The sequence below is a fragment of the Neobacillus cucumis genome (assembly GCF_023715505.1).
In genome coordinates this window covers 461,371-517,911 of the sequence record NZ_JAMBOH010000002.1, presented here as the reverse complement: position 1 = coordinate 517,911, position 56,541 = coordinate 461,371, and the positions used below count along the sequence as shown (strand labels likewise).

General features: G+C 39.4%; 53 protein-coding genes, 5 pseudogenes and 2 riboswitches (1 of these 60 only partly in view). Of the genes and pseudogenes, 41 read left to right on the top strand and 17 right to left on the bottom strand.

Going from position 1 to position 56,541, the window contains the following annotated elements:
• The first annotated feature begins 384 nt into the window (after positions 1-384).
• The 7 genes from M3226_RS05130 (at position 385) to M3226_RS05100 (ending at position 9,293) form a co-directional block, all read left to right on the top strand.
• Positions 385-1,812 carry an amino acid permease gene (locus tag M3226_RS05130; RefSeq protein WP_251563201.1) on the top strand — a complete coding sequence of 476 codons (1,428 nt, stop codon included), beginning with the start codon at positions 385-387 and terminating at the stop codon, positions 1,810-1,812.
• A gap of 149 nt (positions 1,813-1,961) precedes the next feature.
• Positions 1,962-2,798: an amino acid ABC transporter substrate-binding protein gene (locus M3226_RS05125; RefSeq protein ID WP_251563199.1), complete on the top strand. Its 837-nt coding sequence runs from the start codon at positions 1,962-1,964 to the stop codon at positions 2,796-2,798.
• Complete coding sequence (locus M3226_RS05120) at positions 2,785-3,483, top strand: amino acid ABC transporter permease (RefSeq protein WP_144566855.1); 699 nt, start codon at positions 2,785-2,787, stop codon at positions 3,481-3,483. The genes M3226_RS05125 and M3226_RS05120 overlap by 14 nt, the downstream gene beginning before the upstream one ends.
• A 24-nt stretch (positions 3,484-3,507) precedes the next feature.
• On the top strand, positions 3,508-4,242 hold the full coding sequence (locus M3226_RS05115; RefSeq protein WP_251563197.1) for an amino acid ABC transporter ATP-binding protein: 735 nt from the start codon (positions 3,508-3,510) through the stop codon (positions 4,240-4,242).
• A 194-nt stretch (positions 4,243-4,436) separates the two neighbouring features.
• Complete coding sequence (locus M3226_RS05110; protein WP_251563195.1) at positions 4,437-4,982, top strand: NfeD family protein; 546 nt, start codon at positions 4,437-4,439, stop codon at positions 4,980-4,982.
• A gap of 15 nt (positions 4,983-4,997) precedes the next feature.
• The gene (locus M3226_RS05105) at positions 4,998-6,500 is read left to right on the top strand and encodes a flotillin family protein (protein ID WP_251563194.1); all 1,503 of its coding nucleotides are present in this window, start codon (positions 4,998-5,000) and stop codon (positions 6,498-6,500) included.
• 354 nt (positions 6,501-6,854) lie between these two features.
• Entirely contained in the window at positions 6,855-9,293 is a 2,439-nt protein-coding gene (locus tag M3226_RS05100) for an immune inhibitor A domain-containing protein (protein WP_374110549.1), read from the top strand.
• A 248-nt stretch (positions 9,294-9,541) separates the two neighbouring features.
• Here M3226_RS05100 and M3226_RS05095 read toward each other — a convergent pair.
• Positions 9,542-10,701, bottom strand: a pseudogene (locus M3226_RS05095) (IS3 family transposase).
• Positions 10,702-10,768: 67 nt separating this feature from the next.
• Positions 10,769-10,882 (bottom strand): annotated as a pseudogene (locus tag M3226_RS05085) (two-component sensor histidine kinase); the annotation flags it as partial.
• 657 nt (positions 10,883-11,539) lie between these two features.
• On the opposite strand from M3226_RS05085, the gene M3226_RS32185 reads away from it, so the two are divergent.
• The 3 genes from M3226_RS32185 to M3226_RS05075 all read left to right on the top strand — a co-directional run bounded on the left by M3226_RS32185 (position 11,540) and on the right by M3226_RS05075 (position 13,804).
• A complete protein-coding gene (locus M3226_RS32185) occupies positions 11,540-11,674 on the top strand; it encodes a hypothetical protein (RefSeq protein ID WP_285857722.1) in 135 nt (44 codons plus the stop codon).
• A 65-nt stretch (positions 11,675-11,739) separates the two neighbouring features.
• Entirely contained in the window at positions 11,740-12,453 is a 714-nt protein-coding gene (locus tag M3226_RS05080) for a response regulator transcription factor (RefSeq protein WP_251563186.1), read from the top strand.
• Positions 12,431-13,804: a HAMP domain-containing sensor histidine kinase gene (locus M3226_RS05075; protein WP_251563185.1), complete on the top strand. Its 1,374-nt coding sequence runs from the start codon at positions 12,431-12,433 to the stop codon at positions 13,802-13,804. Before M3226_RS05080 ends, M3226_RS05075 begins: the two co-directional genes overlap by 23 nt.
• A gap of 29 nt (positions 13,805-13,833) precedes the next feature.
• Here M3226_RS05075 and M3226_RS05070 read toward each other — a convergent pair whose 3' ends face one another.
• The 5 genes from M3226_RS05070 to M3226_RS05050 form a co-directional block, all read right to left on the bottom strand.
• The gene (locus tag M3226_RS05070; protein ID WP_251563183.1) at positions 13,834-14,595 is read right to left on the bottom strand and encodes a (S)-benzoin forming benzil reductase; all 762 of its coding nucleotides are present in this window, start codon (positions 14,593-14,595) and stop codon (positions 13,834-13,836) included.
• Positions 14,596-14,726: 131 nt separating this feature from the next.
• Positions 14,727-15,500, bottom strand: a complete 774-nt coding sequence (locus M3226_RS05065; protein WP_251563181.1) for an ABC transporter ATP-binding protein — start codon at positions 15,498-15,500, stop codon at positions 14,727-14,729.
• Positions 15,497-16,195, bottom strand: coding sequence for an ABC transporter permease (locus M3226_RS05060; RefSeq protein ID WP_251563179.1), 699 nt, complete (start codon positions 16,193-16,195; stop codon positions 15,497-15,499). Before M3226_RS05060 ends, M3226_RS05065 begins: the two co-directional genes overlap by 4 nt.
• A 162-nt stretch (positions 16,196-16,357) precedes the next feature.
• Positions 16,358-17,224 (bottom strand): substrate-binding domain-containing protein, encoded by an 867-nt coding sequence (locus tag M3226_RS05055; RefSeq protein ID WP_251563177.1) that lies wholly within the window; start codon positions 17,222-17,224, stop codon positions 16,358-16,360.
• Complete coding sequence (locus M3226_RS05050; RefSeq protein WP_251563176.1) at positions 17,221-18,159, bottom strand: substrate-binding domain-containing protein; 939 nt, start codon at positions 18,157-18,159, stop codon at positions 17,221-17,223. The genes M3226_RS05055 and M3226_RS05050 overlap by 4 nt, the downstream gene beginning before the upstream one ends.
• Positions 18,160-18,460: 301 nt before the next feature.
• On the opposite strand from M3226_RS05050, the gene M3226_RS05045 reads away from it, so the two are divergent.
• Positions 18,461-19,123 (top strand): FMN-dependent NADH-azoreductase, encoded by a 663-nt coding sequence (locus M3226_RS05045; RefSeq protein ID WP_251563173.1) that lies wholly within the window; start codon positions 18,461-18,463, stop codon positions 19,121-19,123.
• A gap of 34 nt (positions 19,124-19,157) precedes the next feature.
• Here M3226_RS05045 and M3226_RS05040 read toward each other — a convergent pair whose 3' ends face one another.
• Positions 19,158-19,940 (bottom strand): undecaprenyl-diphosphate phosphatase, encoded by a 783-nt coding sequence (locus M3226_RS05040; protein WP_251563171.1) that lies wholly within the window; start codon positions 19,938-19,940, stop codon positions 19,158-19,160.
• Positions 19,941-20,145: 205 nt separating this feature from the next.
• Here M3226_RS05040 and M3226_RS05035 point away from each other — a divergent pair, with 205 nt between their 5' ends.
• The 4 genes from M3226_RS05035 (at position 20,146) to M3226_RS05020 (ending at position 22,773) form a co-directional block, all read left to right on the top strand.
• Positions 20,146-20,913: a DUF4931 domain-containing protein gene (locus M3226_RS05035; RefSeq protein ID WP_251563169.1), complete on the top strand. Its 768-nt coding sequence runs from the start codon at positions 20,146-20,148 to the stop codon at positions 20,911-20,913.
• Between the two features lie 90 nt (positions 20,914-21,003).
• On the top strand, positions 21,004-22,173 hold the full coding sequence (locus M3226_RS05030) for an FtsW/RodA/SpoVE family cell cycle protein (RefSeq protein WP_251563167.1): 1,170 nt from the start codon (positions 21,004-21,006) through the stop codon (positions 22,171-22,173).
• A gap of 42 nt (positions 22,174-22,215) precedes the next feature.
• Complete coding sequence (locus tag M3226_RS05025) at positions 22,216-22,422, top strand: hypothetical protein (protein ID WP_251563165.1); 207 nt, start codon at positions 22,216-22,218, stop codon at positions 22,420-22,422.
• Positions 22,423-22,524: 102 nt separating this feature from the next.
• The gene (locus M3226_RS05020) at positions 22,525-22,773 is read left to right on the top strand and encodes a DUF2573 family protein (RefSeq protein ID WP_251563164.1); all 249 of its coding nucleotides are present in this window, start codon (positions 22,525-22,527) and stop codon (positions 22,771-22,773) included.
• Between the two features lie 34 nt (positions 22,774-22,807).
• Here the strand turns inward: M3226_RS05020 and M3226_RS05015 are convergent, their stop codons facing one another.
• Both M3226_RS05015 and M3226_RS05010 read right to left on the bottom strand, forming a co-directional pair.
• Positions 22,808-23,188: a DUF378 domain-containing protein gene (locus tag M3226_RS05015; RefSeq protein WP_251563162.1), complete on the bottom strand. Its 381-nt coding sequence runs from the start codon at positions 23,186-23,188 to the stop codon at positions 22,808-22,810.
• 267 nt (positions 23,189-23,455) lie between these two features.
• Positions 23,456-23,587 carry a YuzL family protein gene (locus tag M3226_RS05010; RefSeq protein ID WP_098529540.1) on the bottom strand — a complete coding sequence of 44 codons (132 nt, stop codon included), beginning with the start codon at positions 23,585-23,587 and terminating at the stop codon, positions 23,456-23,458.
• 206 nt (positions 23,588-23,793) lie between these two features.
• Between M3226_RS05010 and M3226_RS05005 the strand changes: the two genes are divergently transcribed.
• The 8 genes from M3226_RS05005 (at position 23,794) to M3226_RS04970 (ending at position 31,300) form a co-directional block, all read left to right on the top strand.
• Positions 23,794-26,181: a 3-hydroxyacyl-CoA dehydrogenase/enoyl-CoA hydratase family protein gene (locus M3226_RS05005; RefSeq protein ID WP_251563160.1), complete on the top strand. Its 2,388-nt coding sequence runs from the start codon at positions 23,794-23,796 to the stop codon at positions 26,179-26,181.
• A 31-nt stretch (positions 26,182-26,212) separates the two neighbouring features.
• Entirely contained in the window at positions 26,213-27,388 is a 1,176-nt protein-coding gene (locus tag M3226_RS05000) for an acetyl-CoA C-acetyltransferase (RefSeq protein ID WP_251563158.1), read from the top strand.
• A gap of 22 nt (positions 27,389-27,410) precedes the next feature.
• Entirely contained in the window at positions 27,411-29,192 is a 1,782-nt protein-coding gene (locus M3226_RS04995) for an acyl-CoA dehydrogenase family protein (protein WP_251563156.1), read from the top strand.
• Positions 29,193-29,358: 166 nt separating this feature from the next.
• On the top strand, positions 29,359-29,715 hold the full coding sequence (locus M3226_RS04990) for an arsenate reductase family protein (protein ID WP_251563154.1): 357 nt from the start codon (positions 29,359-29,361) through the stop codon (positions 29,713-29,715).
• A gap of 48 nt (positions 29,716-29,763) precedes the next feature.
• Entirely contained in the window at positions 29,764-30,147 is a 384-nt protein-coding gene (gene gcvH / locus M3226_RS04985) for a glycine cleavage system protein GcvH (RefSeq protein WP_251563152.1), read from the top strand.
• Between the two features lie 110 nt (positions 30,148-30,257).
• On the top strand, positions 30,258-30,497 hold the full coding sequence (locus M3226_RS04980; RefSeq protein WP_251563150.1) for a YusG family protein: 240 nt from the start codon (positions 30,258-30,260) through the stop codon (positions 30,495-30,497).
• Positions 30,498-30,628: 131 nt separating this feature from the next.
• The gene (locus M3226_RS04975) at positions 30,629-30,985 is read left to right on the top strand and encodes a toprim domain-containing protein (RefSeq protein ID WP_098532403.1); all 357 of its coding nucleotides are present in this window, start codon (positions 30,629-30,631) and stop codon (positions 30,983-30,985) included.
• A 6-nt stretch (positions 30,986-30,991) separates the two neighbouring features.
• Entirely contained in the window at positions 30,992-31,300 is a 309-nt protein-coding gene (locus tag M3226_RS04970) for a thioredoxin family protein (protein ID WP_251563148.1), read from the top strand.
• A 1,000-nt stretch (positions 31,301-32,300) separates the two neighbouring features.
• Here the strand turns inward: M3226_RS04970 and M3226_RS04965 are convergent.
• The gene (locus tag M3226_RS04965) at positions 32,301-33,209 is read right to left on the bottom strand and encodes a nuclease-related domain-containing protein (protein ID WP_251563146.1); all 909 of its coding nucleotides are present in this window, start codon (positions 33,207-33,209) and stop codon (positions 32,301-32,303) included.
• Positions 33,210-33,427: 218 nt separating this feature from the next.
• Here M3226_RS04965 and M3226_RS04960 point away from each other — a divergent pair, with 218 nt between their 5' ends.
• The 10 genes from M3226_RS04960 to sufB all read left to right on the top strand — a co-directional run bounded on the left by M3226_RS04960 (position 33,428) and on the right by sufB (position 44,135).
• Entirely contained in the window at positions 33,428-33,775 is a 348-nt protein-coding gene (locus M3226_RS04960) for a hypothetical protein (protein ID WP_251563144.1), read from the top strand.
• A gap of 65 nt (positions 33,776-33,840) precedes the next feature.
• A riboswitch (SAM riboswitch) is annotated at positions 33,841-33,942 on the top strand.
• A gap of 67 nt (positions 33,943-34,009) precedes the next feature.
• A complete protein-coding gene (locus tag M3226_RS04955; RefSeq protein ID WP_251563142.1) occupies positions 34,010-35,326 on the top strand; it encodes an O-acetylhomoserine aminocarboxypropyltransferase/cysteine synthase family protein in 1,317 nt (438 codons plus the stop codon).
• Between the two features lie 128 nt (positions 35,327-35,454).
• A riboswitch (SAM riboswitch) is annotated at positions 35,455-35,561 on the top strand.
• A gap of 129 nt (positions 35,562-35,690) precedes the next feature.
• Positions 35,691-36,716: a methionine ABC transporter ATP-binding protein gene (locus M3226_RS04950; RefSeq protein WP_251563140.1), complete on the top strand. Its 1,026-nt coding sequence runs from the start codon at positions 35,691-35,693 to the stop codon at positions 36,714-36,716.
• The gene (locus tag M3226_RS04945; RefSeq protein WP_251563138.1) at positions 36,709-37,377 is read left to right on the top strand and encodes a methionine ABC transporter permease; all 669 of its coding nucleotides are present in this window, start codon (positions 36,709-36,711) and stop codon (positions 37,375-37,377) included. The genes M3226_RS04950 and M3226_RS04945 overlap by 8 nt, the downstream gene beginning before the upstream one ends.
• A 14-nt stretch (positions 37,378-37,391) precedes the next feature.
• Positions 37,392-38,231 (top strand): MetQ/NlpA family ABC transporter substrate-binding protein, encoded by an 840-nt coding sequence (locus tag M3226_RS04940; RefSeq protein WP_251563136.1) that lies wholly within the window; start codon positions 37,392-37,394, stop codon positions 38,229-38,231.
• Between the two features lie 558 nt (positions 38,232-38,789).
• Positions 38,790-39,575 carry a Fe-S cluster assembly ATPase SufC gene (gene sufC, locus M3226_RS04935; RefSeq protein WP_251563134.1) on the top strand — a complete coding sequence of 262 codons (786 nt, stop codon included), beginning with the start codon at positions 38,790-38,792 and terminating at the stop codon, positions 39,573-39,575.
• A 21-nt stretch (positions 39,576-39,596) separates the two neighbouring features.
• Entirely contained in the window at positions 39,597-40,907 is a 1,311-nt protein-coding gene (gene sufD / locus M3226_RS04930) for a Fe-S cluster assembly protein SufD (RefSeq protein WP_251563133.1), read from the top strand.
• A complete protein-coding gene (locus tag M3226_RS04925) occupies positions 40,907-42,136 on the top strand; it encodes a cysteine desulfurase (protein ID WP_251563131.1) in 1,230 nt (409 codons plus the stop codon). The genes sufD and M3226_RS04925 overlap by 1 nt, the downstream gene beginning before the upstream one ends.
• Entirely contained in the window at positions 42,126-42,572 is a 447-nt protein-coding gene (sufU, locus tag M3226_RS04920) for a Fe-S cluster assembly sulfur transfer protein SufU (RefSeq protein WP_144566820.1), read from the top strand. The genes M3226_RS04925 and sufU overlap by 11 nt, the downstream gene beginning before the upstream one ends.
• Before the next feature lie 165 nt (positions 42,573-42,737).
• Entirely contained in the window at positions 42,738-44,135 is a 1,398-nt protein-coding gene (gene sufB, locus M3226_RS04915; protein WP_251563129.1) for a Fe-S cluster assembly protein SufB, read from the top strand.
• Positions 44,136-44,320: 185 nt separating this feature from the next.
• Here the strand turns inward: sufB and M3226_RS04910 are convergent, their stop codons facing one another.
• From M3226_RS04910 to M3226_RS32690, 3 genes are all read right to left on the bottom strand, one after another.
• Positions 44,321-44,719, bottom strand: coding sequence for a tyrosine-type recombinase/integrase (locus M3226_RS04910; RefSeq protein ID WP_251563127.1), 399 nt, complete (start codon positions 44,717-44,719; stop codon positions 44,321-44,323).
• Between the two features lie 14 nt (positions 44,720-44,733).
• On the bottom strand, positions 44,734-45,378 hold the full coding sequence (locus tag M3226_RS04905) for an N-terminal phage integrase SAM-like domain-containing protein (protein WP_251563126.1): 645 nt from the start codon (positions 45,376-45,378) through the stop codon (positions 44,734-44,736).
• Between the two features lie 671 nt (positions 45,379-46,049).
• Positions 46,050-46,208, bottom strand: a complete 159-nt coding sequence (locus M3226_RS32690; RefSeq protein ID WP_374110540.1) for a hypothetical protein — start codon at positions 46,206-46,208, stop codon at positions 46,050-46,052.
• 22 nt (positions 46,209-46,230) lie between these two features.
• Here M3226_RS32690 and M3226_RS04895 point away from each other — a divergent pair, with 22 nt between their 5' ends.
• The 8 genes and pseudogenes from M3226_RS04895 to M3226_RS04860 all read left to right on the top strand — a co-directional run bounded on the left by M3226_RS04895 (position 46,231) and on the right by M3226_RS04860 (position 53,901).
• Positions 46,231-46,566 carry a DUF927 domain-containing protein gene (locus M3226_RS04895; RefSeq protein WP_251563124.1) on the top strand — a complete coding sequence of 112 codons (336 nt, stop codon included), beginning with the start codon at positions 46,231-46,233 and terminating at the stop codon, positions 46,564-46,566.
• A gap of 203 nt (positions 46,567-46,769) precedes the next feature.
• On the top strand, positions 46,770-47,480 hold the full coding sequence (locus tag M3226_RS04890) for an aspartate/glutamate racemase family protein (RefSeq protein WP_251563122.1): 711 nt from the start codon (positions 46,770-46,772) through the stop codon (positions 47,478-47,480).
• 115 nt (positions 47,481-47,595) lie between these two features.
• Positions 47,596-48,471 carry a LysR family transcriptional regulator gene (locus M3226_RS04885; RefSeq protein WP_251563120.1) on the top strand — a complete coding sequence of 292 codons (876 nt, stop codon included), beginning with the start codon at positions 47,596-47,598 and terminating at the stop codon, positions 48,469-48,471.
• A 262-nt stretch (positions 48,472-48,733) separates the two neighbouring features.
• A complete protein-coding gene (locus M3226_RS04880) occupies positions 48,734-50,005 on the top strand; it encodes a cation:dicarboxylate symporter family transporter (RefSeq protein WP_251563118.1) in 1,272 nt (423 codons plus the stop codon).
• 38 nt (positions 50,006-50,043) lie between these two features.
• Complete coding sequence (aspA, locus tag M3226_RS04875) at positions 50,044-51,477, top strand: aspartate ammonia-lyase (protein ID WP_251563245.1); 1,434 nt, start codon at positions 50,044-50,046, stop codon at positions 51,475-51,477.
• 43 nt (positions 51,478-51,520) lie between these two features.
• The gene (locus M3226_RS04870) at positions 51,521-52,324 is read left to right on the top strand and encodes a fumarylacetoacetate hydrolase family protein (RefSeq protein ID WP_251563116.1); all 804 of its coding nucleotides are present in this window, start codon (positions 51,521-51,523) and stop codon (positions 52,322-52,324) included.
• 333 nt (positions 52,325-52,657) lie between these two features.
• Positions 52,658-53,315, top strand: a pseudogene (locus M3226_RS04865) (SDR family NAD(P)-dependent oxidoreductase); the annotation flags it as partial.
• Positions 53,316-53,437: 122 nt separating this feature from the next.
• Positions 53,438-53,901: pseudogene (locus M3226_RS04860) on the top strand (NADPH-dependent FMN reductase).
• A 201-nt stretch (positions 53,902-54,102) separates the two neighbouring features.
• Here the strand turns inward: M3226_RS04860 and M3226_RS04855 are convergent.
• The 3 genes and pseudogenes from M3226_RS04855 to M3226_RS04845 all read right to left on the bottom strand — a co-directional run.
• Positions 54,103-54,814: pseudogene (locus tag M3226_RS04855) on the bottom strand (SDR family oxidoreductase).
• Positions 54,815-54,955: 141 nt separating this feature from the next.
• The gene (locus tag M3226_RS04850; protein ID WP_251563114.1) at positions 54,956-56,128 is read right to left on the bottom strand and encodes an MFS transporter; all 1,173 of its coding nucleotides are present in this window, start codon (positions 56,126-56,128) and stop codon (positions 54,956-54,958) included.
• A gap of 155 nt (positions 56,129-56,283) precedes the next feature.
• Positions 56,284-56,541: the 3' portion of a hypothetical protein gene (locus M3226_RS04845; RefSeq protein WP_251563112.1), read on the bottom strand. Its footprint extends 75 nt past the window's final position; only the last 258 of its 333 coding nucleotides appear in the window; the start codon falls outside the window, past its right edge; the stop codon is at positions 56,284-56,286.

Sequence of the window (56,541 nt, the reverse complement as noted above, 5' to 3'; positions counted from 1 at the left end):
TTGCCCTCCAGGCTATCATGCCCGCCCCTCAATGTAAATTCGAAATAGCGTAGTCCACTTACGATAATTATGAGCGTTGCGAAAAATTTCATTGTTGATAATTTTACACAATTTAATGGACTTGACTAAAAAGGAGGCACGAGGGTAGTCAATAGAGCTTATTGACGACCGTAAAAGAAAAAAACGAGGCACGAGGGTAATCAATAGAGTTTATGGCAATATACCAATAACTTTTAGGTTCCTTGCTTTTTCATAGTAATACTTTAGTGAGATAAAATTTCCCATTGACTAACACCTCAATAGGTTTTATATTGGATGAGGTTTATTCATATTCATTCGTTTAAAACATTATTTTAATATAAAAGTTCGTCAAGGAGGATAACCGTGGAGAAATCAAATAAATTAGGATTCTGGGTGTTAACTGCCCTTGTCATTGGGAATATGGTTGGCTCAGGTATTTTTATGCTGCCTCGCTCGCTGTCAGAAGCAGCTAGTCCAGCCGGTGTAATTTCCGCTTGGCTCGTTACAGGCTTTGGCGTTCTGATGCTGGCCCTAGTTTTCGGCAGCTTGGCGATTCGTAAACCAAATTTGACAGGCGGTCCGCAAATCTATGCAAAAGAACTATTTAAGTCAGGTTCTCATGCATCTACTTTATCTGGATTTATGTCTACCTGGGGTTACTGGATTGGAAACTTAGCTGGAAACATTGCCATGATCACCACCTTTGCCGGATATTTATCCACCTTTTTTCCAATCTTAACAAGCGATGCAAACTGGTTTACAATCGGTCATTTCACTCTAAAAGTAGGTAATGCACTAACATTTCTAGTCTGTTCCTTATTGCTTTGGGGTACCCACTTTATTATCCTGCGTGGTTTGGAAAGTGCGGGGAGATTAAACTTCCTTGCTACTGCAGCAAAAGTAGCTGGTTTTGTCTTTTTCATAATTGTTGGTCTGTTTGCGTTTGAACAGAGTAATATCCTGCCATTTACGGCTCCGAGAATGGATGAAGCCGGACATGCGATCGGTATTATGGGCCAAATTAACGGGGCTGCTGTCAATACCTTGTGGGCATTTATTGGGGTAGAGTCAGCCGTCGTATTTGCTTCTCGTGCCAAAAAACAATCCGATGTAAAAAGGGCCACCATTTTAGGATTATTTATTGCACTGGGTATCTATATTGGTATTAGCACCCTTGTGATGGGAATGCTGGACCAAAACACGCTTATTCATTCTGATAAACCATTAATTGATGCTATTCAAACAGTTTTAGGACCAATCGGCGGTAAATTATTAGCAGGGATTGGATTAATTAGTTTGTTTGGTTCAACCATTGGCTGGTTAATGTTAACTGCGGAAGTTCCTTATCAAGCAGCGAAACAAGGGTTATTTCTGCCTGCATTCTTAAAAGAAAACAAAAAGGGTCTGCCTGTTTTTTCAATGATTGTATCCAATGGAATAGGACAGCTATTTATTTTTTCTACCGTTTCAAAATCCATTTCAGGAGCATTTGATTTTATCATTGTCATCGCGACCTTATCCTATTTGGTACCGTATCTTATTTCATCAGTCTATCAGCTAAAGTTAGTGGTAAAAGGAGAGACATACAAAGGAAAACAGAGAATGGCAGACGGTATGATTGCTTTACTGGCCACCTTTTATTCCGTTTGGGTGATTATAGCAGGTACAGCAGATCTTAAAACGTTTATGTATGGTATGATCTTACTTGCAAGCGGTATTCTTTTCTACCGGCCAAAAACAAAAAAGAAAAAGGCAGCGAATCAAAAAACAAAACGTGCATTATCTGCTTAACCTATCAGAATTTTTCTGATAGGTTTTTATTTTTTATAAAAGGGTAAAATAATCATGCTTCATATAATCATTTCTTTTGACAGTTGCTAGAGGTTGTACTAAAATTAGTAAATCCGATAAAAATAGTAAGAATTAGGGGGTCTATTAACATGAAAAAACTTACAGTAATTTTTGCGCTGCTTTTAAGCTTTATGTTTGTGCTTTCAGCATGTGGTGGCAAAGATGAGAAAAAAGATCAAAAGACAGCAGTAAACACCGAAGAAAAGAAAACTGCGGATAATCAAGATTTATTGAAAAAGATTCAAGACGATGGAAAGATCACCATTGGTACTGAAGGTACATATCCGCCGTTCACTTTCCATGATACAAGCGGTAATTTAACTGGATTTGATGTCGATTTAGCAAATGAAGTCGCCAAACGATTAGGTGTAAAAGTAGAATATAAAGAAACTCAATGGGACGCTATGTTTGCAGGTTTAGATGCGAAGCGTTTTGATATGATTGCGAACGAAGTTGGAATTCGCCCAGACCGTCAAAAGAAATATGACTTTTCTGATCCATATATTACGTCAGCCGGTGTTCTTATTGTCAATACTTCTAACACTAAGGTGAAAAAATTTGAAGATATTAAAGGCTTAAATGCTGCCCAATCTTTAACAAGTAATTACGGTGATATGGCAAAGAAATATGGAGCCAATCTTGTTGGAGTAGAAGGATTCCAGCAAGCCGTTGAATTGTTGGTACAAAAACGTGTCGATGTGACGATTAACGATAAACTTACCTATTTAGACTATAAAAAACAAAAGCCTGATGCACCAATTAAGATTGCCGCAACGGCAAATGATGCATCTTCAAGCGGATTTATGTTTAGAAAGAAAAGTGACAAACTCGTTGATGCAGTCAATAAAGCCTTAAAAGAGATGGTTGACGACGGTACTTATAAAAAAATCTCAGAGAAATGGTTTGGTGAAGATGTACTTAAATAGTATTTTTGCTGATCCGGAACGAACAGCAAGGTTAATTGATATTGCAAAAAGTTCCCTCCAGCCTCTGCTGGAGGGGGCTGTTTTTTATACGATCCCGTTAACGCTTATTTCATTTGTGATTGGGATCATACTGGCCATTCTTACGGCATTAGCCCGAATTTCAGAGGTAAGAATATTTCAAATCATCGCTCGAGTGTATGTTTCTGCGATTCGTGGTACTCCATTGCTTGTGCAATTATTTATCATTTTTTACGGACTGCCTAATCTCGGTGTCACGTTAGACCCCTATATTTCGGCGGTCATTGGTTTTTCTCTAAGTGTCGGCGCCTATTCGTCCGAAATTATCAGAGCGGCGATTTTATCAACGCCAAAAGGCCAGTGGGAGGCTGGCTATTCAATTGGCATGACCTACTGGCAAGTGCTTAGAAGAATTATATTGCCACAGGCTGCAAGGGTATCCGTTCCGCCTTTATCCAATTCATTCATTAGTCTTGTTAAAGATACTTCGCTGGCTTCACTGGTATTGGTTACGGAAATGTTCCGCCGCGGTCAGGAGATTGCTTCGACCAACTACGAATTTTTATTAGTCTATTCAGAAGTAGCACTCATTTATTGGGTTATCTGCTTTTTCCTTTCCATCCTTCAAGGGTACTTGGAAAAGAGACTGGGCCGCTATGGGGCTTAACTTAAGGAAAAAGGGAGTGTTATCATGATTAAAATTAATGGTTTATATAAACAGTTTGACCAGTTACAAGTGTTAAAAGGGATCGATCTGGAAGTGGAAAAAGGTAAAGTGGTTGTCGTAATTGGGCCGTCAGGTTCCGGGAAAACAACGATGCTCCGCTGTTTGAACGTGTTGGAAACACCAACGAAAGGTGTCATTTCAATCTCAGGTCAAAGTTTAGATTTCTCAAAAGCAGTTCCAAAGAAAGATATTGCTTCATTCCGCCGCTTAACCGGTATGGTTTTTCAAAGTTATAATTTATTCCCGCATAAAACAGCCCTTGAAAACGTGATGGAAGGGCCAATTATTGTGAAGGGAGAAAATAAGGAGAAGGCCCGGAAAAAAGCACAAACTTTACTGGAAAAAGTCGGGCTGGCTGATAAGCAGGACTATTATCCGGCACAGTTATCAGGCGGTCAGCAGCAGCGTGTCGGGATTGCCAGGGCGCTCGCGATGGAGCCGGAGGTTATGCTTTTTGATGAACCTACCTCCGCACTTGACCCAGAATTAGTCGGTGAGGTGTTAAAAGTAATGAAGGACCTCGCAGCAGAAGGAATGACGATGATTGTGGTTACCCATGAAATGCGCTTTGCCCGTGAAGCAGCAGATGAAGTGATTTTTATGGACCAAGGTGTCGTTGTTGAACGAAATAAACCGGACGAAATTTTTACGAATCCAAAAGAAGAACGGACGAGAAAGTTTTTGAATATGATTCAATAAAGTGCTGTAGCTCATGTAGCTATGGCACTTTTTATTTTTGGATAAATTAGTTAAAATTTGTGAAACTTTTCCTTTTACTAGTTCGTATTACTTAGTATATTAAACAAGTAAGAAAGAATATCTATACATGACCGCCTATTAAACTAGAATATGCCTGCATTATACACATTCTAAAAAAATAAGGATGGATGCCAATGGAACCTTTTTGCATTCCTTTAGATACCATTTATTTATACGCCTTAATTATTTCTGGTGTCATCACTGTGTTGTACGTATTGTTTGCGGACGTCTTTCATTTTCATGGGGCAGGGGAAGGTCTGGATTTTCTAAATCCGGTATTAATTTTTGCCTTTGTAACGATTTTGTCTGCGAGCGGATACTTATTTGAAAATCTGTCTTCCTTACATTATTTACTTATACTCGGGATATCCGCAGTGATTGCGTTTATTGTTGTTACATTTTTAAATGTATTTGTTCTTGTGCCGGTATCTAGAGCCGAGGAATCACTTGTCTACAAAGAGTCGGATTTACAAGGAAGGGTGGGTACTGTCATAACGCCAATTCCCGCTGATGGGTATGGAGAGGTGATGATTGATAGTACGAGCGGCCGGATTGCTAAACCTGCCAAAAGCTTTGACGGTGATCTTATTCCGGACGGGACAAGGGTATTAGTCGTTCAGGTGAAAAACGGTGTACTAGAAGTAACCGTTTATCAACAATTAGAGAAATTCACTTTATAGGGAGGTTTTAAGAAGATGGGAATGATTTGGATTATTATTGGGGTTGTCGTACTTATTCTTCTGGCATTAATCGGTGTATTTATTACCAAGTACAAAACCGCAGGTCCTGATGAGGCGTTAATTGTGACTGGCAGTTTCCTTGGGAACAGGAATGTCCACGTGGATGAATCAGGTAATAAAATCAAGATAATTCGCGGCGGCGGGAGTTTTATTTTACCAGTCTTTCAACAAGCAAAACCATTAAGCTTGCTATCTAGCAAACTAGAAGTAACCACACCGGAGGTTTACACGGAGCAAGGGGTACCCGTCATGGCGGATGGAGTGGCGATTATTAAAATAGGCGGCTCGATTAGCGAGATTGCGACAGCCGCAGAGCAGTTTCTAGGAAAACCGAAGGAAGACCGTGAAAACGAAGCAAGAGAGGTACTTGAAGGGCATTTACGTTCGATCCTTGGTTCGATGACGGTTGAAGAAATTTATAAAAACCGAGATAAATTCTCCCAAGAAGTCCAAAGAGTTGCCTCGCAGGACTTAGCAAAGATGGGATTAGTGATTGTTTCATTTACGATTAAAGATGTTCGTGATAAAAACGGCTATTTAGATTCTCTTGGGAAACCGCGGATTGCTCAAGTTAAACGGGATGCCGATATTGCGACAGCAGAGGCAGAAAAGGAAACGCGGATTAAAAAAGCAGAAGCAGCTAAGGAAGCGAAGCGGAATGAATTAGAGCGAGCTACGGAAATTGCGGAAGCAGAGAAAATTAATCAGCTGAAAATAGCCGAGTTCCGCCGTGAGCAGGATATTGCCAAAGCCCGTGCAGACCAAGCGTATGATTTGGAAAGTGCAAGGTCCAAGCAGGATGTAACCGAGCAGGAAATGCAAATCAAGATTATCGAGAGACAAAAACAAATTGAACTAGAGGAAAAAGAGATCCTGCGCCGTGAACGTCAATATGACTCCGAAGTAAAGAAAAAAGCGGACGCTGATCGGTATTCCGTCGAGCAATCGGCCGCAGCGAATAAGGCGAAAGAAATTGCCCAGGCCGAGGCTAATAAATACCGGATTGAAGCAATGGCAAAGGCCGAAGCAGAACGGATCCGTCTCGATGGTTTGGCAAAAGCGGAAGCACAAAAAGCACAAGGTTCCACTGAAGCGGAAATAATCCGCTTAAAAGGTCTGGCAGAAGCGGAGGCAAAAGAAAAAATCGCCGAGGCCTTCGAACAGTTTGGTCAGGCGGCTATTTTGGATATGATTATCAAGATGCTTCCGGAGTATGCGAAGCAAGTGGCTGCCCCGTTATCCAATATTGATAAAATTACCGTTGTTGATACAGGTGGAAATGGCGGTGCAAATAAAATCACTAGCTATGCAACCAACTTAATGGCTACCCTGCAGGAGTCTTTGAAGGCTTCGAGTGGTATCGATGTAAAGGAATTAATTGAAAACTACTCTGGAAAATCGAATGTGAGAAAAAGCATTGAGGAATTAACGGACGAACTAAAAAATAAAACAGAATAAGCTTATAGAACCTTATCACAATGCTGATAAGGTTTTTCTATGTACATTTATAGAACAAATTGGTTAGTGTTACCATTGGATTATTTGTTAATAGACAAAAGTAGTACTAAAAACTCAAATTTCGAATTTCGGAATTTTAGATTTTAGTAGATTAAATAGGTAAAAGAGGGAAAAAGAGTAAAAAGTTATATTTACTGGAATTTTTAGCGCGGTTTTATACCTATTTTTTCATGTTGTTAATATGGTTGTGGGAATAAATATCTATTTTTTTATAGTAATTTATCATTATATTCCCATTATTTACAATATTTATACTAGTCTGATAAAATGGTAGAGCACTGTTCTTCTAGAACAATGCGTTATATAAAAATAGGGGGGAATAAACAGGTGAAGAAAAAAAATACTTTAAAGGTCTTATCCAGCCTTGCTGCGAGTACAATGGTAGCTACGACCATGTTCGCAGGCGCGTTTGCTGGAAGCACAATTGCACCAAAGCCGGTATCTGCAGCAACTACCGTCTCATCGGCACCAATCGATTTGAATGTAGTTGATATGGATCGCCTTGGTAAAGCACTGCAAAAAAGAGGACTTATTGCAAAGAATGCAACACCTGCAGAAATTACAAAAGCAGCAAAGGCCTACATAAAGAAAAAGCAGGGCCAAAAGCCAGGTAAGGCAGAAAAAGGTCAAACTAAGGAGCAGCAGGAGATAGACAAAAAGGCAAAAGACTTCCTAACTAAACAAAAGGACAAGCTTGCTAAGCAGCTAGCCAAAGGTCATGAAAACTTCAAAAAGGGCAAGCCAAATGGGGCAGTTAAAGTAGATTCTGCGAAACAGGCTGCTTATAACGGAGATGTTCGAAAAGATGAAGTACTCGTTCTTTTAGTTGAGTATGCTGACTTTAAGCACAATAATGTAGTACAAGAACCAGGATATATGTGGTCAAATGACTTCAGCAAAGAGCATTACCAAAAAATGTTGTTTGGTGATCAAGATTTTACCCTTTTCAATGGTGACAAGGTAAAAACGTTTAAACAATATTATGAAGAACAATCTGGCGGCAGCTATACCGTTGACGGAACTGTTTCCAATTGGCTGACTGTACCGGGAAATGCAGCTGATTACGGCAGCGATAACCCAGATGGTGGAAACGATAATAAGCCAGGTACAAAAGGACCACGCGGACTTATTAAGGATTCCTTAGATGCAGCGGTTGCATCTGGAATTAACTTAGCAGATTTTGATAATCTAGATATCTATGACCTTGATGGCGACGGAAATATTAACGAGCCAGACGGCTTGGTTGACCACTTGATGGTAATTCATGCGGGTGTTGGTCAAGAAGCTGGCGGCGGCGCTCTCGGTGATGATGCCATCTGGTCGCATCGTTGGACATTGGATGGAGTTCATCCAGTTGCCAACACAACAGCTTCAGTTGATTACTGGGGCGGAAACATGGCTGCCTATGACTATACGGTTGAGCCTGAAGATGGAGCTGTTGGCGTATTTGCACACGAATATGGTCATGACTTAGGTGCTCCGGATGAATATGATACACAATATACCGGCAATGGTGATTCAGTTGCCCAATGGTCAATCATGAGCGGCGGAAGCTGGAGCGGTCATATAGCTGGTACACAGCCGCCAAGCTTCTCGCCACAAGTGAAAGAATTCTATCAAAAAACGATTGGCGGAAACTGGGCTAATATTACGGAAGTAAACTATGAAGATATTGATAAAAATGGTTTAGCTACAGTTATCGATCAAAGTGTAACGAAATCAAAAAAACCGGGTATCGTGAAGGTGAATTTGCCTGAAAAGAAAGTTCCTGGTATTGCACCTGCTTTTGGAGCGAAATACTATTACAGTACAAAAGGTGATAACCTAGATACAGTAATGGAAACCCCTGAATTGGACTTAACAACAGCTTCTAGTGCAACATTTGATTTCAAAGCTTATTATGAAGTTGAGACTGATTATGATTATGTGACTGTCACAGCCGTTGCAAATGACGGTACAACCAAACAACTAGATTTTATCGGAGATGATACTGACGTAGTTCGTTCTGGTTCCGCATTTGAATCAACGAAAGGTACATGGGTCGATAAATCATATAACCTAGAAGACTTTGCCGGTAAGAAAGTAAAACTAGTATTTGAATATGTAACCGACGGCGGCCTTGCCCCAGATGGTTTCGCGCTTGATAACCTAAGCTTAAACGTTGATGGACAAGTTGAATTTTCTGATGATGCAGAGGGAACACCAAAAGTAACTCTTAATGGTTTCGAAATCTCAGATGGCTTGATTAAAAAACCACATTATTATTACCTAGAGTGGAGAAACTACGCTGGCTCAGATACAGCTCTTCAATACTCTCGTGACGCAAAATATAATACTGGTTTAGTAGTTTGGTATGGTGATGATACATTTACTGATAACTGGGGCGGCGTTCACCCAGGTGAAGGCTTCCTAAGTGTAGTAGACTCTCATCCGGAAGCGCTAGTATTTAAACTAAATGGTGTTGACTCCATTGCTCAAACGACTCGCTACCAAGTTGCAGATGCTGCCTTCTCGTTAGACAAGTCACCTGCATGGTATGTTAATTCACCTACGCGAGGAATCTATGATTACAAAGGTCTACCAGGTGTAACAGAATTTGATTCTACAAAATCTTATATCAATAATGTTATTCCTGATGCCGGAGTTAAGGTTCCTGCACAGTATCCTATTAAGGTCCAAGTGATTGGCGAAGCAAAAGACAACACTGCTGGCGCCGTTTGGATTCACAAATAAGATAAAGAAAGAGACATTGGGATTTCCCAATGTCTTTTTTAATTATAAATGTCCCAATATTTGGGCTGCTTGATACTTCAATTACCCCTCCGTGAGCTTCAACTAACTGTTTGGTACTACGTCAAGAAAACGGACAAAATAAATTGAGACTTTTTTATTTAAAACTCCTATCGCGCTTCGCTTGCTGACCTGTTAGACTAGTGAGCCTTTTCCAAAGGCTCACTAGTCTAACAGGAAAATGGTCAAAATTAAGCCTTTTGTATCTTAGATAAATACTGCTGTTCAAATGTATTTGGTGAAACATATCCTAAAGTAGAATGAATCCGTTTTGAATTATAAAATCCAACCAAATAATCAAAAATGCTCATTGTGGCTTCATCACGGGTTTTATATTTTTTTTGATAAATCAATTCCTTCTTTATAGAACTATGAAACGATTCTATACAAGCATTATCATAACAGTTACCCTTACGACTCATACTAATTGTTATTTCTGCTCCCTTAAGCTTATTGGTATAATCAATTGATGCATATTGACTTCCTCGATCAGAATGATGAATAAGTCCCTCTCTAGGCGGCTGATTAATCATAGCTCTTTCTAACGCTGTAATAGCCAATTCTTTTGTCAAACGACTCCCCATATTAAACCCAATAATCTTTCGTGAATACAAGTCCATTACTGACGCCAGATATAGCCAACCTTCCTTTGTCCAAACATAAGTAATGTCAGCCACCCAAACTTCACCTGGCGCTGTAGTGGTAAAATCTTGATTTATTATATTTGGATATATTGGGTCATCATGGTCTGAATTTGTAGTTGCTTTATACTTTTTTACAGCCTTTGAACGTATTAATTCATCTGACATAATTCGTTGAACAGTTCTTTCAGAAGTCTTTATTCCTTCATTTTCCAACTGCTTATGAATTTTAGGGCTTCCATAAACCTGATTTGACTCTGCATGAACACGTTTTACTTCTTTCGTGAGCTCTTGTCGACGCTTTGCCTGTTTACTCAAAGGGCGATTTCGCCAGCCATAATAACCACTTTTGGATACACCTAATACTTTGCACATCTTCACCACACGAAACGTTTTATCGTGTTCCGAAATAAATCTATAAATCACTTCGGGCTTTTGGTGAAGATGTGCATCGCCTTTTTTAGAATTGCATTCTCCTCTTCAAGATCCTCAATTTTCTTTTCTAACTCTTTTTGTGTCTTCATATCTGGATGTATATTTCCACTACCAATAAAACCATTTTCCTTCTGATCCCTATAAACCCTAACCCATCTCCCCAAGGTTTTAGACGAAATATTTAACTCGTCTGCTAACTGAGTAGCCGTTCTGCCTTCCTCCACAACCAATCGAGCAGCTTGAGTTTTAAACTCCTTATCAAAATGAGATCCCATTATCGACACGTCCTTTATAAATTGGTTAATTTTACTATTATGCCCAATTTATCGTGTCCGTAATTTAGTCTAACATCAGTTTTACAATTGATAGTCCATGGCCCGATCCACCGAGTGCTCTGGCCCTCGATTCATCAACTTTGTAAAACCGTTCAAAAATTCGTGGTAATTCATCGTAGGACCTTTTCCTTCATCCTGAACCTTTATGTGTTAATTTCTTCTGCTCGATTTAACGTAAACTGAAAATAGTCGTTTTTGGCTCAGAATACTTCCTTGTGATATCGTACAGATTTTAGATGATCTCTTCAAACCGTTTCGGACAAGGGAAGGTGAAAAAATAAGAAAGCAGTCCGACCCCAGGCCAGCTTCGGACAAGAGAGGGCAAAGAAATAAGGAAACAGTCCGAACCCATGCCATGTTAGGACAAGGGGAGGACAAATAAGAAAGAAGCAGTCCGAACCCAGGCCACCTTCGGACAAGAGAAGGCACAAAAATAAGAAAGCAGTCCGAACCCAGGCCACCTTCGGACAAGAGGAGGCAAAAAATAAGGAAACAGTCCGAACCCATGCCATGTTCGGACAAGGGAAGGCATAAAAGGGCTCAAGAGAGTCTGAATGCATGCCTTGTTAATTTTCAAAATTAAAAGCTCTGTACTTTTTGCAGGCTGCCGGGTTGCTCCCACGCCTGCATTGGAGTTTTCCCTACATTCAGCAGGATATAATGCCTTCCGCTCCAATCACACTAAAAAAGTCAACAAACAGTACCATATAAAAAAATAAGGTGTCCCAACGACCGGGACACCCTTTATAGTAGAGAGGTTAATTTTGGGATGAGTAAGATGGCTGAAAAACCAATCTACTCGATCGATAAAGAGCCGATCACCGAAAACTTTGGGGAGTTTCGAGGTGTCATTTCTCTTTACACCAGTATCTTAGCGAAAAAGATTGAAGATGTTATGAAGAAGTTGTGGTGAATTTATGAAGTTACAAACATCACAGACCGCTGGTGGTATAGTAAGGGTATGAGGAGTGATGATTCATGAAGATTCTATTAGTGGACGATGAACGCAGAATAGTAGAAGTCCTCGAAGCTTATTTAGAGAGAGAGGGCTATGAAATCCATAGTGCTGATAATGGGATAGATGCTTTGAAAAAGGCAAAAACAATCGAACCGGATTTAATGATTCTTGACCTTATGCTCCCTGATATATCTGGTGAAGAGGTTTGCCGGCTGGTGAGAAAAGAATCTGATGTTCCCATCCTTATGCTGACAGCGAAATCGGCAGAGGATGATCGTATAAACGGAATTGTCATGGGTGCTGATGACTATTTAACCAAACCCTTTAGTCCAAGGGAAGTTGTTGTTCGGGTTCAAGCGATTCTTAGACGCGTCAAAAAAGCAGATAAGGTTGAAGAACGCCTTGAATTTAACGGTAAAAAACTGTCCATTGATTTAGTCAAAAAAGAAGTAACAGTAAATGGTGAAGATGTGACGTTAACACCAATTGAGTATAAATTATTGACCAATATGGCAGTCAATCCTGGTCGTGTTTACAGTCGAATGGATTTGCTTGAAAAAATTCAGGATGAAGGCATGTATTATGAAGGCTATGAACGGAGTGTGGATACACATATCAAAAATCTCCGCAAGAAAATAGAAGTAGATTCACGGCAGCCGGACTTTATCCTCACTGTTTTTGGGATGGGTTATAAATTTGGAGGGGTACTAGATGCTGCAAACGCTACGGTCTAAAATCCTTTTTTATCTTGTACTTATCTCGATGATTGGAATTCTAATTGTCAGTTTTTTTATCCAGTATGGATTTGAAGAAAGCTTCAATAGTTATTTAGATCGGAATCGTGAAAAAAAGATAGATAGAATTATCACCGAGATTGAAAAGGACTATCGAAAAAATGGCCATTTCACGAGTGACCCAGTATATGGACTGCTCCATGAAAACGCGATGACAGACCAGCTTTTTTTCCGTTTATATGACCGATTTGGGAAAATGCAGATGGATACGTCCAGTATCCGCGGCATGTTAAATAGCTTTGGATTAACGGAACCAGAGCCAGATGGTGAAAACTGGCATAGTAAAACCTATACTTTGAAAGTTGACAATGCAATTATCGGGAAGCTGGTAGCGATTTACCCAGAAGGCTTAATTGATGATGAATACACCTTTATTCAAACCATTCAATTGTATATATTGGCGGCCGTTTGCTTAACGATTGTTTTAGCGGTCATCTTTAGTATGATTTTTTCTAAAAAACTAACTTCTGGCCTCAAGAAGCTCTCGTTTGCAGCAGGTGAGCTGCAGCAGCATAATCTTGATATCCGCATTCCTTTAAAAGGTCTGCCGACGGAGGTCAAGCAGATTGCCGTTTCCTTTAATAATTTGGCTGAGTCATTAGCGAAAGAGGAAATCCTGAGAAAGCAATTTACAGGCGACCTCGCTCATGAACTTCGGACGCCGCTTGCCACATTAAGAAGTCAAATTGAAGCGTTCCAGGATGGGATTTGGGAGCCAACGTCACAGCGTTTGCAGGTAAGTCATGAAGAACTGATGCGTTTAGTAAGATTGGTAAACGAATTAGAAAAGCTGCTTGCAGCGGAGAATCCGCAAATAAGACTTGATAAAATGGAACTTGAGGCAGGTAGTGTATTAGCGGCCTTATGGGAAATGTTTTCACCTATTTTTAAAGAAAAGGGTGTCGGTCTGCAAATTGAAGAACCCCTTCAGGAAGAAATATTTGAGGCAGATAAAGACCGGCTGATGCAAATTTTATCAAATGTGCTTAATAATGCTTTCAAATACACACCGGAAGGGAAAAATGTAACGATTTCGGTTGTGACCGACAAAGAAGGGTACGTTGGTTTTAAGGTGCAAGATGAAGGCTCCGGTATGGCGGAAGAGGATATCCCCCATATTTTTGAACGATTCTATCGAGGCGACAAATCCCGTGACAGAAAAACAGGCGGAGTAGGAATCGGTCTCTCCATTGTGAAGGCCCTAATGGATGCCCATAAAGGATTAATAAAAGTAAAGAGCAGGGTCAATAAGGGAACAAGCATTACCTTATGGTTTCCGCAGGAAGAGTAAAGGCCGCAATGTTGTGAACGGCCTTTTTCCTATGAATTTATTAATTCTTTAATATGGTAAACCCTTCCGCTTTCGGGGTTTCCTCTAAAAACTAGGTCAACTAAGGCGTGAGCAACGGCATCGGTTTCCAATAACAAATTTTTTTCTTTATATTCTTTAAATTTTTCAAGTTCCTTAAAGGCATCTTCGGAGGAAGAACGGATCGTTTTCTGCATGCTCGTATCCATGACACCTGGGCTAAAGCCAATAATGGTATTATTCGTTTTCAATTCTGCCTGTTCAATTGCCGCTGTTTGGGTGAACATATTTAATCCAGCCTTTGAGCTGCAATAAACACTCCAGCCCTCAATCGAGCGGACAGCCGCACCGGACGTAACGTTGATAACGGTTACTTTTGTATTCGTTAATTGCGCCTTACTTAAAAATAGATTAGTAATTAGAATGGGTGCAATCAGATTTACTTTTATATTTCGAATGACCGGAGTTTGGTCTAAGTTCCCTACTTTTTGAATCGGTTCAATCATGCCTGCATTATTAAATAAAAGAATCTCTGTTGGGTGTTTTTCAAAAATACAATGGGAAATCTCCATGAAGACCTCTTGTATTTCTTTTTCTAATGAGAGATTGCAAGAAACATGTTTATATTCAATCCCGTTTGCGCGTGCAAAGTTTTTTAACTCCTCATTTTTTGTCCGGGAAACAGAGACGACTGCAATTTGCTCCTGTAACAGGCGTTTCGCAATACTTTCTCCTAAGCCCTTCGAAGCCCCGGTTATGATTGCATATTTCATGGAAAACTCCCCCTGAAAGCCAGTTTAATTATGTATAATCCTATTTTATTCTTCTAAAAAATATTAAGCAAATCTTGGCAACTATAAATTAATATAAAAAAACAGCCCCAAAAAGGAACTGTATCGCTCTTTTAAATCATTATTTCTTGTTTAAAGGAATTGTCCGTTAATGCTGGATAGAATTTCTTCCACTCATTTAGAAAGGATTGCGTGGAAGGATTAGGATGTTCAAGGACCAACCTGGTTGGCCCTGACTGCTTCATTTGACCATTGACGATAATCGCTAAACGGTTAGTAAGATAATGAATTTCCATCAAATCATGGCTGACAAACACAGCGGTTGTTTTGGTGTCTTCTATAATCTTTTTAAAATCTTCCATTAAGCGGATCTTCGTAGGGAAGTCTAGTGCTGAGAATGGTTCATCAAGAAATAGAATTTCCGGCTCCACGATCATCACGCGGGCAAGGTTGACCCTCTGTGCCTCCCCTCCAGATAGATAGAGGGCATTCTTTTTGGCTAGATGACTGATCCCAAACAACTCCAGCCAATGAGTTACTTTTTCACTGATCATTGCTTTGGGAACTTTCCGTAATTTCAAACCTAAAGCGATATTCTGAAAGACGGTTCCATCTAATAGAAGGGATTGCTGCAGGGCAACTGAAAACCTTCTCCGCAAATCCAGAGGTCCCTGTCCAGATGGAACGGTTTGCCCTCGGTACTCCATCTCCCCGCTTGACTGTTTTTCCAAGAACGAAAGAACTTTAAGTAATGTACTTTTTCCAGCTCCGTTCGGCCCCATCATCCCGAGAATTTCTCCATCATATATTTTGAATGAAGGAATATCAAGAATTGTTTTCTGCTGTACCTTATAGGTCATATTCTTTAGCTCAATTAACGGGTTCATGATATTCGCTTCCTTTGCTGTAAAAATGTTAAGGCTGCCGTGATTAATAGTGCAACAGACAACAAAATAAAGGAGAGGGCTAAGGCAATGTCAAAGTTTCCCTTCGAAACTTCCATGACGATGGTAGTGGTTAATATTCGGGTATCACCTTGAATATTGCCGCCAACCATCATAGCGGCACCTACTTCAGCAATCACTCGGCCAAAGCCGGCCATGATGGCTGCCAATATCGCCATCTTTAATTGTTTGATCAGAATGAACCATGTTTGTATTCTAGTTGCCCCAAGTGCCTTAATTTGCAGCAGCATCTTATCACTGATCTGCTGAAAAGCTGTACAGGTAAGGCTCGTGACGATGGGCAGGCTGACTAAAACTTGGGCCATGACAATGGCTATCGGCGAATAGAGCAAGGAGAAATCTCCTAGTGGACCGGAGCGCCATAGGAGCATCGTAATCCAGAGGCCGGCCACAACTGGAGGCAGTCCTAAACCAATATTTATGAAAATTAATAGAGCTTTGCGGCCTTTAAATCTAGTTAATCCTAGTAGCATACCAAGGGGCAGTCCGATGATGGTACTAATGAGAATGGAAATGAGACAGACCTTTAGAGTCAGCCCGGTAATTGCTAACACTTCCTGATCGCCGGAAAGGATCAACTCTATTGCTTTTTTCAGTCCATCTAGTAGTAATTCCATAACGTCATGCCTCCAGGGGGTGTGCATTGTAACAATAGATCAACTCTGATCTTTGAGAATTGTCTAGCTCCAGCGATCAAAAGCTAGTGTACTTCGCCCTTTTCCTGCGATAAGTCAAAGTTCTGCAGTCCATACGCCGCTAAACGATCGCTTTCGCATTTCTTATTCGGTATATTTAATGAATAAGGATCTACCAAATTCCTTTTTACCAAAGTTCTCAATCACATCTTGTGTTTTTGGATTTACCATAAATTCTACAAACTTTTTAGCATCGGTACTATTCACTTTATCGTGTTTTTCTGGATTTACTTCCATAACATGATAAATATTCATTAAATCTTTGCCGCCTTCAACGACAATTTTTAAAGTATCTAAATTTTTTGATTGGGAAAGCCATGTTCCACGGTCTGTTAACACATACCCTTTTTTCTCTGCGGCCACTTGTAAGGTTTGTCCCATTCCTTGTCCGGTTGAAACATACCACTTACCTGCTGGTTTAATATTTGCAGTTGTCCAGATCGCCAGTTCTTTTTTATTGGTCCCTGAGTCATCACCGCGTGAAACGAAAGTAGCTTTGGTTTCCGCTAACTTTTTAAAGGCAGCCACAATATCATCGCCGCTAACTCCAGCAGGGTTTTCCTTAGGACCTACTAGAATAAAGTCATTGTACATTACACGCTTATAGTTAATCGCATCTCCTGCATCCACGACAGCCTTCTCGGCAGCTGGAGCGTGTACAAGCAGGGCATCTGCTTCACCTTTCGTACCCATCGTTAATGCCTCGCCGGTACCGACAGCAATCACTTTTACTTTGACATTATTTTGTTTTTCAAACATGGGGATAATGACATCCAGTAAGCCGCTGTCCTGCGTACTTGTTGTAGTGGCAAGAATCATTTCCGTGGGTGCCGGTTTAGCAGCTGTCTTTTTTTCTTTTGTAGCAGTTTCCTTTGTATTGGTGTTTCCGCAGGCTGATAAAACTAGAAGCATCAAAACAAATAAGGCATAAACTAAACGATTTTTTTTCATATAAGTTCCTCCGTTTGACTAGTTTGGTAGATAATTTTTCCTAAGTCCTGAATTGAATAACCTTCTAAATCTGTCAGGCTATCTTTGAAGCTAGCGGACTGTAAATAATGGATTAGTGATAGTAAATGCTGCTTGTTTTCTGGGGTAAAACGAAAAACAAGGTCAAATTTTTCTTGCGCAACTGGTACAAAGTCCAGACCTAAGTGACTGGCGGCGGATTGAATGCCGAACGTTACATCCGCCATGCCTCGATTTATGTAGGAAGCAGCAGATAAATGGTTCCATTCTTCATTTGCGTAGCCGCTAATCTTACTTGGATTAATCCCGTGGTTCGAAAGCATGGAGTCGAGTAAAAATCTTGTTCCTGCCCCTTTTTGACGGTTTACAAACTGAACATCTTTTCTAGTCAGGTCCGTAAAATTATGGATATTTTTCGGATTGCCCTTTGCGATAATGAAGCCTTGTTGTCTGGCAGCAAATCTCATAACAGCAATATTTTCATAGACAAACAGCTGATGGATAAAAGGCAGATTATACTCTTGTGATGCTGGGTCTAATAGGTGAATGGCCGCAATATCGCATTGGCCGCGGTAAAGCATCATTAAACCTTCCAAACTGCCGATGAAGGAAGGCTGAATTTGAAGGTTTAAAGCGCTTCCAGCTTGTTTAGCAAAATGTTCTACAAGAAAATCATGGCTGCCGGAGAGGCGGATTGGTACTGTTGGCATATTGATTACGTTGGGAGCATCAGCACTTTTTTTAGCTGGCGCCTTCATGCTTTCTTTATAGCGTTCGAGTTCTACATGCTCGATTCTCATTTTATTTCCGATTTTAAAAGCTTGAAGTTCACCTCTTTTAATCAGTTCATAAACGGTATGTTTGGAGATTTGAAAGATTTGTGATACTTCATCAGGAGTATAAGCCCGTTCATCCATTGTTCACCCTCCTTTTTCCAGTTCATTTTATATAAAGAATAGCAGATTACCAGTGATTTTTGTTAAGTTTTGTTAAGTTTCGTTAAGTTTTGTTTGGAATTGTCATGAATCGTTCAGAAAAAAACTAAGTGTTCCCTCTAAAATCGATAAATGTCTAGCTGCAGCGCCTGATCAAGGCGCTTTCGCATTTCATATTTCATCTTTTCGTCACAAACTTCACTTTTTGTTCATTCGTGAGCAAGATGTTTTGTTGTAGTATTGTAATAGTAGGAAAATTTATGGGCTAAGGGAAGGGATGTAAATGTCAAAACTTTTGTATATTACAGCAAACCCTAAAAATGATATTAAATTATCAAAAGGGATGCAAATCGGGGGAGTATTTTTAGAGGAGTTTAAGGCTGCCCAGCCGGATGTGGAAATTGAACGCTGGCACTTATATGATATGGACATCCCTGATATTGACATGGATCTTTTATACGCACGGGCTAAACTATCATTCATGGGCTATACAAAAGAGCAATTATCAGAAGCAGAGCGGACCAAACTTGAAAAAATGCACGAACTTGCCGACCGTTTCATTGCCGCTGATTATTATGTATTTGTAACACCGATTTGGAATCTTGGCGCTCCGTCTATTTTGAAAAAATTTATTGATAATTTATTTATTGTGGAAAAGACCTTTACGAATACCCCTGAAGGTCCTAAAGGATTGTTAACTGGCAGAAAAGCGATTCATATCCAAACTCGCGGAGGCATCTATTCTTCAGGGCCAATGGTTGACTTTGAGTTTGGCGACCGCTATTTACGCAAGGTATTTGATTTCCTTGGTTTCGAGAGCTTGGAGACCGTGATTGCGGAAGGAATGGATCATTTTCCAAAACAAATTCCAGAAATTATGTCCAAAGCAAAAGAACAGGCAGCCGAAGCAGCGAGACAAATGGCCAAGGAATCGGTTACTATATAATATAAAATGCGACTCACTGATGAGTCGCATTTTTTTAGAATCTACCCGTGAATTGAAAGAATAGAACAAGGATTCCCAATGCCCAAACATAAATCGCAAATGGCTTTAAGGAATGATTTTTTAAATAGCCGATCATCCATCGTACTGCTACATAACCGAAAAGGGCAGAGGCAGCAATACCAACAAGTAAGGCAGATAAAGAAATCGCTTCGCCTTGTCCTTCTAATAAATCCTTTGTCTGTAAAACAATCGCACCGGCAATCGCTGGAGTTGATAATAGAAATGAAAAGTAAGCAGCTGTTTCCCGGTCTAATTTTCGCCATAGTGCTGCTACAATTGTCATGCCGGAACGAGAAATTGCTGGCATGATCGCAACTGCCTGAAAGGTGCCAATGATGAAGGCGTCCTTATAATTGATATCGTCCATTTTCTTATAACCATTTTTCGCTGAATCGGCTAGCCACAGGAAGAACCCCGTAATTAAAAACTCCCAGCCAATCGTCACACCTGTTTTCGAAATGTCATCAATATAATCTTTAAAAGCAAGACCAAATACGACAGCAGGAATAGTCCCGACAATTAATAGAAAGGTTAGTTTGCTAAACGGCCTTTTGAGTATCTTTATAAATTCGTCCTTATAAAAAACAAAAACAGCTAATAATGTCCCGACATGCAGCATGGTGTCAAGCAGCAGTCCCGCTTCTTGAAGCCCAAATAAGTTTCTCCCTAAGTAAAGATGTCCGGTACTGCTGATGGGCAAAAATTCCGTTAAACCTTGAATAATCCCAAGGATTAATGCTTCGAGTTTTGTTAACATACGCTCCCTCTCATTCTAAAAATAATCTAAGCCTGTACATTTAAAAGATATGCAGAAAATTCTATTTCATGAAATCCTTATCTGATTTAGGCGGATATGGGAAAGCTGGTCAATGAAAAAGTCTGTGGATGGAATCAAAATAAGTGCAAACCAACAGTCTTCTCCCATAAAATAGGTATATACCTGCCTGAGAGGAGCACGCGTCTTGGAAAATTCTCATCTTCATTTTAATACGTCTATCGGAGTCAAGAAGCCAGAAAATATTCGAAACAAAGAACAGGCTTGTCCTTTTTGCGAAAGAGACCAGTTGACAGACCTCATTGCGGTGGATGGTCCAATCATTCTTTTGAAAAATAAATATCCAGTCCTAGAAAATGCTTATCAAACCGTATTAATTGAAACAGACGATTGCCATGGCGATTTATCGACCTATTCAAAAGAGCATCTCCATCGCTTGATTCGTTTCGGACTTAAACATTGGTTTGAAATGGAGGAAACGGGCCAGTACCGATCGGTTATTTTTTTTAAAAATCATGGCCCGCTGTCGGGAGGGACGATTGCTCATCCACATATGCAGATTGTCGGTTTACATGATATTGATTATCGAGAAAAGGCATCACATGACATGTTCGAGGGTCTCGTTATTGCTGAGCGAAATGGTGTCCGGTTTACTTTGTCAACGAAGCCGCGCGTGGGCTTTTATGAATTTAATGTTGAAATGGAGGATACCGTTTACAGGCAAGAGTTTGCGGAGTATATTCAAAAGGCCGTTGACTATATCCTGAATCATTTTCCTTTTAAGGCTACAAGCTATAATGTCTTTTTTAATCATTTAGATCATAAGATTTATGCAAAAATCGTCTCCCGTTTTGTAACCACTCCCCTTTATATTGGCTACGGAATACCTCAGGTCCCGAATAATCTGGAATGGATGGCAGAAGAGGTAAGAAGGATTTATTTTTCCATCATGTAAATAAAACCAGCAGCCGGTTATAAGTTGAGATTTGTTGTTTTTCAAAATATAATGGAGGAATGGACAAGTTTTTGGTAAGGTGGAACGAATATGACTTCAAATAGCAATACAACTTCAAAACTTGATTACAGCCTTGTGTTTATATTAATCTTACTTTTTCTAGCGAGCTGTTTAGCGATTTATAGTGCGCAAGCTAGCGGACAGTATAAGGAGAACTTCTTAATCAAGCAAATCGTATGGTATGTTGTCGGGGCTGGTATTATTACAATGGTTATGACCCTGGATTCAGACCAATTGAAAAAGTTAACCTGGTACGCATACGGGTTTGGCGTCTTTTTACTAGGTTTTTTAATTATTGCACCAGCAAGTATTGCTCCGGTCATTAATGGAGCAAAAAACTGGTTTGTGCTCCCAGGGATTGGCTCGATCCAGCCTTCTGAATTTGTTAAAATTTTTATTATTCTGGGTCTTTCACGTGTGGTTGATCAACACCATTTAAAAAATCCGGTCAAAACACTGCAAACGGATTTGTGGCTTTTAATTAAAATGGGCATTGTCACGATGGTTCCTTTGGGAATGATCATCAAGCAAGACTTGGGAACTTCGCTTGTTTTCTTGGCCATTTTACTTGGAATGATTTTTATTTCCGGGATTTCGTGGAAATTGTTAGTGCCGATATTTTCGTTCGGAATTATCTTAATTGGTACGATATTTTATTTTGTTCTTTGGAGCCCGGATGTGTTGGAAAAGTATCTGGGGGTTGGTGAATACCAGCTTCGCCGTATATACTCTTGGCTTGACCCTTATAGCTACGAGGGTACCGATGCATACCAGCTAACGAAATCCTTGCTTGCGATCGGCTCAGGTCAAACTGGCGGTAAGGGCTTTGGCAATCGGGAAGTTTATCTGCCTGAAAGCCAAACGGACTTTATCTTTAGCGTCGTTGGTGAGGAGTATGGTTTTATTGGCTCAAGTGTGTTAATTAGTTTGTTTTTCTTATTGATTTACCATATTACGAAGGTTGGTATGGAAACAAAGAATAATTTTTATACGTATATTTGTGTGGGTGTGATCAGTATGATTACGTTCCACGTGTTCCAAAACATTGGCATGACCATTGGCGTACTGCCAATTACCGGAATCCCGCTGCCATTTATCAGCTACGGGGGAAGTGCCTTAATGGGGAACATGATGGGATTGGGATTAATCTTTTCGATACGCTATCATTATAAAAAGTACATGTTTTCTACGACGGCATAAAAGAGCGGCATTGGTTCGCTCTTTTTTTAGTTGGCCGGAAAAGTGGAATGCGGAATTATTCCAAATTTGCGCGGAAAAACCGGAACAAAGGGCGGGAATAATTCAAAAATAGGCGGAATAATTCAAAAACGAGCGGAATTCCAAATGAAATTCGAGGAATCCTATATTAGTATCTATTCTCTTAAAGCAGAAGGTCATTTGTTCGGAACTCAATCTATTAATATTTACAAAGAGTTAGGATATTTATAAATATGGTAGAATGAAACAGAAGTCACAGCGTTTTTCGCACCAGCTGCAGCCAAACGGTAAAAACTCTCACATACATAAATAGAAAGAACGGAAGGTGACAAAATGGAGAAGGAATTTACTGCTCAGTTCGAAGCGCTGCTCGATAAATATAGTGAGCTCCTTGTTGGAGAAAGCAGTGAAGATACAAAAGAAAAGGTCAAGGCTTGGGCTTTATACACCCACATTGCCAAGTCCATGCCAGCCTTAGCTAAGCACTGGAACGGACTGTATCCCGATGCCAAAAAGGAAATGAAACTAATTATTCATGAAATTAAAGAGCTGAACGAGCAGCATCGGAATAGCAAGAATTAAAAGGAAACGGCCATGTATGAACATGGCCGTTTTCTTACATTTGATCATCAGATTGGTTGTTCTGACTAGGTTTGTAGGTCTGAGTTGATTGATTGTCCGATTGTTTTGCTCGGTTATTAATATCTGTCATATCATTTTCTGCGCCAAACTCTGTTGCATAACTAGGCTGACCAGTGTTTTGACGGTTACTATCAGCCTGGTTCTGGCTTTGCTGGCTCTCGCCAATTGGAGCAAATAGAAGAGGCAAGCAAGCTAATCCACTTAACCCAACAAGGCTATAAATAATTCTTGATAACGCTGAATCTTGTCCGCCAAAAAGGGCGGCAACTAAATCAAATTGAAAGAAACCTATTAGTCCCCAGTTAATCGCCCCAATAATGACTAAAAGCAAGGCAATTCTTGATAATGTCTTCATGCATTCTCACCTCCTGAAACTAAATGAAAATATCGCTTTTATCATGTGTCAAATCCACTAAAATCATACAATATAAAAAAACGAATAACAGGCTGAAAACTCAGCCCGTTTTAAAAAGACAACAAAGATTAAAGAATAAACTTTGAGAATGGTCCAGCTCCCAGCGCCTAGGGGCTCGGGGTCATAAGCCACCCCCTGAAGAAGGCTTACAGGGGGTGGCTTATGCCTTCGTCCTATGCCAGTCGCCCCTGTTCAAGGCGCTTCCGCTTATCTTTTAAATTGACTATTCTGGCTGTTTTGTTTGTCAGTGTTTTGTTCTTCATTTCCTGGGCCGGCATTGCCTTTTACACTGGCAGCACTTACAGCCGCTTTGGAAGGATTCTTTTTAACTCTCGCCATAAATATCACCTCAATAATAGAATGCCCATCCGAGCCAAAATATGATGCTGGAAATTTGTGTTCAAAAAAAATTTAAAAATCCGCGTTTATTGATTGCACAAATTTTCAAAATATTTTATATTAAATAGTAGCAGGACTCATTTATAAGTAAATTTTTTTTGCTATAAAAATGAATGAGTGTTCATTCAAAGTTGAAGGGGGAGACAATGTTGAACCAATTGATTAAAAAAGCAGCTGTCCTTGGATCGGGAGTTATGGGCTCGGGAATCGCGGCCCACTTAGCAAATATCGGGATCCCAACACTATTACTGGATATTGTGCCAAGGGATTTAACGAAAGAAGAAGAAGCCAAAGGACTTACCTTAGCTGATAAACCGGTTCGTAATCGCATCAGCACACAGAATATCCAAAAACTATTAAAGCAAAAGCCTGCACCACTTACCTCTAAAAGGAATCTCGCCCTCATTGAAGCAGGTAACCTCGAAGATGATCTGGTGAAACTGAAAGATGTTGACTGGGTCATCGAAGTGGTCGTCGAAAACCTCAGCGTAAAGAAGCAGGTTTTTGAAAAAGTCGACCGATACCGCAAACCTGGCAGCATTGTCAGCTCGAATACCTCTGGAATTTCTGTCGAAGCGATGGTGGAAGGACGTTCCGATGATTTTAAAAGGCATTTTCTAGGAACACACTTTTTTAATCCGCCGCGTTATTTAAAATTACTCGAAGTCATCCCAACTCAATATACGTCGCCAGAAGTACTTTCATTCATGAAAACATTTAGTGAAGATATATTAGGGAAAGGTGTTGTAATCGCTAAGGACACCCCAAACTTTATCGCTAACCGGATCGGCACTTATGGGCTCCTTGTCACCGTCAGGGAAATGTTAAAGGCTGGACTAAGTGTCGGTGAAGTAGATTCGATCACTGGTCCATTAATCGGCCGAGCTAAAAGTGCCACCTTCCGTACCCTTGATGTCGTCGGATTGGACACTTTTTATCATGTGGCTGGTAATGTTTATGAACAAGTGGATGGCAAAGAAAAAGAAGTCTTTGAAATCCCGGCCTTCCTTAAATCGATGGTTGAAAAAGGCTGGCTTGGCAGTAAGTCGGGTCAAGGATTCTTTTTGAAAAAAGGTAAAGAAATACTTGAGCTGGATCCCAATACATTCGAATACGGACCGCGTAAAAAATTATCAACACCAGCGGTTGAATTAGCGAAGCAGGAAAAGGGTATAGCGAACAAATTGAAAGCGCTTGTATATGCAAATGACAAAGCTGGCCAATTCTTATGGAATACATTCACGGAATCCTTCGTATACTCTGCGCAGCTGTTAGGTGTGATTGCAGATGATATTGTGGCCATCGACCGGGCAATGAAATGGGGCTTCGGCTGGGATATGGGGCCATTTGAAGCCTGGGATGCGATCGGTGTGGAAAAATCTGTACAAAAGCTAGAAGAAGCAGGCGTTGAAGTACCTGTTTGGGTCACCGACATGCTTGAAAAAGGTCATACCTCTTTCTACTTAGAAGAAAATGGTGAGAGGTTTTATTATCATAACGGTCAATATCGACTCGTGGAAACAAATCCAAAGGCGATTGACCTCAAGAAAATAAAGAAACAAAAAGGCGTCATTAAGAAAAACAGTGGTGCAAGTTTAATTGATATTGGTGAAGGAGTTGCTTTATTGGAGTTCCACTCGCCGAACAATGCGATTGGTCCAGATATCGTTCAAATGATCAATTATGCCGTCGATGAAGTCGAGAAAAATTATAAAGGTCTTGTGATCGGCAACCAGGGGAAAAACTTCTGCGTTGGAGCCAATCTCGCGATGATGTTAATGGAAGTGCAGGATGACAATATCTATGAGTTAGATCTAATAGTCCGCCACCTTCATAGCGCCCTGTTAAAAGTGAAATACAGCTCCAAACCGGTAGTGGCCGCTCCATTTGGAATGACACTTGGCGGCGGTGCCGAGGTTTGTATGCCTGCAGCCCATATTCAAGCTTCATCCGAAACCTACATGGGTCTTGTCGAGGTAGGTGTCGGCCTGCTTCCAGGCGGAGGCGGTAACAAAGAATTATACATGAAGCACTTAGAGAACCTGCCTAACGGCGTTCCATTTGATTTGCAAAATGTCGCCAATAAAGTATTTGAAACCATTGCAACCGCAAAAGTTTCAACATCTGCAGCAGAAGCAAAAGAAAATAACTTCTTAAGCTCTTCTGATGGCATTAGTTTTAACAGTGATCATCTCATTTATGATGCCAAACAGGCTGTGCTTGCCTTACATGATAAAGGATATAAACCAAGAGTTCGCCGGAAGGTCCCAGTCGTGGGCGAAACAGGTTATGCAACCCTATTGCTTGGGGCAGAAGCGATGAGGCTATCCGGTTATATCTCGGAGCATGATTTAAAAATTGCCAAGAAGATTGCTTATGTCATTGCTGGCGGCCGCGTTCCATTTGGAACAGAAGTCGATGAGCAATACCTCTTAGATTTAGAAAGAGAGGCTTTCCTAAGTCTGATTGCCGAGCCAAAATCACAGCAGCGCATGCAGCACATGCTGGTAAAAGGGAAACCGTTAAGAAACTAATACTAGATTACGAGAAAGTGAGGGAGATGGCATGAGAGAAGCAGTGATTGTAGCCGGGGCACGGACACCGGTCGGTAAGGCAAAGAAAGGAACGCTTGCAAATGTTCGTCCTGATGACTTAGGAGCTTTAGTAGTAAAAGAAACCTTAAAGCGTGCCGGAAACTACGAAGGAAACATAGATGACTTAATTATCGGCTGTGCGATGCCAGAAGCGGAGCAAGGAAACAATATGGCCCGCAATATTGGAGCATTGGCAGGCCTTCCATATACAGTTCCAGCGATCACGATTAATCGTTTCTGTTCTTCCGGCTTGCAGGCCATCGCCTATGCGGCACAAGGAATTATGCTGGGGCATACCGATACCGCCATTGCCGGCGGAGCCGAATCGATGAGCATGATTCCGATGATGGGGCATGTCGTCCGTCCAAATATTAAATTGGCAGAAACGGCACCGCAATATTATATGGGAATGGGTCATACGGCGGAGCAGGTTGCCCAAAAATATGGTATTTCCCGTGAAGATCAAGATGCATTTGCAGTTCGCAGCCATCAACGTGCAGCAAAAGCGATCGCAGAAGGAAAGTTCGTTGATGAAATCGTACCTGTGGATGTAACCATACGTACTGTCGGAAATGACAATAAGCTTGTGGAAAAAACCATCCAGTTTTCAATGGACGAAGGGGTTCGGCCGGATACAAACTTAGAGACTCTTGCTAAGCTTCGTCCAGCCTTTTCCGTCACGGGATCTGTAACCGCTGGTAATGCTTCGCAAACGAGTGACGGAGCAGCCGCCTTGATGTTAATGGATCGTGAGAAGGCAGAAGAACTTGGCCTAAAACCGCTAGCGAAATTTCGCTCGTTTGCGGTCGGAGGCGTCCCGCCTGAAATAATGGGTGTCGGGCCAGTTGTCGCCATTCCAAAAGCAGTTAAGCTCGCAGGTTTGGAGTTATCGGATATCAACTTATTTGAATTAAATGAGGCCTTTGCTTCCCAATCATTGCAAGTCATTCGGGAGCTTGGTCTAAATGAAGAAATTGTTAATGTAAATGGCGGTGCAATTGCCCTTGGACATCCACTTGGCTGTACAGGAGCGAAACTGACTCTCTCCTTAATCCACGAGTTAAAACGCCGCAACGAACAATTTGGTGTCGTGACGATGTGTATTGGCGGCGGAATGGGAGCAGCCGGGGTATTTGAACTATTGTAATCAAAGAATAGGAGGAATTTTAATGACTGAAACAAAAAAGGTTGTCAAAGGCGGAAGCTTTTTAGTTGAGGATCTATCCTATCAAGATATATTTACACCAGAAGATTTTAATGAAGAGCACTTAATGATAGCACAGACAGCTTCCGATTTTGTGGAAAAAGAAGTTGTTCCACAACTTGAGCACTTAGAAAATCATGAATTTGAACGAACCGTTAAGCTATTAAAGAAAATGGGTAAGCTCGGCCTCTTAGCTGTTGATGTTCCCGAAGAGTTTGAAGGCTTAGGCTTAGATAAAATCACTTCATCGCTAATTACAGAAAAAATGGCGGGTGCCGGCGGATTTTCCCTTTCTTATGGTGCGCATGTCGGGATTGGATCCCTGCCAATCGTTTTGTTCGGTAATGATGAGCAAAAGAAAAAATATTTACCTGCGCTGGCATCAGGCGAAAAAATTGCCGCTTATGCCTTAACAGAGCCTGGTTCCGGTTCTGATGCTCTAGGCGCTAGAACTACAGCGAAATTAAATGCCGCAGGTACTCATTATATCCTAAACGGTGAAAAGCAATGGATCACCAATGCTGGTTTTGCTGACGTATTTGTTGTATATGCAAAAATTGATGGAGAGCACTTTACTGCATTCATTGTCGAAAGAGATTTCCCTGGCGTATCAACAGGTGCGGAAGAAAAGAAAATGGGCATCAAGAGCTCTTCTACTCGTACATTGATTTTAGAGGATGTAGCCGTTCCTGTTGAAAATCTGTTAGGTGAGTACGGTAAAGGCCATGTTATCGCCTTTAACATCTTAAACATCGGCCGTTATAAGTTGGCAGTCGGCGCTGTCGGCGGTTCGAAAAAGGCATTGGAGATGACAGTCAAATATGCCAATGGCCGTAAGCAATTTAAAACAGCCATTTCTCAGTTCAATTTGACAAAAGAGAAGTTTGGGACAATGGCTTCAAAAATCTATGCGGCTGAAAGCTCCGTCTACCGCACGATTGGTTTATATGAAGAAAACCAAGGAAAGCTTTCCACCGAAGATGCTAAGGATCTTAAAAAGCTGGCAAATGCGATTGCCGAGTATGCCATCGAATGCTCGGTGAACAAATTCTTCGCAAGTGAAGTACTGTCCTATGTAGTCGATGAAGGTGTCCAAATTCACGGCGGTTATGGCTTCATGCAGGAATATCCAATTGAAAGGGCCTATCGCGATGCCCGCATTAACCGGATCTTTGAAGGAACCAATGAAATCAACCGCCTTCTGGTTCCAGGAACACTGGTGAAAAAGGCATTAAAAGGCGAGCTGCCACTTTTCCAAAAAGCATTAGCACTTCAAGAGGAATTAATGATGTTAATGCCAGAAGAGCCTGGTGATGAGCCATTAGCACGAGAAAAATACCTTGTGAGAAATGCCAAAAAGATTGCCTTATTAGCTTCTGGTTTGGCTGCTCAGAAATTTGGTAAGGCATTGGAAAGAGAGCAAGAAATTTTAGCTAATATTGCGGATATCATTTCAAACGTATATGCGATGGAATCAGTTATTCTGCGTACTGAAAAAGCAATTGCGCAAGATGGCTTAGAAAAGAGCAAACAAAAGCTTCTCTATACTCAAATCTTCTGCCAAGAAGCCTTTAATGAAATTGAAGCAACTGCAAAAGAATCGCTTGTAGCAATTGAACAAGGTGACACGCTTCGAATGATGTTAACATCATTGCGCAAGTTTACACGCCACCAGCCAATCAATGTGATTGCCAAGAAACGCGAAGCTGCCGACATAGTGATCGAAGCTGAGCGCTATATAGTCTAATATTATGGAGCCCTTCATTTTGATGGGGCTCTATTATATTTTTTAAGAAAGAAGGAAATTATACAAAAGGTGTCGAATTTTACCTATTGGGGTGCGGTCTATTAGGAGTTTAGAGGGCCATATGATAAAATTTTTATGAATTAAAAGGGTGGGGTGGTGAAAACCATTGGCTTTAACTTTTTACTGGTATCCAAAATGCGGTACATGCCGTAACGCGAAGAAATGGCTGGATGCACATCATCTTTCCTATGAAGAAGTACATATCGTCGAGCATCCCCCGTCACGAGATCAGTTGCAGGAGCTTTATCAAAAAAGCGGCTTGGAACTAAAAAAATTTTTTAATACAAGTGGTTTAAAATATCGTGAATTAGGGATTAAAGATAAAATGAAGACCGCTGCTGAGGACGAATTGCTCGATTTGCTTGCATCTGATGGGATGTTAATCAAAAGGCCAATATTGACGGACGGCGAACGCGTTACCGTTGGGTTTAAAGAAGAAGAGTTTGAAAAAAATTGGCTCTAGCTTCTTAATGAAGATGAATTTTTACATAAAACAGGAGGGAATTTGCATATGAGTACACCAAAGGAATTACGTTATTCTGAAGAACATGAATGGGTAAAGGTAGAGGGAGAAAAGGTCCGTGTCGGGATTACTGCCTTTGCACAGCATGAATTAGGCGATATCGTTTTCGTAGAACTTCCAGAAGTTGGGGATGAAATTACAGCTGACGAACCATTTGGGAGTGTTGAATCTGTCAAAACGGTTTCTGAGTTATATGCCCCTGTTAGCGGTAAAGTTGTAGAAATAAACGAAGAATTAAGTGATAGCCCTGAGTTTGTCAACGAATCTCCATATGAAAAAGCATGGATGATTGTCATCGAGCCTTCCGATTTAGGCGAATTAGACAAATTAATGACTGCTGAGCAATATGAGGAAATGATTAAAGAAGATTAATCCGTTTCAAAGCACCTATTTTATGGGTGCTTTTTCTCTTAAATTTCCACTCCTTTTCTATTCGGGCAGGGACAGACTATTCCTAAACCATAATGAAGAGGGTGGAGCAAATGACATTAAACCAAAAAAAGATTGATGTGACCGACCGAGTGGTTGGAAAATTAAAAAATGGCGAAATTGAACTGTTTCTTGAAAATACATCAATCGGTAAAATAAAGCTTTCTGATCAGATTCAAGTGGAATTGGATCATCATTTTGAGGCAGAACAACAAAAAATTTATCAGCATGTTACCGTAACGGAACAGCCGAATGCCAAGTATACCGACTGTGATGATGGTGGATGGTGTTAACATATTTTTAAACAAATACCTATTTCTTAGCGGACAATCATGTTATAGTTAACTTACTAACAAGATGGTACACGAAATCAGTATTTTAGAATATGTTAACATAAACAACTTTATATTACAGGTGATGGGATATGAATGATTCGTATGTTGACAAAGTTCTTATTGTCGAAGGAAAATCCGATAAAAATAAGGTTAAGCATATTGTGAAGGAACCTGTGGAGATTATCTGTACAAATGGAACCATCAGTCATTCCAAGCTAGAGGAATTGATTGAGTTTCTTGAGGATAAGGATGTCTATATCCTTGTGGATGCAGATGATTCAGGTGAGAAGCTTCGAAAACGATTTAAACGTGAATTTCCCCATGCGGAGCATTTGTATATTGACCGGATGTATCGGGAGGTAGCGACGGCGCCTGAACACCACCTGGCAATGGTCCTATTAGGGGCAAATATTGATGTACATGCTGAGTATTTAGAAATGAGTTAATGTGTGATGAATGAATGGAATCGAACAGAATTGGCTGATTTCCTCGACCGTGAGGGAATCGGTCTGTTATATTTCTATACCCCTCTATGCGGCACCTGTCAGGTTGCGTCTCGGATGCTTCAAATCACGGGTGAGCTTATAGAGGTAACGATGGGAAAAATGAATCTGAATTTTTATCCGGATTTGGCTAAGGATTTTGCAATTGAGAGTGTACCAAGCCTGTTAATTATTCATAATGGTGAGGTCCAGGAAACGATTTATGCGTTTCATTCTGTTCCATATTTGCTTGAAAAAATTAAATCTTATCTTGGGTAAGCAGATGCGTGGAGCGCATCTGCTTTTTCTATGAGGATGTGCAGGCATACCCCCCCGAAGAAAAAAGGAATCAGGGGCTGCGACAGATAAGAGGGATTCATAACCCCCGAAGGCAAAGGGAATCGAGATCTACGATAGATAAGAGTGGTTCATAACCCCCGAAGGCAAAGGGAATCGAGATCTACGACAGATAAGAGTGGTTCATAACCCCTGAAGGCAAAGGGAATCGAGATCTACGACAGATAAGAGTGGTTCATAACCCCTGAAGGCAAAGGGAATCGAGATCTACTACAGATAAGAGGGATTCATAACCCCTGAAGGAAAAGGGAAACAAGGTCTACGACAGATAAGAGGGGTTCATAACCCCTGAAGGCAAAGGGAATCGAGATCTACGACAGATAAGAGTGGTTCATAACCCCCGAAGGAAAAGGGAATCGAAGCGTTCGACAGATAAGAGTGGTTCATAACCCCCGAAGGCAAAGGGAATCGAAGCGTTCGACAGATAAGAGTGGTTCATAACCTCCGAAGGAAAAGGGAATTAAGGTCTACAACAGATAAGAGGGATTCATAACCCCCGAAGGCAAAGGGAATCGAGATCTACGACAGATAAGAGTGGTTCATAACCCCCGAAGGCAAAGAGAATCGAGATCTACGATAGATAAGAGTGGTTCATAACCCCCGAAGGCAAAGGGAATCGAGATCTACGACAGATAAGAGTGGTTCATAACCCCCGAAGGCAAAGGGAATCGAGATCTACGACAGATAAGAGTGGTTCATAACCCCCGAGGGAAAAGGGAAACAAGGTCTACGACAGATAAGAGGGATTCATAACCCCCGAAGGCAAAGGGAATCGGAGCCTACGACAGATAAGAGTGGTTCATAACCCCTGAAGCAGCTGGGAAACGTGACAAAGAGTCGATACGAACGATTAAATGTTCTTCAATAGACAAGCAATAAAAAAATCTCCCTTAGATTTAAGAGAGATTATCATAAAAATTAATTAAACATAAAATGTATACTTCCTATTCCCATGAGCGCAAAAATTCTGCCTCAATATCCTTCCGATAGGCTGCTTAGATATAATCCCATTACACCATTCAAAAACTAAGTTAGTTGTTAGTTTTTCATTAGGATAAAGTACCTTTATTTCCGCTACCGCCCTTAATACCGCCGGATCAATCCCCTCACAATAACCACATACATCACATTGTAAATGCCTATCATATCTTGAAACACTAAAAGAATGACACACCGCACAAATAATCCCTTTCTTCAACCTATCAAATGAATAATTTGAGTATTTTTCATAGGGGGACTCCGTCTGGTGCATAGATACTAATTGCTCAGCTAGACTTTTATGGCGTCCATTCAAAGTAGACGATTTCCTATTTAATTTACACATAAAATCGGGCAGCTGATTTGGATAGATAATGGGTTTATTCAAAGGGGATTGATATAAGTGGAATTGAGGGTTAATAAAAATTACATAGGCCTCAATAGTCAGGTGACACCCAAGACTTTGAAGCAGCTGCCTGAGCAGAGATTCACACCGTTCTAATTGTAGCAGAGGATTCTTAATTTCCTTTTTGATAGCGAGAGAATAAAACCTGCCATTTTCATAATTAAAATCACCTTCATAATTTTTTACCTCGAATAGGTAAATCGGGTCCTGTCTAATCATCAACGTATCAATTTGAAACTTGCTATTGTTTGACTCCAGCAACAAGTCATATAAGAGGTAACTTGGAGGGTCAAGCTTCCCCGTTAACAAATCAAACATTTTTTCACCCTCATAACCTTTAGCTTTACTATGAAGATATTTTTTCTCCTTTTCTTCTAACTCTGTCCTAGCGTCTAATAGCTTTAATATTCTTAATTCAAGTGGTTCAGGGCGATCCTTTAAAATCATACTCCACATCCTTTCTAGTATCTCCTTCATTTTACCTAGAATCCCGGGTCAAAGATTTGACTATTTTCTAACACTTTCGAAGACTCGACATATTTCTCGGGAAATCGGCTTAAATAGCCTATTTCAACAGAGAATTGTCGAGCGATTCTCAAAGGAATCCCGTCTTCCGTGCTGAATAAGTAAAATATTACGTGCGCACAAGACCGGAGTGGTAAAAAATGAACGAACTGGCGGAAAAATTCTTAAAAAAGTTCACCCTGCAGGGGCATATCCTAAGCTTAATCAAACATACCGATATAAAAGTAAAATTTTGCTGTGAAGAGGGAACTACTACTATCGAAATCAAAAATGGAAAAATATCAATACTAAACAATCAGGATTCAATCTGGTACGAGATTAATGGAGATTCTAAGGCAATGAAACAGCTTTTTGAAGGAACCGAGACACTGCGAACACTCGAAAAGAAAGGGCGGCTAACCGTATCCGCTCCCCTAAGAACCACACTGCTCCTAGAATCCATCTTCTTTTTAACAAAAGCACATGAAAGTCTTGCTAAAGTTATATAATCCTATATGTTGACTCGGAATTAAATTTCTAGTAATCTATATTTAACAACAATTGAATTTTCAGAATCTTATCTAGAGTGGTGGAGGGACTGGCCCTTTGAAGCCCGGCAACCGGTTATAAAACACGGTGCCAATTCCAGCAGAGCTTCAAGCTTGAAAGATGAGAAGAGTAACCCCCTCTTCTTAGGAAGCGGGGTTTTTTCATTTTTTTAATAAAAAGGAGGAACAGGAAAGATGGGAGAAAATCAAAAAAGGTACCGTTTTGAAACACTAAGTGTCCATGGAGGCTTGTCACCAGATCCTGTAACAGGAGCACGCGCTGTTCCTATCTATCAAAACAATGCCTATCAATTCAAAAATACAGAACATGCAGCCAACCTGTTTAGCCTAGCGGAACCAGGTTACATATACACAAGAATTCACAATCCAACGACAACTGTTTTTGAAGACCGCGTCGCACTATTAGAAGGTGGTGTAGGAGCACTCGCCGTTGCCAGCGGAATGGCTGCTATTACACTAGCAATCTTAAATGTCGCCGAAGCAGGCGATGAAATCGTCGCTGCTTCCAATCTTTACGGTGGAACCTATAATCTATTAGCAGTAACCCTGCCTAAATACGGAATCAACGTAAAATTTGTCGATGCCGAAAATCCGGAAAACTTCCGCCAAGCGATTACTGAAAAAACAAAAGCAGTCTTTGCCGAAACGATTGGTAATCCAAGCTTACGAGTACTTGATATTGAAAAAGTGGCCGACATTGCCCATGCAGCAGGGGTCCCCTTAATTATTGATAATACCTTTGCCACCCCATACCTCTGCCGGCCAATCGAATATGGTGCAGATATTGTCGTTCATTCGGCAACCAAATGGTTATTAGGCAACGGAACCACAACTGGCGGCATTATTGTCGATGGAGGAAAGTTTGATTGGAATTCTCCAAGATTCCCAGGCTTCACCACCCCAGATGACAGCTATCATGGCCTTGTCTATGCAGAAGCCATAGGGGCAATTGCCTATATCATAAAAGCCCGCGTCCAATTATTGCGTGATCTCGGACCTGCACTGAGTCCGCAAAATGCCTTCCTGTTTACATTAGGGCTAGAAACCCTTCATGTTCGGATGAAGGAGCATGTAGCCAATACCAAGCAAATCGTTGATTATTTATTAGCTCATCCGGCGGTGGAGTGGGTATCCTATCCAGGTCATAGCTCACATCCAGATTATCAATTAGCGGAAAAGTATCTGCCTAAAGGAGCCGGCTCGATGGTGGTCTTTGGTATTAAAGGCGGAAAAGAAGCGGGAGCAAAATTGATCAATTCCTTAACACTCTGGGCGCATGTTGCTAACGTCGGTGACGCAAAGAGCTTAATTATTCACCCTGCCAGCACCACCCATCAGCAGCTCGATGCCGAAGGACTTAAGGCTGCCGGTGTATCAGAAGATTTAATCCGTCTCTCCATCGGGATTGAGAATGTCGAGGATTTAATGGATGACCTTGAGACAGCGATCGAATCTGCGACAGGATTAACCTCACTAAAAGCGAATGCCTAAATTTTACCTACTAATATGTACAGAAAAAATCATTGACACCCCATTTTATCCGTGATACGATAACTTTTGTTAATATAATAAGTTTACTGAAATAATATAATGTTTTAATTGAATATAGAAGCTGTAAGCTCTTATCGAGAGAGGTGGAGGGATGTGCCCGATGAAGCCCGGCAACCGTCAATATTTATTGAAATGGTGCCAATTCACACAAAGCGTTTGCTTTGGGAGATGGGAGAAAGGTTTATTTTTGATAATGCCTTTCTGCCCGCGCAGAAAGGCATTTTTATTTTTCTGAAATAATAGAATCCTTTTTACTTTTACAGTTAACCTATATCCAAGATTTCGATAAAAAGTAGGTGATCAAATGATTTCAATTCAGAATGTTCGGAAAATATTTCCCGGCAAAAAAGGTGAACTTAAGGCAGTCGATGATGTAAACCTTGAGATTAAAGAAGGAGAAATCTTCGGCGTGATTGGCTATAGTGGTGCCGGAAAAAGTACGTTAATCCGCATGCTAAATGGGTTAGAGCTCCCAACAGAAGGAAGCGTTACGGTTGCAGGTCGTGTTATATCAAAAGTTAAGGGGTCTGAACTTCGAAAGGCCCGTCAGGAAATCAGCATGATCTTCCAGCATTTTAACTTGCTGTGGTCAAGAACAGTCAGTGAAAATATTGCCTTTCCACTAGAAATTGCCGGTGTCAAAGGTCCGCAAAGAAAGAAAAGAGTGGCAGAGCTTGTTAAACTGGTTGGTTTGGAAGGCCGGGAAAACGCCTATCCATCAGAACTTAGCGGTGGTCAAAAGCAACGGGTTGGAATTGCCAGGGCACTCGCGAACAATCCTAAGGTATTACTTTGTGACGAAGCAACTTCAGCGTTAGATCCACAAACAACAGATTCGATCCTCGAATTGCTAGTGGATATCAATAAACGCCTAGGTTTAACCATTGTGTTAATTACACACGAAATGCACGTCATTCGAAAAATCTGTCACCGTGTGGCTGTTATGGAAAGCGGCAGGGTTGTTGAGCTTGGTTCAGTGCTGGATGTCTTTAAAAATCCGCAGCAGCCAATCACGAAGCGATTTGTCCAGCAAGTATCAGAGAATGAAGATACAAAGGAAGCGGCAGATCATTTGCTTGAGCGTTATCAATCAGGTCAGATTGTTCAATTAACCTTTATTGGTGAATCAGCTGAGCAGCCAGTTATCACTAATTTAATCCGTCATCATCAGGTCACGGTTAATATTTTACAAGGTAAAATCGCACAAACGCAAAATGGATCATATGGAACCCTGTTCATTCATATCGATGGCGACGACAAGGAAGTTAACGATGCCGTTGATTTCATTCGCGCTCAAGCCGTAGGTGTGGAGGTGGTTACAAATGATTAAACATTATCTTCCAAATGTTGACTGGTTAATCATGTGGGAAGAAACAAAAAATACACTTTACATGGCAGGTATTTCCGTTGTAGCAACATTTATTTTAGGTACCTTGCTAGGATTAGTTTTATTTCTTACCTCCAAAGGGAACCTCTGGGAAAACAAACCAATAAACGCTGTGATCAGTGCCATTGTCAATGTTTTTCGTTCGATTCCGTTTATTATCTTAATCGTATTATTAATTCCGCTGACCACAATTTTAGTTGGATCAATGATCGGTGAAAATGCAGCATTGCCTTCTCTTATTATTGGTGCGGCTCCATTTTACGCAAGAATGGTAGAAATCGGACTTAGAGAAATTGATAAAGGGGTCATTGAAGCCGCAAAATCAATGGGTGCAACTACTGGGACGATTATCTGGAAAGTTTTATTGCCAGAATCAATGCCAGCCCTTATTTCTGGTATCACCGTTACCGCCATTGCTCTTGTTGGGTATACAGCCATGGCAGGTGCGATCGGTGCCGGCGGCCTTGGAAACCTTGCGTATAACTACGGTTTTCAGAGAAACCAAAATGATGTTACCCTAATTGCAACAGTTATTATTTTAATTATCGTTTTTGTGATTCAGTTTATCGGTGATTTTATCACTTCAAAATTAGATAAAAGATAAAAGGAGAGGTCAACATGAAAAAATGGTTAACATTAGTTTTAACAGCAGCACTTGTACTAGCATTAGCTGCTTGCGGAAAATCAACTGACAAGTCTGAAGGTACAGACACGAAAAGCAGCACAACAAAATTAGTGGTCGGAGCATCTACTGTTCCACACGCAGAAATCTTAGAAAAAGCAAAACCAATTTTAAAAGAAAAAGGTATTGACTTAGAAATTAAGACGTTCACAGACTATATACTTCCTAATAAAGCGTTACAGTCAAAAGAACTAGATGCAAACTATTTCCAGCACATTCCATACCTAGAGTCACAAAATAAAGAGTTTGGCTATGGTTTCGTTAATGCTGGCGGTATCCACATCGAGCCAATTGGAATTTATTCTAAGAAATACAAAAAACTAAGCGATCTTCCTACTGGCGCTCATTTAATCATGAGCAATTCTGTCGCTGACCATGGCCGTCTGCTTTCATTATTAGAAGCACAAGGACTTATCAAATTAAAATCAGGCATTGATAAAACAAAAGCAGAAATCAAGGATGTTGTAGAAAATCCAAAGAAATTAGTATTTGATGCAGATTACGAAGCAAAACTTTTACCACAAATCTATAAAAACGGTGAAGGCGATGCTGTTTTAATCAACTCAAACTATGCTATTGATGCAGGTTTAAACCCAATTAAAGATTCTATTGCAATAGAAGACAAAAAATCACCATATGTAAACGTGATTGCCGTTCGTAAAGGTGATGAAAACAAAGCTGCAATCAAAACACTTGTTGAGGTTCTTCACTCTAAAGAAATCCAAGACTTCATCCTAGATAAATATAAAGGTGCTGTTGTACCGGTTTCTGAGTAATATATAAATAGGTAAAAACGGGTAAGTCAGTGAGTGATTCACTGGCTTTTCCTTGTGGTTTAGAAAAAGAAAGATTGACTACTTGTGTACAACGATTTACAGGTTTATACACGTGAGCTCCAGCACCAAGCCCCTCGAGCATAAGCCAATCCGTACAAAAGGTTAAAAAGCAACCTTCCGGCCGGCTCGTCTTAGGCTTGTCGGGGCTGACCAAGCCCCTCGCGCTTTTGTTCTTTGTTTGAATACATGAAAGAGATAGATTGGGTAAAAATAGAAAAGTATTTATGGTCTATTTCAGTTGGAAATGATAAAAAAATGAGGTATGATTTTATTCGGGTCTATTCTACATAAGAGTTTATTATCAGAATCTTCATTCAAAAGTTCTGTATGTATTCTCAATTAGTATTAACTTAATGAAAATAGCTCTTTGTTTCTACTGTTTAAGAGTTGCTAATACATTTCATTTGTTATAAGATTGTAATGAGAATAAAATGAGAATAGAACTTTAAACAAACTTGCTTTGCAAGCTAACCACACTTTCTTTTCGGAGGTATAAATATGGCTGGATCAACTTTAACGATCAAAGATTTACATGTAGCAATTGATGGGAAAGAGATTTTAAAAGGTGTTAACCTTGAAATAAAGGGTGGAGAAATTCACGCAATCATGGGACCAAACGGTACTGGTAAGTCGACCTTATCATCTGCCATTATGGGACATCCAAAATATGAAGTAACAAGCGGTTCGATTACTCTAGACGGACAAGATGTTCTTGAAATGGAAGTAGATGAGCGCGCACGTGCAGGACTATTTTTAGCAATGCAATATCCAAGTGAAATCAACGGCGTCACAAATGCCGATTTTTTACGTTCTGCGATTAACAGCCGTTTAGGTGAAGGAAACGAAATTTCGCTTATGAAATTTATCCGTAAGATGGATAAGCAAATGGAATTCCTTGAAATGGACCTGGATATGGCACAGCGTTATTTAAATGAAGGATTCTCCGGCGGTGAGAAAAAGCGTAACGAGATTCTTCAATTAATGATGATCCAACCAAAAATTGCGATCTTGGATGAAATTGACTCTGGACTAGATATCGATGCCCTTAAAGTTGTTTCAAAGGGTGTTAATGAAATGCGCGGAGAAGATTTCGGCTGCCTCATTATCACGCACTATCAACGTCTTTTAAACTATATCACTCCTGACCATGTGCATATTATGATGCAAGGCCGCATTGTTAAATCAGGCGGATCAGAGCTGGCACAACGCTTAGAAGCAGAAGGATATGACTGGATCAAACAAGAGCTTGGCATTGAAGATGAAACAGTTGGGCAAGAAGCGTAACAGAGTGTTAGGAGGATTACAATGACAACAGAAACCAAATTACCAGTTGATCAGGAATTTGTCCGCTCGTTCTCGAAAGAAATGAATGAGCCTGCTTGGTTTGAAGAATTCCGGCTTAAAGCACTAAACGAATTCGAACAGCTTTCCATGCCAAGACCTGATAAAACCAAAATAGATAAATGGAATTTCACACAATTCCAACAGCACACGGTTAAAAGTGATGCCTATCCATCACTAGATGCACTTCCAGAGGAAGTAAAAGCATTGATAAATGTAGAGGATCAAAATAAAAATCTCTATATCCAGCGAAATCAGACTCCTGCCTTCTTAACTTTATCTGAAGAGCTGAAAAGTAAGGGTGTTATCTTTACGGATCTATTGACAGCTGCAAGGGAACATGGTGACCTTTTGAAAAAATACTACATGACTCAAGCCATCAATATAGATGAAAACCGTTTAACTGCCCTTCATGCAGCATTAGTAAACGGAGGAGTTTTCTTATATATTCCGAAAAATGTAGAAATCAAAGAACCAATCCAGGCAGTGTTTGTACAAGATGATGCGGAGGCAAATCTATTTAACCATGTGATTGTAGTCGCAGAGGATAATAGTGCTGTCACATATGTAGAAAACTACATTTCCACAGTGGAAACCTCAAATACTCTGGCAAATATTTTGACTGAGGTTATCGCGAATGTGAATGCAAAAGTCCAATACGGGGCTGTTGATTATTTAGCAAAAGGAATTACCACCTATGTCAACCGTCGTGGTGTAGCAGGAAGAGATTCCCAGATCGAATGGGCTCTTGGCCTTATGAACGAAGGAAATACTATTTCTGAAAATACAACCAACTTACTTGGCGATGGCTCAACTGGCGACACGAAAACTGTCGTGGTCGGCCGTGGTGACCAAACGCAAAACTTTACGACAAAGGTTGTTCATTTCGGTAAAAATACGGTCGGAAATATTTTAAATCATGGGGTTGTAAAAGATAGTGCAACTTCCATTTTTAACGGTATCGGTAAAATTGAACATGGTGCATCGAAATCTGATGCAGAGCAAACCTCCCGTGTCCTTATGCTTAGTGAAAAAGCACGTGGAGACGCCAATCCAATTCTTTTAATCGATGAAGATGATGTTGTTGCAGGTCATGCTGCCTCTGTAGGACGCGTTGATCCGGTTCAACTCTATTATCTAATGAGCCGTGGAATCTCGAAAACAGAAGCAGAGCGTTTAGTTATTCATGGTTTCCTTGCACCGGTTGTTACTCAACTTCCAATTGAAGGAGTAAAGAAACAATTAACTGAAGTGATTGAAAGGAAAGTTCGCTAATGAACATCCAAGATATTCGCAGCCAGTTTCCAATCCTTGATCAAGAAGTGAATGGCAAACCATTGGTTTACTTGGATAGCTCAGCTACTTCCCAGAAACCGATTCAGGTTATTGAGACCATTGAAAAATATTACCGTGAAATTAATTCCAATGTCCATCGCGGTGTTCATACGCTCGGAACTAGAGCTACGGACGCATATGAAGGGGCAAGGGAAAAGGTTCGTAAATTCATAAATGCTAAATCCATACAGGAAGTCATTTTTACAAGAGGCACTACAACTTCCCTTAATACGGTAGCTTCCAGCTATGCGGCTGCCAATTTAAAGGAAGGCGATGAAATCGTTATTACTTACATGGAGCATCATAGTAACATTATTCCATGGCAGCAGGTAGCGAAACGTACCGGTGCCGAGTTAAAATACATCCCGCTCCAGGAAGATGGCACTATCTCACTAGAAGATGTTCGAGCAACGATTACAGCTAATACGAGAATTGTCTCTGTCATGCAGGTTTCTAACGTTCTTGGCGTTATTAATCCCGTTAAAGAGATTGCCCAAATTGCACACGAGAATGGGGCTATTATGGTCGTTGATGGTGCTCAAAGTGCACCGCATATGAATATCGATGTTCAAGATCTCGATTGTGATTTCTTGGCCTTCTCAGGACATAAAATGTGCGGTCCTACCGGCATTGGTGTTCTATATGGAAAGAAACATCTTCTTGAAAATATGGAGCCAATTGAATTTGGCGGTGAAATGATTGATTTTGTCCACTTGCAGGAATCAACCTGGAAGGAACTGCCTTGGAAGTTTGAAGGCGGCACTCCTATCATTGCTGGTGCTGTAGGTCTAGGAGCGGCCATCGACTTTTTAAATGAGGTTGGCTTAGACAATATTGCCGAGCATGAACATAAGCTTGCGGCTTATGCGCTTGAAAAATTAGCTGCGGTTGAGGGTATGACCATCTATGGTCCGCTTGATGCAGCTAAGCGTGCTGGACTTATTACGTTTAATATAGAAGATGTTCACCCGCATGATGTAGCAACCGTATTGGACGCAGAAGGAATTGCCGTCCGTGCCGGCCATCATTGTGCACAGCCGCTGATGAGATGGCTAAAAGCCTCTGCTACTGCACGTGCAAGTTTTTATTTATACAATACGGAAGAAGATATTGATAAACTCGTTGAAGGGCTTGTCAAAACAAAGGAGTATTTCAGCGATGTCTTCTAGAAATTTAGATTTAGATGCATTATACCGTCGAGTCATTATGGACCATTATAAAAAACCCCGCAATCGCGGTATTTTAGAGGATGGCAGCCATACCATTAATATGAATAACCCTACCTGTGGTGACCGAATTCAATTAACCTTTAAGGTCGAAGATGGAATCATCAAAGAAGCTATGTTTGAAGGCGAAGGCTGCTCGATTTCGATGTCTTCTGCCTCGATGATGACGCAGGAGATCAAAGGGAAAAAAGTTGAAGAAGCACTTAAATTATCAGAGATTTTTTCTGAAATGATGTTAGGTCACGATCACGATGATTCCATTGATTTAGGTGATATTGAAGCACTTCAAGGTGTTTCTAAATTTCCTGCCAGAATTAAATGTGCAACATTAGCATGGAAGGCAATGGAAAAGGGATTAAAGGAAGAGGAACAAAAGTAAAACGAAAAGCGATTGAAGCGGTTATGTCCAGCTCCAGCGCCTAGCCCCTCGAGGTCGCTTCGGTCCTGCCGATGAAGTCAAAAAACGACTTCACCGTCAGGACCGCAAGCAGCTGTCGGGGCTGGTCAAGGCGCTTCCGCTTTTCTAATAAGGAGGAATACGACGATGGCAAAAAAGATGCCTGAAATTGGTGATTATAAATACGGTTTTGCCGATAAAGACGTTTCCATTTTCCGATCAAAACGTGGGTTAACGCGTGAGATTGTTGAAGAAATATCAAAAATGAAGAACGAACCACAGTGGATGCTTGACTTCCGTTTAAAGTCTCTTGAGCATTTCTACAAAATGCCAATGCCACAATGGGGCGGGGATTTGAATTCTTTAAGCTTTGATGAAATTACGTATTATGTAAAACCATCTGAAAAATCCGAGAAATCTTGGGATGAAGTACCAGAGGAAATTAAAGCTACCTTCGATAAGCTTGGGATTCCTGAAGCAGAGCAAAAATACCTTGCTGGTGTATCTGCACAGTACGAATCAGAGGTTGTTTATCATAACATGAAGGAAGACCTTGAAGAGCTAGGAATCGTCTTTAAGGATACCGACTCTGCCTTAAGAGAAAACGAAGATATTTTCCGTGAACACTTTGCAAAAGTAATTCCGCCAACGGATAATAAATTTGCAGCCTTAAACTCAGCGGTTTGGTCTGGCGGTTCATTCATCTATGTACCACCAGGAATTAAGGTAGATACGCCATTACAGGCATACTTCCGAATCAACTCTGAGAACATGGGACAATTTGAACGTACCCTTATTATTGTTGATGAAGGTTCATCTGTACACTATGTAGAAGGATGTACAGCACCAGTTTATACAACTAACTCTCTTCACAGTGCGGTTGTAGAAATCATCATTAAAAAGGATGCTTATTGCCGTTATACAACGATCCAAAACTGGGCAAACAATGTGTTTAACTTGGTTACCAAGCGTGCGGTTTGTGAAGCGAACGCAACAATGGAATGGATCGATGGTAATATCGGTTCTAAGTTAACCATGAAATACCCAGCCGTTATTTTAAAAGGCGAAGGCGCACGTGGTATGACTTTATCGATTGCGATTGCAGGTAAAGGTCAGCATCAGGATGCTGGTGCAAAAATGATTCACTTAGCACCAAATACTTCTTCAACAATCGTATCAAAATCAATCTCTAAGCATGGTGGTAAGGTAACATATCGCGGACAGGTTCATTTTGGCCGCAAAGCGGATGGTGCCCGTGCAAATATTGAGTGTGATACATTGATTATGGATAATCAATCAACATCTGATACGATCCCATACAATGAAATTCTAAACGACAATATTTCTCTTGAACACGAGGCGAAGGTATCAAAGGTTTCTGAAGAGCAGTTATTCTACTTGATGAGCCGTGGTATTTCTCAGCAAGAAGCAACTGAAATGATTGTAATGGGCTTCATTGAGCCGTTTACAAAAGAATTACCAATGGAATATGCCGTTGAGATGAACCGTCTGATTAAGTTCGAGATGGAAGGTTCTATCGGTTAATAATAAAAAACCTTTGTATATCAAGGGTTGAGCGATGATTATAAATGTAAAATTGACGGCGTGCCGATTCAGTGCCGGTTTGATTTTATCTTTAAGTGTAGGAGGCGAACTTTTGAAGTTCGTCTTCTTCTTTTTTTAAAATTATATCCGGATACGTATCACTGTTGTTTTGATGGTTTTATGTCCTAATCAATTAGATACCATTTCAGACTTGCACCAGATTCAAGAAGCAGAACATCAAGTGTATGTCTAAACACGTGAGTGCCTTTATATTTTACACCGGCTTTTTTACAATAATCTTTGATAGTTCCACGAACGGTAGAAGGTGTTAAATAATGTCCGTTATAATTTTGAAAGATAATGCCATCTTCATTTTTTCGGAATCTGCCATTTGCTAAAATCAGTTCATTTTGCTTCAACTTAAACTTTTTTAATTCACGTAATAAATCTTGGTCAATTTTAATGGTTCGATAAGAAGCACTATTTTTTAATGTTATTAATTTTACTTTGTTATTATAATTACGGCTGGTTTGTTTATCTATGGTTATTTTATCACCATCAATATCTTCCCATCTTAAAACCAAAGCTTCGGATATCCTTAAACCGTTTTGCTTAAAAAGTACATAAGCATGTAATAAAGTTGATATTCAGGAAAGCGCTGATGTTTATATGCTTTCATAAAATCCAGTAACTTGTTTAATTCTTCGAGGCTAAAATATTTTACTTCTTTATTTTTCTTCAAAGCTACACTATCTTGAACCGGAACCTTTAATTTATCGGCAGGATTTTTTTCAAGAATTTCAAGTTCATGAACAGAATAATGTAAAATACTTTTCATAACTGAAAGATATTTTAACCTTGAACCAAATGAATATTTTTCTTCGCCGTTTTGATCGAGTTCACCAAATTTAGCAATCCATCTTTTTATCTCAGGTCTACGAATCGTCATAATTTTTTTATGTCCAAAAGTGGGCAAAACGTGATTTCGAACAATCACTTCAAGTTGCACAAACGTCGATTCCTTTACATTTGCTTTTTTATGTTCAAGCCAATCTTTCATAGCATCTTCAAATAACATGTTTCTATCATTTAATGTTTGCCCGTAATATATTCGTGCTTCAACTTTAGCAGCTTCAATTCGAAATTCTTTTTTGTCGCGGAATGTTCCAATACTTCTTTCTTTTCCATCTTTTGAAACTCGTGCCTGCCATTTTCCGCTTGGTAACTGTCTCAATGTAGCCATCTTTCCTTAGCTCCTTTCAATCCCTTAAAACGATTTTGATGATGAAAGCTAGTCATTTAGAAATATTTCAATTATTTTTTTTATCTTGATTCGTTCATTTGTTGTAAGTAAACGATCCTCAAAATAAACCTCATAATCTAAAGCACTAAAAATGCTATTAAGGTCATTTTGCTTACTTAGTTCAACTCTTTCATTAGAAAATAATAAATCATGTTCCTCTTTTGTTATTGGTCCTCTTACTCCATCTTCTTTTGTTACATAAGAACGTAAAGGAGGGTATGACAATGCAGAAGCTAAACTCTTTAACAGAGTTGTTAAAAAATGTAAAAATATTCCATTTTCATTTAGAATAATTGGAAATGCCTTGTATCGAGTTGAAAAAAAACCATTAAAGGGAAATCAGGCAGAAGAACTTAAAATATTGGTTGCTCGCCATGCCCCTATAATAAAGCGGGAGCTATATAATGTAGAGTAACCTCAAGTTTACTATGAAATTGCTTGGAATGATCGAGGGAGGTTAGTTGTTGAACTAGTTTCTGCTGGGGCATTAGCAACTAAAAAAGAGATGATTCCTCTCGCTGAACAAGGATTCCCATGTAATGACAATAATTATAGGCAATTAATTGATTACTTCGATAAAATGTTAGCTTCTAATCAGATTGACCGAGGTTTTATGGTGGAACGCCTCGGTCATATAAAAAATGGGTTTGCTCATCCACTGCTACCTCGAAATTTCGAAATTCTCCCCAATGACCAAGGAGAAAAACAGCTATTAGAAGCTTTTCAAGAATCTGGCAAGGATGGATTACTAATGTTTTTGAACCAATCAAACATCATCCTAGAGCTTTATTTATGGTTTTATCATCATTCGTAAGTGTGCTGTTAAATGATTTAAAAATAGATCCGTTTATAGTGGACCTTGCTAGTAGTACATCACAGGGAAAAACAACAACTCTCAGGATTGCAGCAAATGTCTGGGGAACACCGCAACTGGTAAATGAATTCAATACTACAAAAGTTAGTGTTGAAAGAAAAGCTGCTTTTTTGAACAGTTTTCCGTTAATAATGGATGATACTAGAAAAGCGGATGAACGACTCTTACAGTCCTTTGTTTATAACTTTTCAGGCGGCGCTCCAAAGGTCGTGGCACTCTCCAAGGTTCACAAAGAGAGTAAAATCAAAAGGTAGTGAGGTTTTGACACGATTAGCTTTGTACTATGCAACTGTTCATTTTACGGCAATACTTTTAAATCATAATCAAGGCTATCGATATATTGTTTCTATTAGTGTATAGATTATTTCTATAATTCATCACTTAGTATAAAAATTATAATATAGGAAAGCTTTCCAAAAACTATAAGTTAAAAATTTATTATTAAGTGGTGAAGAAAATGCAAAAAGTAGTTGGGATAATTGGTGGAATGGGACCATTAGCAACTGTCGATTTAATAAATAAAATTATTTTTTATACACCTGCAAAGAAGGACCAGGATCATATCCATATAATCGTGGACAATTATTCACAAATACCTGATCGAACAACAGCTATTTTGGGAAAAGGTACAGATCCTGCCCCATTTATTATACAATCAGCACAAAGACTAGAAAATGCCGGTGCGGATTTTCTTGTAATTGCATGCAATACCGCTCACTTTTACTTTAATTTAATAGAAAATTCCGTCAGTATCCCAGTATTAAATATGCCTTTAGAAACAGCTCGCTTTTTACATGAAAAAAACTTTAGTAGAGTTGGTTTATTAGCTACTGATGGAACAATAAATACAAAACTATATCAACATAGTTGTCAAGTCTATGATATTAATGTCATTGAACCTGATTTACAAGTGCAGAAAGAAGTGATGGAAGGAATATATGCTATTAAAGGGAGTGATTTAGAGAAAGGGCTTTTATACCTTTCAAGAGTAGCTAATACATTAATAAATCGAGGGGCAGAAGCTATAATAGCGGGTTGTACAGAAATTCCTCTTGTACTTAAATCTTCGCAAGATATTTGTGTTATTGACCCAACAGAAATTTTAGCCAAAACCGTAATTAAAACAGCTATTGGGAAAGTATCAGCAAGTGCAATTGGTGTAAAATAAAAATGAAAGAAGATGTAATAAGATAGCGTTATTTTTTTCTTTTTTATAAAGTTAAATTTATTGATTTGTTATAGTAAATAAATACAATGGTGAACTAAAATAAGGAGCATAAGAAATGAATATTGAAAATATTGAAGCCTTCATATATGTTTGTCAATTAGGTAGTTTCAATAAAGCAGCAGAGGCTCTTTATTTAACTCAACCTTCTGTAACGGCTCGAATTCAATCCCTTGAACGTGAAGTGAATTTAAAGCTTTTTCATCGAAATGGAAACAAAATTTCATTAACTGAAAAGGGAGAATATTTCTTTCCACATGCACAAAAGATTCTTCAATCCTATCAGGAAGCAAAGTATGGATTACAACAAGTAACTGTACCTTATGAGCTAGTCCTTGGGAGTGCTTTGTCAATTTCCAACAACGTTCTCCCTGATATTTTGCCGGCTTTTAAATCAAAGTTTAATGACGTTAGAATAAAAATTATAACGGGACATTCTAAAGACATTTTACACAAGGTCATTAACAAAGAGGTGGACTTTGGTATTATACGAACAGAAACTCACCCTCAAGTAGAATCAATTCGTCTTTATAATGATCCTATTAGCCTCTTTGTCCCTGCAAATCATTCTTTTTTAAAAGAAGAAGGAGTAACAGTAGAGGATGTAGCTAAACAGCCTCTTATCTTTTTTGATTATGGATCTATCGATTGGCTTATTATTCATCGTCTCTTTCTAAGTAATGGTGTAAATCCGAATATATATTTAGAAGTTGATAATATGGAAACGGCTAAAAATTTAGTATTGCAAGGTCTAGGCATTAGCTTTTTACCTGAGCATTGTGTAAGAAAAGAACTAGAAAATGAAGAGTTATTTAGAGTAGAAATGACTCCTCCGGTGAAAACTAATATTAGTATTGACTTTATTTATTTAAAAGGTAAACCTAAATCTGTTTTTATGGATTTTTTAAAAAATAAAATGTTTGAAAAGCAATAAACCGAATGACGTTATCAATCGGTTTATTGTTTTTTTGTTTTAAAGACTAATTTATCTAATTGATTTCTTCTATAACCGTATAGTTTTCCTTTATAACTTAACTTTAAAATAGTAATTTATAATCAATTTCATGAGGTGTTTAAATTTTAAAAATATTTAAACTATCATTTCTAGCTTCATCAACAATTTTCATATCTAAAAAAGGAGGTACACCTAATATTTTTATTTTTATCTTTAAGTATTATGAAAGGGGTTTCAACTTATGAAAATATTTGGGTTGGCTACACAAATATTTATAGGTCTTACTTTAGGTATTATTATTGGTGCTATTTTTTATGGGAATCAAACTGCAATGATCATTCTCCAACCAATTGGCGATATCTTCATTCATTTAATTAAAATGATTGTTGCCCCAATTGTTATAGGTGCCCTTGTTGTTTCTATTGCAGGCGTTGGTGATATAAAAAAGATAGGAAAATTAGGTGGAAAAACCATTATTTATTTTGAAATTGTAACCACCATTGCTCTTGCTTTAGGTTTAATTGCTGCAAATTTATTCCACCCCGGAAGTGGAGTTAAAATTGGTCACTTGGAAAAAGGGAATATTTCGACATTAGTTCAAACTGTAAAGACGAGTGAAAGTACAAGTATAGCAGATAAATTTGTACATATTATCCCAACTAATGTGTTTCAATCATTAGCTGAAGGAGACCTACTAGCAATCGTCTTTTTCTCTGTTTTATTCGGTTTAGGCGTTGCAGCCATTGGAGAAAAGGGAAAACCAGTTTTAAAATTCTTTGATGGTGTATTGGAAACAATGTTCTGGGTGACAAATTTAGTTATGAAATTTGCTCCTTTTGGTGTATTTGCCCTAATTGGTGTCAATGTAGCAAAGTTTGGTGTGCATTCTCTAATTCCATTAGGAAAATTAGTTCTTGTCATCTATGGAACGACGTTCTTTTTCGTCATTGTTATATTAGGAATTATTGCAAAAATGGCTGGTACAAGTGTATTTACCTTAATGAAAATATTAAAAGACGAAATATTCTTAGCGTTTACAACTGCAAGCTCAGAGACTGTATTACCAAGATTAATGGACAAAATGGAGAAATTTGGATGTCCAAAAGAGGTAGCTTCCTTTGTAATTCCAACCGGATATACATTTAATCTTGACGGATCTTCCATTTATCAGGCAGTTGCATCACTCTTTATAGCCCAAATGTATGGGATTCATTTATCCATTGGACAACAAATTACTCTATTATTTGTGCTAATGTTGACTTCCAAAGGAATGGCTGGAGTTTCTGGTGCTTCACTTGTCGTTGTGTTATCAACCTTAAGTTCAATGGGTCTTCCACTTGAAGGTATGGCATTTATTGCGGGTATTGACCGCGTTTTAGATATGCTTCGTACTGCTGTGAATGTTGTGGGAAATGCATTAGCTTCCATTGTTATGTCAAAATCAGAAGGCTCATTCGATAAGGTAAAAGCGAAAAATTATACAGAATCTATTAAACAATCAACTGTAGCATAAATTTCATATCTATCTTTCAACATTGGAGGCACAAAATGATGATCACTGAAGAAAAACAAAACGTCAGAATTGAAAAAGACTTTTTAGGAATAAAGAATGTTCCTATAGATGCTTATTACGGAGTCCAAACATTACGTGCGGTTGAAAATTTCCCAATAACAGGTTATAAGGTTAGCGGAGAACTAATAAAGGGTTTAGCAATTGTTAAAAAAGCTGCTGCTCTCGCTAATATGGAAGTAAAACGTTTATATGAAGGGCTTGGGAATGCAATTGTTAAGGCTGCTGATGAAATAATTGCAGGAAAATTGCATGATCAATTCATTGTTGATCCAATCCAAGGCGGGGCGGGCACTTCCATGAATATGAATATGAATGAAATGATTGCTAACCTTGCTCTTGAGTTGCTTGGATATGAAAAAGGTTCATATAATCAATTAAGTCCCAATAGTCATGTGAACATGGCACAATCAACAAATGATTCGTTCCCAACTGCCATTCATATTGCAACACTTAATTTATTAGAAAACTTATTGCAAACAATGGAAAAGATGCATTCAGTGTTTAAAAACAAAGCTCAACAGTTTGACCCTGTTATTAAAATGGGACGTACTCACTTGCAGGATGCAGTTCCAATTCGACTTGGACAAGAATTTGAAGCATTTAGCAAGGTAATTGAGCGGGATATAAAGCGGATTAAGGAAACTCGTGTGCATTTATATGAAGTAAACATGGGGGCAACAGCGGTAGGAACAGGATTAAATGCCGATCCCGGTTATATTGAAAAAGTTGTGAAACACTTAGCAGAAATTAGTGGGCTACCGCTAAAGGGGGCTGATCATCTTGTAGATGCAACGCAAAACACAGATGCATATACTGAAGTTTCAGCTGCGTTAAAGGTTTGCATGATTAACATGTCGAAAATTGCTAACGATTTACGATTAATGGCTTCTGGTCCCCGTGCCGGTCTAGCTGAAATTTTGTTACCTGCACGCCAACCTGGTTCATCGATTATGCCTGGTAAAGTTAATCCGGTTATGCCTGAAATGATTAACCAAGTTGCTTTCCAAGTAATCGGTAACGACCATACGATCTGCCTAGCTTCAGAAGCAGGGCAACTTGAACTAAATGTTATGGAACCTGTTTTAGTCTTTAATTTGCTTCAGTCAATCGACATAATGAATAATTCATTTAAAGTATTTACAGAGTATTGTCTATTAGGCATTGAAGCCAACGAAAAACGTTTAAAAGAGTATGTAGAAAAAAGTGTAGGAGTTATAACAGCTGTAAACCCTCATCTCGGATATGAGGTAGCAGCACGGATTGGACGAGAAGCCATTTTAGATGGTAAATCAGTACGCGAGTTATGCCTACAATATGATGTTTTAACTGAAGAAGAAATTGAGCTAATTTTAAATCCGTATGAAATGACAAAGCCTGGAATTTCAGGAGCCGCTCTATTAGACAAAGATTGAATAAATCGTTTGTAACCCCAAATTTATAGAAGGAGTGGTGTATATGGTAATACAGGGAATACAAAAAACACAGACAATAGTTCGTTATCAGAATCATAAAGGTAAAATATATTACGGAATTGTTGAGGATGATGAAATTATACAATTTTCCAATGATTTTACTGAAATTGTAAACAATCAATTAAAATATGATGGAGTAAGACATAAATATAGTGATGTGAAAATTTTGGAGCCTGTATCACCCTCAAAAGTAGTTAATTTAGGCTGGACATATGTTGAACATGCAAAGGAAACTGGGGGAAGGGCTAATCTTAAGGAACCATTTCTTTTTTTAAAGCCGACATCTTCCTTGATTCCAAATGAGGGAGACATCATTCTTCCTTCCTGTGATTTAAGCAAACAGGTGGAAATGGAGGGGGAAGTGGCACTCGTTATTGGGAAACGCGGAAAAAATATAAAAGAAGAAGAGGCATTGGATTATGTTTTTGGCTGCACCATTTTTAATGATGTAACGGCAAGAGATCTTACAAAAACTGATCCCCAATTTACACGCGGCAAAGGTTTTGATACTTTTGGACCTTTAGGTCCATGGATTGTGACCGGTATAGATCCAACCAATTTACGCATAATTACAACGTTAAACGGTAAAGTAGTTCAAGAGGGTAATACAAATCAGATGTCACTTTCAATTCCTTTCCTTATAAGTTGGATTTCACAAGTTATGACTTTGGAGCCGGGTGATGTTTTGGCTACTGGTTCGCCCTCTGGTAGTTGTTCAATGATGTCAGGTGACATCGTATCTGTGGAAGTAGAGAATATCGGTAAGCTATGTAATTATGTAATTTAGGGGATATAATTTTTTTATTAAATTCAAAGAATGGGGTGCCTGCGGGTTTTCCCTTTTTTTGTAATGCTGTACAAGTTTGTAAAAGTCACCACATCCAACAAAATGAACCACCAGAGCAAAACGAAGGTAGGGCTCCGTCTCACTAAGCCAGTTCAAATCAAAGGATGAATTACCATGAGACATAGCAAAAAATAAGATATTTTATTCAATAATGTGAAGGATTCAATTAAACTTAAGGATGCCTTCCTTGGAGAAATTGAATTATTGGACCTAAAATGGTCCTTTTTATTTTAGTTTCGTAGGGAGCGTTTGTTCGTGTATAAAGATGTCGAGGTGCAGCTTGAAGGCGATAAAATAAGAATAAGGCAACACGCCAATGCGGTTGCTGCCGCCGAGCGCGCCAACATTAAATTTATTGCGTTTACCAGTGCGACTAAAGCAAGCGATAGCAACTTTTTCCTTGCTCAAGCTTATAAAGCTACGGAAGAGGCTATTGTAAAAACAGGCATTCCTTATTCATTTTATGAGGAATAACTGGTATCTAGAAAATGAAATCGAAAGTATAAAAGGTGCTATGGCGGGTGCTCCATGGATAACGGCGACCGAAGATGGGAAAGTAGGTTGGGCGCTTCGACAGGATTTGGCGGAGGCAACTGCCAACGTACTTATTGGAAATGGACATGAGAACACGATTTACGAACTTTCCGGTAAACTTATGGAACATAAAGAATTAGTCCCTATACTTGAAACTGTATTAGGGAAAGAGATTCCTTTTCAACAGGTGGATGATGACACTTATGCCGAGATTATGAAAGGTGCTGGAGTTCCGGAAGCCTTCCTTCCGATGCTTATTAACACACAAAAGGGCATTCGTGAGGGTGGATTAGAGGTCGAAAGCAACGATCTGGAAAAACTGCTTGAACGCCCTGCCGTACCGATGAAAGAGGCTTTGACCCAAATTGTTAGCCAAATATCTCAAATAGACAATTAAATTATCACACAACTTAGAAGAAGGATGCTTTATTATTTTTCCATAAAGCTTAGAAAAGTTGATTCAAAACAATTTGTTTTTTTGACAATGTTAAATGAAAAAACCATCAGGAGGAAGAAGTAATGACAAATGAAAAATTAAATATCGGAATTATCTTAGGAAGCACTCGTGAAGGTCGGGTTAGTCCTCAGGTTGGAAAATGGGTAAAAGGAATTGCAGACAAACGTGGAGATGCAAATTATGAAATAGCAGATATTGCCGAATTCCAATTGCCTTTTTTCGGAACAACCGATGGAACAGAACCTGGAATAGCAGCTTGGAGTGAAAAGGTTTGAAGCTTGGAATAACAAAGCGGCAGGCATCGTTAGCTATGGTGGAGCTGGTGGAGCTCGTGCAGCTGAACATTTACGAGGGATCTGTGGAGAATTACTAATTGCGGATGTTAAGACTCACCCAACATTATCTTTATTTACAGATTTTGAAAACTTTACAACATTTAAACCAGCTGAATTACATCTTAATAATGTCAATTTGGCTTGACCAAGTTATTGCATGGAGTGGTGCATTACAAACCTTGAGAAAATAGTATTAATTGATAGTAGAATGTAATTTGATCAGAATATCAGACGCTAACAAATAAAGTGTCTGATATTCTTTTTTATCTAAGGAAAATTTCCAGAATGCTCTCTTTAAAAAAGATTGTGAACTGTTGCACTTAAACTTTCCTTAATTAGATTCTAAACAATAATTGAGAAATTCAGTTTCATCGAACCATAATTAAACTGTATTAATACCAATATATTGGTTTTCCATCTCTAAAGAATCCTCCGGAAGGTCCTTCAGGTCCAATCGTCGCTAACCACAGGATTAACTCGGCTGCTTGCTTGGGTGTTCTTGGAGCAGATGGTCCACCCATATCTGAGCTAACCCATCCCGGATCGACTGCATTTATTTTGATATCACCATTGATTTCTGCCGCTACCAATCGTGTCAATCCGTTTATGGAAAATTTAGATAACTTATAAGCTCCTACTCCTGGATATGACATTTCGCTCATCGCCCCATATTCTGAGGAAACATTAATAATTCTCCCAAAGCCTTGTTTTTCCATGATTGGAATAAAGGAACGGATGACATGGTAAGGTCCGAAGAAATTCGTTGCCATTGTTTTCTCCAAAATAGAAGGATCTATAGCCACTAACTTTTTATTCTCATCCAAAATACACGCCAGCATTATTAATCAATACGTCTAATCTTCCAAATCGCTCATTTACAGTAATCGCTGCTTGACGGATGCTTTCTTGGTTGTCTACATCCATCTCCAGAAACGACACATCAAGATTTGGCTCATTAAGTTTTTGCGCACCTTCAAGTCCTTTTTCTGGATCCCGACTTACCAAAATGACCTTAAAACCTATCTGAGCTAATTGTTTGACCAGTTCATATCCAATTCCTCGATTCCCGCCAGTGACAAGTGCAACTTTTATATCCTTTGACATTAATATCCTCCTTTTTTCGGCTACTAATCTTGGGCTAGAGTAGATTTTTCCACACCCTAGAAATTTTATAAAAGACAGTAGGGCAGGAAATATAAATCAATAATGAATAGAGAGCTCTTAAAGAATATTGAAATTTATTCCTTATCTAGATAGTTGTTGTGTAGGTATATACATGTAGTTTCTAAGTAAGATAGTTACCAAACTTAGGAACAATGATAGGATTCCCACCAATACGACGTATTGTGTACCCATTCCTGATATAAATACCCCACCTACGGCTGCACCCAATGTTGTTCCTACGTTACAGGCTGATATAAATAATCCATTGGCAAAATCAGGTGCTTCGGGGGCTGAAGACGTAACCAAATATTGGTTAATATTTGCCATGATTCCTCCAGCCAATATTCCCCAAATTAAAGTTATAATTGCCATAGGTACCGTAAACTGCCCTGTGAAGAATAAAATGATGTAAACAGCACCCAATACCAAAGGAAAAGATACTACAGTCTTAATGGCACTATGAGTAAGTAACTTTCCTGTGACAATGTTTCCAATAATACTGGCTCCACCAAAGATGAATAACGTTAAACTTATGGTATTCGGAGACATATTCGTTACTGTTTTCAGATATTCAGCAAGATAACTATATACCCCAAATATAGCCGAATTTAATAAAATGACAGTCACGATGGAAAGCCATATTATAGGTTTTTTTAATATGGAAAGTTGTGTACCATAAGAAAGTCTTTCTTCAACAGGTATTGATGGTACAAAGATCAATGTTGCAATGAATACAATAGAATTAACAATAGCAAAGAATGCCATCGCCATTTCAAACGAAATGGAACTATCGATAAAACTTGCAATCGGTACTCCGGCTACCATTCCAGCAGATACTCCTATAAATACTTTAGAAACAGCTTTTGGAGCTTCTTCTTTACTTACTGAGGAAGCAGCTACTGTAAATGCCAAAGAACAATAAATTGGATGAAAAAAGGCTGGAATGATGCGAGCAATTAATAGAATGGTAAAGTTAGATGTAAATATGGATACAATGTTTCCCAAAACGAAAACTCCTAATACAAGTAACATGCCCTTCTTACGATTTATTCCGGAAAACAATAACGGCATCGTTGGTCCAGATACAGCAATAGTAAGAGCAAAAAGACTCACCAGCCATCCTGCTTTTGATATGCTGACATTAAAGTGATCAGCAATGGAAGGCAATAACCCAATAACCCCCATTTCGGTATTTAAGATGCCGAAAACTCCTATAGTCAATATGAAAATCAGCAAGTTATTTCGTTTAGTCATAAAATGGATCTCCTTCTTTAAGGACAGTTTTATTTTGTAGTTGTGTAAAGGGGAGTAAATTAAGGGTTTACCTTTGCCGATATCATTTAGATAACTTTTTCAATGAGTGATAACAGTTTCCATTTAGCTGTTTTCTCTATTGATATCCATCCCTTTTAAACTGTATAGTTTTTTTGAACTCCTCTTTGTTCCTTCCTCTGAATAAATTTCAAAGCATTATGTGTCCCAGCGATGTAGATTCCTATGATAGATAGGTGGTCAATTAAAAACCTGAAAGTGGAATGATCATTGAACCACCCAAATGGGTTGTAAATGAATAGCTTAGAACCCATTTCTCCCTCGAAGGAAGAATGCAACCCGTAGACAACAATTAACACCGCCAAAATACGCAACCCAATGGTGCGAATACGGTT

Excerpts from the sequence above, each read along its gene's own strand:
- M3226_RS05075 (WP_251563185.1), top strand. The coding sequence starts at position 12,431 with ATGCTGCAAACGCTACGGTCTAAAATCCTTTTTTATCTTGTACTTATC.
- M3226_RS04925 (WP_251563131.1), top strand. The coding sequence starts at position 40,907 with ATGAACATCCAAGATATTCGCAGCCAGTTTCCAATCCTTGATCAAGAA.
- M3226_RS05040 (WP_251563171.1), bottom strand. The coding sequence starts at position 19,940 with ATGTTAACAAAACTCGAAGCATTAATCCTTGGGATTATTCAAGGTTTA.
- M3226_RS05015 (WP_251563162.1), bottom strand. The coding sequence starts at position 23,188 with ATGAAGACATTATCAAGAATTGCCTTGCTTTTAGTCATTATTGGGGCG.
- M3226_RS32185 (WP_285857722.1), top strand. The coding sequence starts at position 11,540 with ATGGCTGAAAAACCAATCTACTCGATCGATAAAGAGCCGATCACCGAA.
- M3226_RS05080 (WP_251563186.1), top strand. The coding sequence starts at position 11,740 with ATGAAGATTCTATTAGTGGACGATGAACGCAGAATAGTAGAAGTCCTC.
- M3226_RS05045 (WP_251563173.1), top strand. The coding sequence starts at position 18,461 with ATGTCAAAACTTTTGTATATTACAGCAAACCCTAAAAATGATATTAAA.
- M3226_RS05070 (WP_251563183.1), bottom strand. The coding sequence starts at position 14,595 with ATGAAATATGCAATCATAACCGGGGCTTCGAAGGGCTTAGGAGAAAGT.
- M3226_RS05000 (WP_251563158.1), top strand. The coding sequence starts at position 26,213 with ATGAGAGAAGCAGTGATTGTAGCCGGGGCACGGACACCGGTCGGTAAG.
- sufB (WP_251563129.1), top strand. The coding sequence starts at position 42,738 with ATGGCAAAAAAGATGCCTGAAATTGGTGATTATAAATACGGTTTTGCC.
- M3226_RS04970 (WP_251563148.1), top strand. The coding sequence starts at position 30,992 with ATGAATGAATGGAATCGAACAGAATTGGCTGATTTCCTCGACCGTGAG.
- M3226_RS04850 (WP_251563114.1), bottom strand. The coding sequence starts at position 56,128 with ATGACTAAACGAAATAACTTGCTGATTTTCATATTGACTATAGGAGTT.
- M3226_RS05065 (WP_251563181.1), bottom strand. The coding sequence starts at position 15,500 with ATGAACCCGTTAATTGAGCTAAAGAATATGACCTATAAGGTACAGCAG.
- M3226_RS05030 (WP_251563167.1), top strand. The coding sequence starts at position 21,004 with ATGACTTCAAATAGCAATACAACTTCAAAACTTGATTACAGCCTTGTG.
- M3226_RS05020 (WP_251563164.1), top strand. The coding sequence starts at position 22,525 with ATGGAGAAGGAATTTACTGCTCAGTTCGAAGCGCTGCTCGATAAATAT.
- M3226_RS05120 (WP_144566855.1), top strand. The coding sequence starts at position 2,785 with ATGTACTTAAATAGTATTTTTGCTGATCCGGAACGAACAGCAAGGTTA.
- M3226_RS04995 (WP_251563156.1), top strand. The coding sequence starts at position 27,411 with ATGACTGAAACAAAAAAGGTTGTCAAAGGCGGAAGCTTTTTAGTTGAG.
- M3226_RS04885 (WP_251563120.1), top strand. The coding sequence starts at position 47,596 with ATGAATATTGAAAATATTGAAGCCTTCATATATGTTTGTCAATTAGGT.
- M3226_RS05060 (WP_251563179.1), bottom strand. The coding sequence starts at position 16,195 with ATGGAATTACTACTAGATGGACTGAAAAAAGCAATAGAGTTGATCCTT.
- M3226_RS04950 (WP_251563140.1), top strand. The coding sequence starts at position 35,691 with ATGATTTCAATTCAGAATGTTCGGAAAATATTTCCCGGCAAAAAAGGT.
- aspA (WP_251563245.1), top strand. The coding sequence starts at position 50,044 with ATGATCACTGAAGAAAAACAAAACGTCAGAATTGAAAAAGACTTTTTA.
- M3226_RS04905 (WP_251563126.1), bottom strand. The coding sequence starts at position 45,378 with ATGGCTACATTGAGACAGTTACCAAGCGGAAAATGGCAGGCACGAGTT.
- sufC (WP_251563134.1), top strand. The coding sequence starts at position 38,790 with ATGGCTGGATCAACTTTAACGATCAAAGATTTACATGTAGCAATTGAT.
- M3226_RS04890 (WP_251563122.1), top strand. The coding sequence starts at position 46,770 with ATGCAAAAAGTAGTTGGGATAATTGGTGGAATGGGACCATTAGCAACT.
- M3226_RS05105 (WP_251563194.1), top strand. The coding sequence starts at position 4,998 with ATGGGAATGATTTGGATTATTATTGGGGTTGTCGTACTTATTCTTCTG.
- M3226_RS04870 (WP_251563116.1), top strand. The coding sequence starts at position 51,521 with ATGGTAATACAGGGAATACAAAAAACACAGACAATAGTTCGTTATCAG.
- M3226_RS05125 (WP_251563199.1), top strand. The coding sequence starts at position 1,962 with ATGAAAAAACTTACAGTAATTTTTGCGCTGCTTTTAAGCTTTATGTTT.
- M3226_RS05010 (WP_098529540.1), bottom strand. The coding sequence starts at position 23,587 with ATGGCGAGAGTTAAAAAGAATCCTTCCAAAGCGGCTGTAAGTGCTGCC.
- M3226_RS04940 (WP_251563136.1), top strand. The coding sequence starts at position 37,392 with ATGAAAAAATGGTTAACATTAGTTTTAACAGCAGCACTTGTACTAGCA.
- M3226_RS05050 (WP_251563176.1), bottom strand. The coding sequence starts at position 18,159 with ATGGATGAACGGGCTTATACTCCTGATGAAGTATCACAAATCTTTCAA.
- M3226_RS04960 (WP_251563144.1), top strand. The coding sequence starts at position 33,428 with ATGAACGAACTGGCGGAAAAATTCTTAAAAAAGTTCACCCTGCAGGGG.
- M3226_RS05005 (WP_251563160.1), top strand. The coding sequence starts at position 23,794 with ATGTTGAACCAATTGATTAAAAAAGCAGCTGTCCTTGGATCGGGAGTT.
- gcvH (WP_251563152.1), top strand. The coding sequence starts at position 29,764 with ATGAGTACACCAAAGGAATTACGTTATTCTGAAGAACATGAATGGGTA.
- sufD (WP_251563133.1), top strand. The coding sequence starts at position 39,597 with ATGACAACAGAAACCAAATTACCAGTTGATCAGGAATTTGTCCGCTCG.
- M3226_RS05110 (WP_251563195.1), top strand. The coding sequence starts at position 4,437 with ATGGAACCTTTTTGCATTCCTTTAGATACCATTTATTTATACGCCTTA.
- M3226_RS04965 (WP_251563146.1), bottom strand. The coding sequence starts at position 33,209 with ATGATTTTAAAGGATCGCCCTGAACCACTTGAATTAAGAATATTAAAG.
- M3226_RS04945 (WP_251563138.1), top strand. The coding sequence starts at position 36,709 with ATGATTAAACATTATCTTCCAAATGTTGACTGGTTAATCATGTGGGAA.
- M3226_RS04980 (WP_251563150.1), top strand. The coding sequence starts at position 30,258 with ATGACATTAAACCAAAAAAAGATTGATGTGACCGACCGAGTGGTTGGA.
- M3226_RS05115 (WP_251563197.1), top strand. The coding sequence starts at position 3,508 with ATGATTAAAATTAATGGTTTATATAAACAGTTTGACCAGTTACAAGTG.
- M3226_RS04880 (WP_251563118.1), top strand. The coding sequence starts at position 48,734 with ATGAAAATATTTGGGTTGGCTACACAAATATTTATAGGTCTTACTTTA.
- M3226_RS04955 (WP_251563142.1), top strand. The coding sequence starts at position 34,010 with ATGGGAGAAAATCAAAAAAGGTACCGTTTTGAAACACTAAGTGTCCAT.
- M3226_RS04895 (WP_251563124.1), top strand. The coding sequence starts at position 46,231 with ATGGTTTTATCATCATTCGTAAGTGTGCTGTTAAATGATTTAAAAATA.
- M3226_RS05055 (WP_251563177.1), bottom strand. The coding sequence starts at position 17,224 with ATGAAAAAAAATCGTTTAGTTTATGCCTTATTTGTTTTGATGCTTCTA.
- sufU (WP_144566820.1), top strand. The coding sequence starts at position 42,126 with ATGTCTTCTAGAAATTTAGATTTAGATGCATTATACCGTCGAGTCATT.
- M3226_RS04975 (WP_098532403.1), top strand. The coding sequence starts at position 30,629 with ATGAATGATTCGTATGTTGACAAAGTTCTTATTGTCGAAGGAAAATCC.
- M3226_RS05100 (WP_374110549.1), top strand. The coding sequence starts at position 6,855 with ATGCGTTATATAAAAATAGGGGGGAATAAACAGGTGAAGAAAAAAAAT.